Annotated in this window: 64 protein-coding genes and 1 pseudogene (1 of these 65 only partly in view); 50 read left to right on the top strand and 15 right to left on the bottom strand. The window is 67.7% G+C overall.

What is annotated here, in order from left to right:
• Both A5775_RS04980 and A5775_RS04975 read right to left on the bottom strand, forming a co-directional pair.
• Nucleotides 1-395 carry the 5' portion of a DUF3060 domain-containing protein gene (locus A5775_RS04980; protein ID WP_067248462.1) on the bottom strand. 64 nt of this gene lie to the left of the window's left edge, so the window shows 395 of its 459 coding nt (coding positions 1-395); the start codon lies at nucleotides 393-395; its stop codon lies beyond the left edge, outside the window.
• A 29-nt stretch (nucleotides 396-424) separates the two neighbouring features.
• Nucleotides 425-799, bottom strand: coding sequence for a DUF3060 domain-containing protein (locus tag A5775_RS04975; protein WP_067248460.1), 375 nt, complete (start codon nucleotides 797-799; stop codon nucleotides 425-427).
• A gap of 196 nt (nucleotides 800-995) precedes the next feature.
• Here A5775_RS04975 and A5775_RS04970 point away from each other — a divergent pair, with 196 nt between their 5' ends.
• The 9 genes from A5775_RS04970 to A5775_RS04930 all read left to right on the top strand — a co-directional run bounded on the left by A5775_RS04970 (nucleotide 996) and on the right by A5775_RS04930 (nucleotide 10316).
• Nucleotides 996-1640, top strand: coding sequence for a TetR/AcrR family transcriptional regulator (locus tag A5775_RS04970; RefSeq protein ID WP_067248458.1), 645 nt, complete (start codon nucleotides 996-998; stop codon nucleotides 1638-1640).
• A gap of 244 nt (nucleotides 1641-1884) precedes the next feature.
• A complete protein-coding gene (rpsL, locus tag A5775_RS04965) occupies nucleotides 1885-2259 on the top strand; it encodes a 30S ribosomal protein S12 (protein WP_007767794.1) in 375 nt (124 codons plus the stop codon).
• Nucleotides 2259-2729 (top strand): 30S ribosomal protein S7, encoded by a 471-nt coding sequence (rpsG, locus tag A5775_RS04960; protein WP_065046088.1) that lies wholly within the window; start codon nucleotides 2259-2261, stop codon nucleotides 2727-2729. The genes rpsL and rpsG overlap by 1 nt, the downstream gene beginning before the upstream one ends.
• A gap of 81 nt (nucleotides 2730-2810) precedes the next feature.
• Nucleotides 2811-4916 (top strand): elongation factor G, encoded by a 2106-nt coding sequence (gene fusA / locus A5775_RS04955; protein ID WP_067248455.1) that lies wholly within the window; start codon nucleotides 2811-2813, stop codon nucleotides 4914-4916.
• A 111-nt stretch (nucleotides 4917-5027) separates the two neighbouring features.
• Entirely contained in the window at nucleotides 5028-6218 is a 1191-nt protein-coding gene (gene tuf, locus A5775_RS04950; RefSeq protein ID WP_067248450.1) for an elongation factor Tu, read from the top strand.
• A 181-nt stretch (nucleotides 6219-6399) separates the two neighbouring features.
• Nucleotides 6400-7146, top strand: a complete 747-nt coding sequence (locus tag A5775_RS26105) for a PE family protein (protein ID WP_197512358.1) — start codon at nucleotides 6400-6402, stop codon at nucleotides 7144-7146.
• 192 nt (nucleotides 7147-7338) lie between these two features.
• Entirely contained in the window at nucleotides 7339-8184 is an 846-nt protein-coding gene (locus A5775_RS04940) for an SHOCT domain-containing protein (protein WP_067248446.1), read from the top strand.
• Nucleotides 8185-8275: 91 nt separating this feature from the next.
• Nucleotides 8276-9103, top strand: a complete 828-nt coding sequence (locus tag A5775_RS04935; protein ID WP_067248444.1) for a mycofactocin-coupled SDR family oxidoreductase — start codon at nucleotides 8276-8278, stop codon at nucleotides 9101-9103.
• Between the two features lie 25 nt (nucleotides 9104-9128).
• On the top strand, nucleotides 9129-10316 hold the full coding sequence (locus A5775_RS04930) for an NAD(P)/FAD-dependent oxidoreductase (protein ID WP_067248442.1): 1188 nt from the start codon (nucleotides 9129-9131) through the stop codon (nucleotides 10314-10316).
• Between the two features lie 22 nt (nucleotides 10317-10338).
• Here the strand turns inward: A5775_RS04930 and A5775_RS04925 are convergent, their stop codons facing one another.
• Complete coding sequence (locus A5775_RS04925) at nucleotides 10339-11166, bottom strand: inositol monophosphatase family protein (RefSeq protein WP_067248439.1); 828 nt, start codon at nucleotides 11164-11166, stop codon at nucleotides 10339-10341.
• A 536-nt stretch (nucleotides 11167-11702) separates the two neighbouring features.
• Here A5775_RS04925 and A5775_RS04920 point away from each other — a divergent pair.
• Nucleotides 11703-12563, top strand: coding sequence for an aldo/keto reductase (locus A5775_RS04920; RefSeq protein WP_082952880.1), 861 nt, complete (start codon nucleotides 11703-11705; stop codon nucleotides 12561-12563).
• 61 nt (nucleotides 12564-12624) lie between these two features.
• On the opposite strand, the gene A5775_RS04915 is transcribed toward A5775_RS04920, so the two are convergent.
• Together A5775_RS04915 and mftR are read right to left on the bottom strand one after the other, a co-directional pair.
• Entirely contained in the window at nucleotides 12625-13668 is a 1044-nt protein-coding gene (locus A5775_RS04915; RefSeq protein ID WP_067248437.1) for a DUF2332 domain-containing protein, read from the bottom strand.
• Nucleotides 13665-14258 carry a mycofactocin system transcriptional regulator gene (gene mftR, locus A5775_RS04910; protein ID WP_067248967.1) on the bottom strand — a complete coding sequence of 198 codons (594 nt, stop codon included), beginning with the start codon at nucleotides 14256-14258 and terminating at the stop codon, nucleotides 13665-13667. Before mftR ends, A5775_RS04915 begins: the two co-directional genes overlap by 4 nt.
• A 102-nt stretch (nucleotides 14259-14360) precedes the next feature.
• Here mftR and mftA point away from each other — a divergent pair, with 102 nt between their 5' ends.
• From mftA to mftG, 7 genes are all read left to right on the top strand, one after another.
• Entirely contained in the window at nucleotides 14361-14450 is a 90-nt protein-coding gene (gene mftA / locus A5775_RS04905) for a mycofactocin precursor MftA (protein ID WP_007773607.1), read from the top strand.
• Complete coding sequence (gene mftB / locus A5775_RS04900) at nucleotides 14435-14776, top strand: mycofactocin biosynthesis chaperone MftB (RefSeq protein WP_197512356.1); 342 nt, start codon at nucleotides 14435-14437, stop codon at nucleotides 14774-14776. Before mftA ends, mftB begins: the two co-directional genes overlap by 16 nt.
• Nucleotides 14773-15984, top strand: a complete 1212-nt coding sequence (gene mftC, locus A5775_RS04895; RefSeq protein ID WP_067248431.1) for a mycofactocin radical SAM maturase — start codon at nucleotides 14773-14775, stop codon at nucleotides 15982-15984. Before mftB ends, mftC begins: the two co-directional genes overlap by 4 nt.
• Before the next feature lie 2 nt (nucleotides 15985-15986).
• On the top strand, nucleotides 15987-17174 hold the full coding sequence (gene mftD, locus A5775_RS04890; RefSeq protein ID WP_067248428.1) for a pre-mycofactocin synthase MftD: 1188 nt from the start codon (nucleotides 15987-15989) through the stop codon (nucleotides 17172-17174).
• 163 nt (nucleotides 17175-17337) lie between these two features.
• Complete coding sequence (gene mftE / locus A5775_RS04885; RefSeq protein WP_067248425.1) at nucleotides 17338-18069, top strand: mycofactocin biosynthesis peptidyl-dipeptidase MftE; 732 nt, start codon at nucleotides 17338-17340, stop codon at nucleotides 18067-18069.
• Nucleotides 18066-19484 (top strand): mycofactocin biosynthesis glycosyltransferase MftF, encoded by a 1419-nt coding sequence (gene mftF / locus A5775_RS04880; protein ID WP_067248421.1) that lies wholly within the window; start codon nucleotides 18066-18068, stop codon nucleotides 19482-19484. Before mftE ends, mftF begins: the two co-directional genes overlap by 4 nt.
• Before the next feature lie 8 nt (nucleotides 19485-19492).
• Nucleotides 19493-20932, top strand: a complete 1440-nt coding sequence (gene mftG, locus A5775_RS04875; protein ID WP_067248418.1) for a mycofactocin system GMC family oxidoreductase MftG — start codon at nucleotides 19493-19495, stop codon at nucleotides 20930-20932.
• Here mftG and A5775_RS04870 read toward each other — a convergent pair.
• Complete coding sequence (locus A5775_RS04870) at nucleotides 20926-22521, bottom strand: MFS transporter (protein WP_067248415.1); 1596 nt, start codon at nucleotides 22519-22521, stop codon at nucleotides 20926-20928. The two genes, mftG and A5775_RS04870, sit on opposite strands and share 7 nt — an antisense overlap.
• 90 nt (nucleotides 22522-22611) lie before the next feature.
• Here A5775_RS04870 and A5775_RS04865 point away from each other — a divergent pair, with 90 nt between their 5' ends.
• On the top strand, nucleotides 22612-23262 hold the full coding sequence (locus A5775_RS04865) for a TetR/AcrR family transcriptional regulator (protein WP_067248962.1): 651 nt from the start codon (nucleotides 22612-22614) through the stop codon (nucleotides 23260-23262).
• On the opposite strand, the gene A5775_RS04860 is transcribed toward A5775_RS04865, so the two are convergent.
• Entirely contained in the window at nucleotides 23228-24475 is a 1248-nt protein-coding gene (locus A5775_RS04860; protein ID WP_067248965.1) for a cytochrome P450, read from the bottom strand. The genes A5775_RS04865 and A5775_RS04860 overlap by 35 nt on opposite strands.
• A 453-nt stretch (nucleotides 24476-24928) precedes the next feature.
• On the opposite strand from A5775_RS04860, the gene rpsJ reads away from it, so the two are divergent.
• The 24 genes and pseudogenes from rpsJ (at nucleotide 24929) to rplO (ending at nucleotide 40294) form a co-directional block, all read left to right on the top strand.
• The gene (gene rpsJ / locus A5775_RS04855) at nucleotides 24929-25234 is read left to right on the top strand and encodes a 30S ribosomal protein S10 (protein ID WP_003873519.1); all 306 of its coding nucleotides are present in this window, start codon (nucleotides 24929-24931) and stop codon (nucleotides 25232-25234) included.
• A gap of 14 nt (nucleotides 25235-25248) precedes the next feature.
• Entirely contained in the window at nucleotides 25249-25902 is a 654-nt protein-coding gene (gene rplC, locus A5775_RS04850; protein ID WP_067248413.1) for a 50S ribosomal protein L3, read from the top strand.
• Nucleotides 25902-26573, top strand: a complete 672-nt coding sequence (rplD, locus tag A5775_RS04845; RefSeq protein ID WP_067248409.1) for a 50S ribosomal protein L4 — start codon at nucleotides 25902-25904, stop codon at nucleotides 26571-26573. Before rplC ends, rplD begins: the two co-directional genes overlap by 1 nt.
• Nucleotides 26573-26875, top strand: coding sequence for a 50S ribosomal protein L23 (rplW, locus tag A5775_RS04840; RefSeq protein ID WP_003873516.1), 303 nt, complete (start codon nucleotides 26573-26575; stop codon nucleotides 26873-26875). Before rplD ends, rplW begins: the two co-directional genes overlap by 1 nt.
• 28 nt (nucleotides 26876-26903) lie before the next feature.
• Nucleotides 26904-27746 (top strand): 50S ribosomal protein L2, encoded by an 843-nt coding sequence (gene rplB / locus A5775_RS04835; RefSeq protein ID WP_067248406.1) that lies wholly within the window; start codon nucleotides 26904-26906, stop codon nucleotides 27744-27746.
• Between the two features lie 18 nt (nucleotides 27747-27764).
• Nucleotides 27765-28046, top strand: a complete 282-nt coding sequence (gene rpsS / locus A5775_RS04830) for a 30S ribosomal protein S19 (protein WP_008260806.1) — start codon at nucleotides 27765-27767, stop codon at nucleotides 28044-28046.
• Nucleotides 28043-28597 carry a 50S ribosomal protein L22 gene (gene rplV, locus A5775_RS04825; protein WP_067248402.1) on the top strand — a complete coding sequence of 185 codons (555 nt, stop codon included), beginning with the start codon at nucleotides 28043-28045 and terminating at the stop codon, nucleotides 28595-28597. The genes rpsS and rplV overlap by 4 nt, the downstream gene beginning before the upstream one ends.
• A complete protein-coding gene (gene rpsC / locus A5775_RS04820; RefSeq protein ID WP_067248399.1) occupies nucleotides 28597-29430 on the top strand; it encodes a 30S ribosomal protein S3 in 834 nt (277 codons plus the stop codon). The genes rplV and rpsC overlap by 1 nt, the downstream gene beginning before the upstream one ends.
• A gap of 3 nt (nucleotides 29431-29433) precedes the next feature.
• A complete protein-coding gene (gene rplP / locus A5775_RS04815; protein WP_008260803.1) occupies nucleotides 29434-29850 on the top strand; it encodes a 50S ribosomal protein L16 in 417 nt (138 codons plus the stop codon).
• Complete coding sequence (gene rpmC, locus A5775_RS04810; protein WP_008260802.1) at nucleotides 29850-30083, top strand: 50S ribosomal protein L29; 234 nt, start codon at nucleotides 29850-29852, stop codon at nucleotides 30081-30083. Before rplP ends, rpmC begins: the two co-directional genes overlap by 1 nt.
• Nucleotides 30083-30430, top strand: coding sequence for a 30S ribosomal protein S17 (gene rpsQ / locus A5775_RS04805; RefSeq protein WP_067248395.1), 348 nt, complete (start codon nucleotides 30083-30085; stop codon nucleotides 30428-30430). Before rpmC ends, rpsQ begins: the two co-directional genes overlap by 1 nt.
• 120 nt (nucleotides 30431-30550) lie before the next feature.
• Complete coding sequence (locus A5775_RS04800; protein WP_067248392.1) at nucleotides 30551-32911, top strand: arylsulfatase; 2361 nt, start codon at nucleotides 30551-30553, stop codon at nucleotides 32909-32911.
• A 532-nt stretch (nucleotides 32912-33443) separates the two neighbouring features.
• Nucleotides 33444-34334: a formylglycine-generating enzyme family protein gene (locus A5775_RS04795; RefSeq protein ID WP_067248959.1), complete on the top strand. Its 891-nt coding sequence runs from the start codon at nucleotides 33444-33446 to the stop codon at nucleotides 34332-34334.
• Between the two features lie 47 nt (nucleotides 34335-34381).
• A pseudogene (locus tag A5775_RS04790) lies at nucleotides 34382-35833 on the top strand (HNH endonuclease signature motif containing protein).
• 229 nt (nucleotides 35834-36062) lie between these two features.
• Nucleotides 36063-36431 carry a 50S ribosomal protein L14 gene (rplN, locus tag A5775_RS04785; RefSeq protein ID WP_067248389.1) on the top strand — a complete coding sequence of 123 codons (369 nt, stop codon included), beginning with the start codon at nucleotides 36063-36065 and terminating at the stop codon, nucleotides 36429-36431.
• Nucleotides 36432-36749 carry a 50S ribosomal protein L24 gene (gene rplX, locus A5775_RS04780; protein ID WP_008260626.1) on the top strand — a complete coding sequence of 106 codons (318 nt, stop codon included), beginning with the start codon at nucleotides 36432-36434 and terminating at the stop codon, nucleotides 36747-36749.
• Nucleotides 36749-37312 carry a 50S ribosomal protein L5 gene (rplE, locus tag A5775_RS04775; RefSeq protein ID WP_067248385.1) on the top strand — a complete coding sequence of 188 codons (564 nt, stop codon included), beginning with the start codon at nucleotides 36749-36751 and terminating at the stop codon, nucleotides 37310-37312. Before rplX ends, rplE begins: the two co-directional genes overlap by 1 nt.
• Nucleotides 37313-37315: 3 nt before the next feature.
• On the top strand, nucleotides 37316-37501 hold the full coding sequence (locus A5775_RS04770; protein WP_067248383.1) for a type Z 30S ribosomal protein S14: 186 nt from the start codon (nucleotides 37316-37318) through the stop codon (nucleotides 37499-37501).
• Between the two features lie 84 nt (nucleotides 37502-37585).
• Nucleotides 37586-37984 carry a 30S ribosomal protein S8 gene (gene rpsH / locus A5775_RS04765; RefSeq protein ID WP_065056829.1) on the top strand — a complete coding sequence of 133 codons (399 nt, stop codon included), beginning with the start codon at nucleotides 37586-37588 and terminating at the stop codon, nucleotides 37982-37984.
• Between the two features lie 11 nt (nucleotides 37985-37995).
• Nucleotides 37996-38535: a 50S ribosomal protein L6 gene (gene rplF / locus A5775_RS04760; RefSeq protein WP_067248380.1), complete on the top strand. Its 540-nt coding sequence runs from the start codon at nucleotides 37996-37998 to the stop codon at nucleotides 38533-38535.
• A 41-nt stretch (nucleotides 38536-38576) separates the two neighbouring features.
• Nucleotides 38577-38945 carry a 50S ribosomal protein L18 gene (gene rplR / locus A5775_RS04755; protein WP_082952892.1) on the top strand — a complete coding sequence of 123 codons (369 nt, stop codon included), beginning with the start codon at nucleotides 38577-38579 and terminating at the stop codon, nucleotides 38943-38945.
• A 22-nt stretch (nucleotides 38946-38967) separates the two neighbouring features.
• Nucleotides 38968-39645 (top strand): 30S ribosomal protein S5, encoded by a 678-nt coding sequence (rpsE, locus tag A5775_RS04750; protein ID WP_067248374.1) that lies wholly within the window; start codon nucleotides 38968-38970, stop codon nucleotides 39643-39645.
• Nucleotides 39642-39857 carry a 50S ribosomal protein L30 gene (gene rpmD, locus A5775_RS04745; RefSeq protein WP_067248371.1) on the top strand — a complete coding sequence of 72 codons (216 nt, stop codon included), beginning with the start codon at nucleotides 39642-39644 and terminating at the stop codon, nucleotides 39855-39857. Before rpsE ends, rpmD begins: the two co-directional genes overlap by 4 nt.
• Nucleotides 39854-40294 carry a 50S ribosomal protein L15 gene (gene rplO / locus A5775_RS04740; protein WP_067248368.1) on the top strand — a complete coding sequence of 147 codons (441 nt, stop codon included), beginning with the start codon at nucleotides 39854-39856 and terminating at the stop codon, nucleotides 40292-40294. The genes rpmD and rplO overlap by 4 nt, the downstream gene beginning before the upstream one ends.
• Before the next feature lie 11 nt (nucleotides 40295-40305).
• Here rplO and A5775_RS04735 read toward each other — a convergent pair whose 3' ends face one another.
• The gene (locus tag A5775_RS04735; protein ID WP_067248365.1) at nucleotides 40306-41244 is read right to left on the bottom strand and encodes an LLM class flavin-dependent oxidoreductase; all 939 of its coding nucleotides are present in this window, start codon (nucleotides 41242-41244) and stop codon (nucleotides 40306-40308) included.
• A gap of 38 nt (nucleotides 41245-41282) precedes the next feature.
• Between A5775_RS04735 and sppA the strand changes: the two genes are divergently transcribed.
• Nucleotides 41283-43070 carry a signal peptide peptidase SppA gene (gene sppA / locus A5775_RS04730; protein WP_067248361.1) on the top strand — a complete coding sequence of 596 codons (1788 nt, stop codon included), beginning with the start codon at nucleotides 41283-41285 and terminating at the stop codon, nucleotides 43068-43070.
• Nucleotides 43071-43075: 5 nt separating this feature from the next.
• Here sppA and A5775_RS04725 read toward each other — a convergent pair whose 3' ends face one another.
• The 6 genes from A5775_RS04725 to A5775_RS04700 all read right to left on the bottom strand — a co-directional run bounded on the left by A5775_RS04725 (nucleotide 43076) and on the right by A5775_RS04700 (nucleotide 48708).
• Nucleotides 43076-43990, bottom strand: coding sequence for a class I SAM-dependent methyltransferase (locus tag A5775_RS04725; protein ID WP_067248357.1), 915 nt, complete (start codon nucleotides 43988-43990; stop codon nucleotides 43076-43078).
• A 10-nt stretch (nucleotides 43991-44000) separates the two neighbouring features.
• A complete protein-coding gene (locus A5775_RS04720; RefSeq protein ID WP_067248353.1) occupies nucleotides 44001-44909 on the bottom strand; it encodes a class I SAM-dependent methyltransferase in 909 nt (302 codons plus the stop codon).
• On the bottom strand, nucleotides 44902-45846 hold the full coding sequence (locus tag A5775_RS04715) for a class I SAM-dependent methyltransferase (RefSeq protein ID WP_067248350.1): 945 nt from the start codon (nucleotides 45844-45846) through the stop codon (nucleotides 44902-44904). Before A5775_RS04715 ends, A5775_RS04720 begins: the two co-directional genes overlap by 8 nt.
• Before the next feature lie 296 nt (nucleotides 45847-46142).
• Complete coding sequence (locus A5775_RS04710; RefSeq protein ID WP_067248346.1) at nucleotides 46143-47063, bottom strand: MBL fold metallo-hydrolase; 921 nt, start codon at nucleotides 47061-47063, stop codon at nucleotides 46143-46145.
• A complete protein-coding gene (locus tag A5775_RS04705; protein ID WP_197512354.1) occupies nucleotides 47060-47722 on the bottom strand; it encodes an L-fuculose-phosphate aldolase in 663 nt (220 codons plus the stop codon). Before A5775_RS04705 ends, A5775_RS04710 begins: the two co-directional genes overlap by 4 nt.
• Complete coding sequence (locus A5775_RS04700; RefSeq protein WP_067248343.1) at nucleotides 47719-48708, bottom strand: NAD(P)-dependent oxidoreductase; 990 nt, start codon at nucleotides 48706-48708, stop codon at nucleotides 47719-47721. Before A5775_RS04700 ends, A5775_RS04705 begins: the two co-directional genes overlap by 4 nt.
• A 30-nt stretch (nucleotides 48709-48738) precedes the next feature.
• On the opposite strand from A5775_RS04700, the gene A5775_RS04695 reads away from it, so the two are divergent.
• Together A5775_RS04695 and A5775_RS04690 are read left to right on the top strand one after the other, a co-directional pair.
• Nucleotides 48739-50100 carry an FGGY-family carbohydrate kinase gene (locus A5775_RS04695; protein ID WP_067248954.1) on the top strand — a complete coding sequence of 454 codons (1362 nt, stop codon included), beginning with the start codon at nucleotides 48739-48741 and terminating at the stop codon, nucleotides 50098-50100.
• A gap of 9 nt (nucleotides 50101-50109) precedes the next feature.
• Nucleotides 50110-50775 carry a GNAT family N-acetyltransferase gene (locus A5775_RS04690; protein WP_067248340.1) on the top strand — a complete coding sequence of 222 codons (666 nt, stop codon included), beginning with the start codon at nucleotides 50110-50112 and terminating at the stop codon, nucleotides 50773-50775.
• 20 nt (nucleotides 50776-50795) lie between these two features.
• On the opposite strand, the gene A5775_RS04685 is transcribed toward A5775_RS04690, so the two are convergent.
• A complete protein-coding gene (locus A5775_RS04685) occupies nucleotides 50796-51725 on the bottom strand; it encodes a class I SAM-dependent methyltransferase (RefSeq protein WP_067248336.1) in 930 nt (309 codons plus the stop codon).
• A gap of 258 nt (nucleotides 51726-51983) precedes the next feature.
• Between A5775_RS04685 and secY the strand changes: the two genes are divergently transcribed.
• The 5 genes from secY to A5775_RS04660 all read left to right on the top strand — a co-directional run.
• Nucleotides 51984-53309 carry a preprotein translocase subunit SecY gene (gene secY / locus A5775_RS04680; protein ID WP_067248334.1) on the top strand — a complete coding sequence of 442 codons (1326 nt, stop codon included), beginning with the start codon at nucleotides 51984-51986 and terminating at the stop codon, nucleotides 53307-53309.
• Complete coding sequence (locus tag A5775_RS04675; RefSeq protein WP_067248331.1) at nucleotides 53306-53851, top strand: adenylate kinase; 546 nt, start codon at nucleotides 53306-53308, stop codon at nucleotides 53849-53851. The genes secY and A5775_RS04675 overlap by 4 nt, the downstream gene beginning before the upstream one ends.
• Before the next feature lie 2 nt (nucleotides 53852-53853).
• On the top strand, nucleotides 53854-54654 hold the full coding sequence (gene map / locus A5775_RS04670) for a type I methionyl aminopeptidase (protein ID WP_067248328.1): 801 nt from the start codon (nucleotides 53854-53856) through the stop codon (nucleotides 54652-54654).
• A gap of 162 nt (nucleotides 54655-54816) precedes the next feature.
• Nucleotides 54817-55350: a sigma-70 family RNA polymerase sigma factor gene (locus tag A5775_RS04665; protein WP_082952876.1), complete on the top strand. Its 534-nt coding sequence runs from the start codon at nucleotides 54817-54819 to the stop codon at nucleotides 55348-55350.
• Nucleotides 55351-55380: 30 nt separating this feature from the next.
• A partial coding sequence (locus tag A5775_RS04660) for an anti-sigma factor (protein WP_304441506.1) occupies nucleotides 55381-55830 on the top strand: 450 nt, incomplete at its 3' end.

Here is a 55830-nt window from a genome sequence, read left to right as displayed (position 1 = left end):
TAGGTGATGGTGTTGTCCATCCCCAGCACGGTGATGCGTGTCTCGACCTTGTCGAAGGTGATCTTGTTGTTGGTGCCGCCGATGTTCACCGTCGCGCAGGTGCCCGTGACGGTGAGGGTGTTGTCGGAACCGGCCACGTTCAGCGACTTGCCGCTCGCGCAGTCGAGGTTGGTGGTGGTGCCCATCGACCCGTAGTTCACCGTGTTCCCGATCTCGAGGGAGGCGGTGGTGCTCGGCCCGCTCGATCCCGTCGTCGGCGCGGCGCCGGCGCTCGTCGTCGCGCTGCTCTTCGTGGTGGTCGTCGACGACCCAGCCGGCGGGTTGGCCGTCGAACTGCAGCCGGCCAGCACCAGGGCCGCGGCCACCGGTGCCAAAGCGAAGATATGGACGCGCATCGTTTTCTGATTCCCCTCGGTATGGTGCCTCAGCCCGGCACCTGCTGGAGCCGGTTGGTCATGCCCAATTCACGGCCGCGGTCCCAAAGGAACGGCTGACCGCCCTTGTACAACACCGTCTGGTCGTGGCCGTAGACCGTGATGTCATGTGAAACCGAGTCGGCGATAACCACATTCGACGAACCCATCACCGTCACGGCGTAGCAGTTACCTAGCGCGGTGACCGTGAGGAAGGAGCCGTTGACCAGCAGCGTGGCGTCGTTGCAGTCGACCGTCTGCTCCATGTCCTCGCCGATGACATGGGTGTCGCCGTTCTTGGCCTGCGCGAGCCCCGGTGAGGCTGCGGTGGCGACGACGGCGATGACGCAGGTGGCCAGTGACCCGGCGACAGCTGTCCACTTCACTGCGGGCCCCCCTTTTGGACGGGTCGTCTGCTCGAATGAGCCAAGGATGACATTACGTGCATTTGCCCGCCCGATGGCAGAATTTATTTTCCTTCGCGGGGCGCTCATGTCCCTCCGGGGAGACTAATGTCCGAACAACCGTCAACTAGAGTCATTAGTTAACCGCAACACGTTCCCGCGACGAAGGGCGACCGCCATGGCAGTTCAACCGGAACCGCCGTCGGCGGCCGGGCGCCAACGCGCGGGTCGCCCCGGCTCTCGGCTGACCAAACTGAGCCGGGACGGCATCGTCGACGGCGCGCTGACGTTCCTGGATCGCGAGGGCTGGGACGCGCTGACCATCAACGCGCTGGCGACGCAGCTGGGCACCAAAGGGCCGTCGCTGTACAACCACGTGGACAGCCTGGAGGATCTGCGCCGCACGGTGCGGATTCGGGTCATCGACGACATCATCACGATGCTCAACCGGGTGGGCGAGGGTCGCGCTCGTGACGACGCCGTGCTCGTCATGGCGGGCGCGTATCGCAGCTATGCCCACCATCATCCGGGCCGCTACTCGGCCTTCACCCGGATGCCGCTGGGCGGTGACGATCCCGAATACGCGGCCGCGACCCGCGGCGCGGCCGCACCGGTGATCGCCGTGCTGTCCTCCTACGGACTCGATGGCGACGCCGCCTTCCATGCGGCGCTCGAGTTCTGGTCGGCGTTGCACGGCTTCGTGCTGCTGGAGATGACCGGTGTCATGGACGACATCGACACCGACGCGCTGTTCTCCGACATGGTGCTGCGGCTGGCCGCGGGCCTGGAACGGCGCACCGCCCACGACGGCGCCAGGGGTTAGCCGCCGCTTTGACCTGCGAGACCGGCGGCGGGTATTGTGGTTCCTCGTGCCTGGCGGCTTACGGCGCCTAACCGTAAGGAAGTGAATGCCGGGCAAATTCGCGTGTCCACGATGCATCGGACTAAGTCCGGTGCGCAGCGCATGCGACACACCCGGACGCGGGGTGACGCGGACGGACATAACTGCAGTACACAGACTTGAAGACGCCAGAAGTATGCCGAACACGAACAGAGAAAGCCGGTAGATGCCAACCATTCAGCAGCTGGTCCGCAAGGGTCGCCGGGACAAGGTCGCCAAGGTCAAGACCGCGGCTCTCAAGGGCAGCCCGCAGCGTCGTGGCGTATGCACCCGCGTGTACACCACCACTCCGAAGAAGCCGAACTCCGCGCTTCGGAAGGTTGCCCGCGTGAAGCTGACGAGCCAGGTTGAAGTCACCGCCTACATCCCCGGCGAGGGTCACAACCTGCAGGAGCACTCGATGGTCCTGGTGCGTGGCGGCCGGGTGAAGGACCTGCCTGGTGTCCGGTACAAGATCATCCGCGGTTCGCTCGACACCCAGGGCGTCAAGAACCGCAAGCAGGCTCGCAGCCGTTACGGTGCCAAGAAGGAGAAGAGCTGATGCCGCGCAAGGGGCCCGCGCCGAAGCGTCCGTTGGTCAATGACCCGGTCTACGGGTCACAGCTGGTCACCCAGCTGGTGAACAAAGTCCTGCTGCAGGGGAAGAAATCGCTCGCCGAACGCATTGTTTATGGTGCGCTCGAACAAGCTCGGGACAAGACTGGCACCGATCCCGTGATCACGCTCAAGCGTGCTCTCGACAACGTCAAGCCCGCCCTCGAGGTGCGCAGCCGCCGCGTCGGGGGTGCCACGTATCAGGTGCCGGTCGAGGTGCGTCCGGATCGGTCCACCACGCTGGCACTGCGCTGGCTTGTCAGCTTCTCGCGGCAACGCCGGGAGAAGACCATGGTCGAGCGCCTGGCAAACGAGATCATGGATGCCAGCAACGGTCTGGGGGCCGCCGTCAAGCGACGTGAGGACACCCACAAGATGGCCGAGGCCAACCGCGCCTTCGCGCACTACCGCTGGTAGGTCTCTCCGGCGCGCGGGCCGGGGCGCTGGCCTGACCGCGAAAGACAGCAACCAAGCAATCGAAAGAGTGGGAAGACTTCTGTGGCACAGAAGGACGTGCTGACCGACCTCACCAAGGTCCGCAACATCGGCATCATGGCGCACATCGACGCCGGCAAGACGACGACGACCGAGCGCATCCTCTACTACACCGGTATCAGCTACAAGATCGGTGAGGTACACGACGGCGCCGCCACCATGGACTGGATGGAGCAGGAGCAGGAGCGGGGGATCACCATCACCTCCGCGGCCACCACCTGCTTCTGGAAAGACAACCAGATCAACATCATCGACACCCCCGGGCACGTCGACTTCACCGTCGAGGTGGAGCGCAGCCTGCGCGTGCTCGACGGTGCCGTGGCCGTCTTCGACGGCAAGGAAGGTGTCGAGCCGCAGTCCGAGCAGGTCTGGCGGCAGGCCGACAAGTACGACGTCCCGCGCATCTGCTTCGTCAACAAGATGGACAAGATCGGGGCCGACTTCTACTTCTCGGTCCGCACCATGGAGGAGCGCCTCGGCGCCAACGTCATCCCGATTCAGCTGCCGGTCGGCTCCGAGGGTGACTTCGAGGGCATTGTCGACCTGGTCGAGATGAACGCCAAGGTGTGGCGCGGCGAGACCAAGCTGGGCGAGACCTACGACACCATCGACATCCCGGCCGAGCTCGCCGAGAAGACCGAGGAGTACCGCACCAAGCTGCTCGAGGCCGTCGCCGAGACCGACGAGGCGCTGCTGGAGAAGTACCTCGGCGGCGAAGAACTCACTGTCGAGGAGATCAAGGGCGCCATCCGCAAGCTGACCATCAGCTCGGAGGCCTACCCGGTGCTGTGCGGCAGCGCGTTCAAGAACAAGGGCGTGCAGCCCATGCTCGACGCCGTGATCGACTACCTGCCCTCGCCGCTGGACGTGCCGCCGGCCGTCGGGCACGCGCCGGGCAAGGAGGACCAAGAGGTCACCCGCACGCCGTCCACCGACGAGCCGTTCTCCGCGCTGGCCTTCAAGGTCGCGACGCACCCGTTCTTCGGCAAGCTGACCTACGTCCGGGTGTACTCGGGCAAGGTCGACTCCGGCAGCCAGGTCATCAACGCCACCAAGGGCAAGAAGGAACGGCTGGGCAAGCTGTTCCAGATGCACTCCAACAAGGAGAACCCGGTGGAGACCGCCTCGGCCGGTCACATCTATGCGGTGATCGGGCTGAAGGACACCACCACCGGTGACACTTTGAGCGACTCGAACCAGCAGGTCGTGCTGGAGTCGATGACCTTCCCCGCCCCGGTCATCGAGGTGGCCATCGAGCCCAAGACCAAGAGCGACCAGGAGAAGCTGAGCCTGTCGATCCAAAAGCTCGCCGAGGAGGATCCGACCTTCAAGGTGCACCAGGACGCAGAGACCGGCCAGACCGTGATCGGTGGGATGGGCGAGTTGCACCTGGACATCCTGGTGGACCGGATGCGCCGCGAGTTCAAGGTCGAGGCCAACGTCGGCAAGCCGCAGGTCGCCTACAAGGAGACCATCAAGCGGACGGTGGAAAAGGTCGAGTTCACCCACAAGAAGCAGACCGGCGGCTCCGGCCAGTTCGCCAAGGTGCTGATCAGCCTCGAGCCGTTCCACGGCGAGGACGGTGCGACCTACGAGTTCGAGAACAAGGTCACCGGTGGGCGCATCCCGCGCGAGTACATCCCGTCGGTGGACGCCGGCGCGCAGGACGCCATGCAGTACGGCGTGCTGGCCGGCTACCCGCTGGTCAACTTGAAGGTCACCCTGCTCGACGGGGCCTTCCACGAGGTCGACTCGTCGGAAATGGCCTTCAAGATCGCCGGTTCGCAGGTTTTGAAAAAGGCTGCGGCGCAAGCGCAGCCGGTCATCCTGGAACCGATCATGGCCGTCGAGGTCACCACGCCCGAGGACTACATGGGCGACGTGATCGGCGACCTGAACTCCCGCCGTGGCCAGATCCAGGCCATGGAGGAGCGGAGCGGTGCGCGCGTCGTGAAAGCGCATGTGCCGCTGTCGGAGATGTTCGGCTACGTCGGCGACCTGCGGTCCAAGACCCAAGGCCGGGCGAACTACTCCATGGTCTTCGACTCGTACGCCGAAGTGCCGGCGAACGTGTCAAAGGAGATCATCGCGAAGGCGACGGGCCAGTAACGCCCAGCAGCGGAGTAATCTTGCCGGGTCATTGGAAAGCCTGGGGCGCGGCACAACTGAAAACACCAACACTGCTTTAACAAGCACCAACTAGTCCAGGAGGACACAGAAGTGGCGAAGGCGAAGTTCGAGCGGACGAAGCCGCACGTCAACATCGGGACCATTGGTCACGTTGACCACGGCAAGACCACGCTGACCGCGGCTATCACCAAGGTTCTGCATGACAAGTACCCGGACCTGAACGAGTCCCGCGCGTTCGACCAGATCGACAACGCGCCCGAGGAGCGTCAGCGCGGTATCACCATCAACATCTCGCACGTGGAGTACCAGACCGACAAGCGTCACTACGCCCACGTCGACGCCCCGGGGCACGCCGACTACATCAAGAACATGATCACCGGCGCGGCCCAGATGGACGGTGCGATCCTGGTGGTCGCGGCCACCGACGGCCCGATGCCGCAGACCCGTGAGCACGTGCTGCTCGCCCGTCAGGTCGGCGTGCCCTACATCCTGGTCGCCCTCAACAAGGCCGACATGGTCGACGACGAGGAGCTGCTCGAGCTCGTCGAGATGGAGGTCCGCGAGCTGCTGGCCGCCCAGGAGTTCGACGAGGACGCCCCGGTGGTGCGGGTTTCCGCGCTCAAGGCGCTCGAGGGCGACGAGAAGTGGGTCAAGTCCGTTCAGGACCTGATGGAGGCCGTCGACGAGTCGATCCCGGACCCGGTCCGCGAGACCGAGAAGCCGTTCCTGATGCCGGTGGAGGACGTCTTCACCATCACCGGGCGTGGCACCGTGGTCACCGGTCGTGTCGAGCGCGGCGTGATCAACGTGAACGAGGAAGTCGAGATCGTCGGGATCAAGCCGACCAGCACCAAGACCACGGTCACCGGTGTGGAGATGTTCCGCAAGCTGCTCGACCAGGGTCAGGCCGGTGACAACGTCGGTCTGCTGCTGCGCGGTATCAAGCGTGAGGACGTCGAGCGGGGTCAGGTCGTCGTGAAGCCCGGCACCACCACGCCGCACACCGAGTTCGAGGGCAGCGTCTACATCCTGTCCAAGGACGAGGGCGGTCGGCACACGCCGTTCTTCAACAACTACCGTCCGCAGTTCTACTTCCGCACCACGGATGTGACCGGTGTGGTGACGCTGCCGGAGGGCACCGAGATGGTGATGCCCGGTGACAACACCAACATCTCGGTGAAGCTGATCCAGCCCGTCGCCATGGACGACGGTCTGCGGTTCGCGATCCGCGAGGGTGGCCGCACCGTCGGCGCCGGCCGGGTCGTCAAGATCATCAAGTAGTTCGCTACTGAGTCAGTACTGAGTCCGTTCAAGGCCCGGATTGCCACTCGGCAATCCGGGCCTTGTCCGCTGCGCGCATCGCCGGACCGGATCAGGGCGCTGAAATGATGCGGGCGCGGCGCGGCCTGGACTAGGATTTTGCGCATAGTTCGGTGACCGTAGGCGTGGCGGGGAGGTGCCGGTGTCGTTCGTTCAAACGACTCCCGAATTCGTTGCGGCTGCCGCGACGGATCTAGCCCGGATCGGGTCGACGATCACCTCCGCCAACACGGCGGCGTTGGGGCCGACGTCGGGCGTGCTCGCCCCCGGCGCCGACGAGGTGTCGGCGAGTATCGCCGCCCTGTTCGACGCCCACTCCCAGGTCTATCAGGCGCTCAGCGCTCAGGCGGCCGCCTTCCATAGCCAATTCGTGCAGCTGATGAACGGCGGCGCGATGCAGTACGCCGTCACCGAGGCGGCCAACGCCACGCCCCTGCAGACCGCGGCGGCGCCCGCGTCGATGGCCGCGCAGGTACCGACGATGACGGCCGGGGCCATGGGCGCCTCCGCGCCGACCGCGCCCGCGGGGCCCCTGGCGGCGGCGGTGACGGCGGCGGCGGCCGCCGCGGCACCTGCACCGGCCGGTACCCCGGTCGCCGCGGCGCCGGCGGGAGCCACCCTGGCCTCGGCCACCGCACCGGCGGGGCCGGCGCGGGTGGCGCCGCCGGCCTACACACCGGCCGGTTCCCCGGCGACCGTCCAGCCCACGGCGTCGGCACCGCCGACCAGCGCGGCCGCACCCATGCAGGCGGAGGTGGCGCCGCAGGCCTCTCCCGCCACGACGCTGCCGGTATCGCCGCGCACGGCGCCGCACTCGCCGACGGCGTCACAGTCGGCTGCGCCGCCCGTGCGCCGGATACCGATCATGCCGCCCGATCCGCCAGCTTGATGGCGGCGGCCCGCTGCGCCCGGCTCGACGATGCGGCGGCCCGCTGCGCCCGGCTACGCCGCGCTTGCGACCGCGGGGGCCGCGTTTGCGACCGCCGCTAAGCGGCTGAAATCGGTTTGCGCGTATCGCGTTCGCGGGGCCACTCCGAACGCTAATCTGACACGAAATCCCCAGCAAGCCGAGGAGGGGCAAGTGTTAGCGCGCTACCTGAAGGCACAGTTGGTCGTTTTGCTGTGCGGCGGCCTCGTCGGGCCGATTTTCTTGGTCGTGTACTTCGTCATGGGTCTCGACAGCCTGCTGCAGTGGATGTTCTACGTCGGCCTGCTGATCACCGCGGCCGACGTGCTGGTCGCGCTCGCACTGGCCAATTATGGCGCCAAGTCGTCGGCGAAGGCGGCCGCGCTCGAGCAGAGCGGCGTGCTGGCGCTCGCGCAGATCACCGGCATCACCGAAACGGGGACGTGGGTCAACAACCAACAGGTCGTCAAGGTGCACCTGCACATCGCCGGCCCCGGATTCCTGCCGTTCGACAGCGAAGACCGCGTGATCGCCAGCGTTACCCGGCTCGGCAACCTCAACGCCCGCAAGGTGGTGGTCCTGGTCAACCCCACCACCAATGAGTACCGGATCGACTGGGAGCGAAGCGCTTTGGTCAACGGTCTGGTGCCCGCGCAGTTCACGGTGGCCGAGGACAACCGGACCTACGACCTGAGCGGACAGGCGGGCCCCCTGATGGAGATCCTGCAGGTCCTCAAGGCCAACAACGTTCCGCTCGACCGGATGGTCGATATCCGGTCGAACCCGGCGCTGCGCGGCCAGATTCAGGCGGTGGTGCGCCGCGCGGCCGAGCAACAGACGCCGGCCGCCCAACCGGGGGCCGGCGTCCAGTCGGGGGCGGCAGCTCCGGCGGCGGTCGTCACGCCACCCGAACCGTCGATCGCCGCGCGGCTGCAGGAGCTGAGCGATCTGCACGCCAGTGGCGCGCTGACCGAGCAGGAATACAACAGCCGGCGCGCGCAGATCATCTCCGAAATCTGAGGGCTCGTCCGGCCACCGACGGGCGAATTAGAACACGTTTCAGTTTCGCTGCTAGCCTGGCTTGATCTATCGGCGGTCGAAGGGGTTACACGTGGCTGGACAGGCCGGATCACTGCAGGGACGGGTGGCATTCATCACCGGGGCGGCCCGCGGGCAGGGGCGGTCGCACGCGGTGCGGCTGGCCTCCGAGGGCGCCGACATCATCGCGCTGGACATCTGCGGGCCGGCGTCCGCGAGTGTGACCTATCCGCCCGCCACCCGCGATGACCTCGACGAGACCGCACGTTTGGTGGAAGGCCAGGGACGCAAGATCCTGGCCCGCGAGGTCGACGTCCGCGACGACGCCGCGCTGCGCGAGTTGGTGGCCGACGGGATGGAGCAGTTCGGCCGGCTCGACATCGTGGTGGCCAACGCCGGAGTGCTGAGCTGGGGCCGCATTTGGGAGCTCACCGATGAGCAGTGGGACGCGGTCATCGACGTCAACCTGACCGGCACCTGGCGCACGCTGCGCGCCACCGTGCCCGCGATGATCGAGGCGGGCAACGGCGGTTCCATCGTGGTCGTCAGCTCGTCGGCGGGACTCAAGGCCACGCCGGGCAACGGCCACTACTCGGCGAGCAAACACGGGCTCACCGCGTTGACCAACACGCTCGCGATCGAGCTCGGCGAATACGGCATCCGGGTCAACTCGATCCATCCGTACTCGGTCGAGACCCCGATGATCGAGCCGGAAGCGATGATGGAGATATTTGCCAGGCATCCCAGCTTCGTGCACAGCTTCCCCCCAATGCCGGTGCAGCCCAACGGTTTCATGGCGGCCGACGAAGTCGCCCACGTCGTGGCATGGCTCGCCGGCGACGGGTCGGGCACGCTCACCGGCACGCAGATCCCCGTGGATAAGGGTGCCCTTAAGTACTGACCGGCCATCGTGCTAAGAACTCCACGTGAGTAGTGACGAAAGCGCCACCAACGGAATCGTGATCGTCGGAGGCGGATTGGCCGCCGCCCGCACCGCCGAGCAGCTGCGCAAATCGGAGTACTCGGGGCCCATCACGATCGTCAGCGACGAGGTTCACCTGCCGTATGACCGCCCGCCGCTGTCGAAAGAGGTGCTGCGCAAAGAGGTCGACGACACCGCGCTCAAACCGCGCGAGTGGTACGACGAGAACGGCATCACCCTGCGCCTCGGGGCTGCCGCCCGCAGTCTGGACACCGCGGTGCAGACGGTGACGCTCGACGACGGGACGACACTGCGCTACGACGAACTTGTCATCGCCACGGGACTCCGACCGCGACGCATCCCGGCGATTCCCGATCTGGAGGGCATCCGGGTGCTGCGATCGTTCGACGAGTGCCTGGCGCTACGCGAGCACGCGTCGGCGGCGCGGCGCGCGGTCGTCATCGGCGCCGGTTTCATCGGCTGCGAGGTGGCGGCCAGCCTGCGCAGCCTGGGCGTGGAGGTGGTGCTGGTGGAGCCCCAGCCGACCCCACTGGCCGCGGTGCTCGGCGAGCAGATCGGCGAGCTGGTGGCCCGGCTGCACCGCGCCGAAGGCGTCGACGTGCGCCTCGGCGTCGGGGTGGCGGAGGTGCGCGGTGACACGCGCGTCGAGGCGGTGGTGCTGAGCGACGGCACCGAGCTGACGGCCGACCTGGTGGTGGTCGGCATCGGGTCGCGCCCGGCGACCGAATGGCTCGAGGGCAGCGGCGTCACCGTCGACAACGGCGTCATCTGCGATCAGGCGGGACGCACCAGCGCGCCGAACGTGTGGGCGCTCGGCGATGTCGCGTCCTGGCGGGACGCGACGGGACATCAAGGGCGCGTGGAACATTGGAGCAATGTCGCCGACCAGGCCCGCGCCGTGGTGCCCGCGATGCTGGGGCAGGACGTTCCCCCGGTGGTGGTCGTCCCCTACTTCTGGAGCGACCAGTACGACGTCAAGATCCAGTGCCTGGGCGAGCCGGAGGCCGGCGACATCGTCCACGTCGTCGAGGACGACGGCCGCAAGTTCCTGGCCTACTACGAACGCGACGGCGCCCTGGTCGGAGTGGTCGGCGGCGGGATGCCCGGCAAGGTCATGAAGGTCCGCGCCAAGATCGCCGCGGCCGTGCCGATCGCCGAAATGCTGAGCTGACCGCCTATTCGGCTGTCCTGCCTCAGCCGACGGCGGCCGCGTACCGGTCGCCCGAGACCTCGCTGTTCCGGATGACCGTGGCGAGCTGCTCGGCGATGCCGGGCGCGCTGATGACGGTCGACGCGGACTTGTGGGTGTGCGGATTGCCCTGCGCATCGGTGAGCAGCGCCCCCGCTTCGCGGGCGATCAGCGTCCCCGCCGCGGTGTCCCAGGGCTTGTTGGACATCATCACGCACGCGTCCAGGGCGCCCTCGGCGACGAAGGCGAGGTCCAGCGTCGCCGCCCCGATCATGCGGATGCGCTCGACGCGGGGCACCAGCTCAGCGGTCAGCGCCAGCCGCTGCTGATTCAGCCTGCCGGCGTCGTGGCCGACGGCGTAGTCGCCGAGGGACACGATGGCCCCGCTGAGGCTGTCGGCGGCGCTGGCGGTGATCCGCCGGCCGCCCAGGAACGCGCCCTTGCCGTCGATGGCGTGGTAGGTCTTGCCGAGCAGAGGAGCGTGGGTGACGGCGACGACGGTGCGGCCACCGCGGAGCAGGGCCAGCGATACCGCGCACAGCGGAAGCCCGTGGACGAAGTTCGATGTTCCGTCGATGGGGTCGAGCACCCAGAGCCACTCAGACGTTTCGATGTCCGGCTGTTCCTCGGACTCTTCGGCCAGTAATGCGATGTCAGGCGTGGTTTGGGCCAGGTAGTCGGCGATGTCGCGCTGGATCGCGAGATCGATGTCGGTTACCAGGTCGCGGTCGCCCTTGTGCTGCACCGAACTCGGCTGCGATTTCTTGAGCGTGGTGGCACCGATTTGCGTTGCTTGCCAGGCAATTTCGAAAAGCTCTTGCATTGTCTTCATGGGAAGGATTTGCCTCGCTTCCGGTGTTGGCGTGCGTTCGGCGCTTTTTGAGCATAAGGGGTAAGCGATTTCGCGTCACATGCACCCCGGTGGGTCGCATGTCGATCGAAAACGCTTAGACCTCAATATTTCCGGCGCAGGACCACCGTCTTCCTGGGGTTTTAGCCACGAATTGGACATGCCGCACAAGCCAATTCGATGGTGATGCACATCACCCGACGTGAATGTTTTGAAGCCCGCGATGGCGGGCACCGCGAGGCGCCTGTAGTAGGTGTCACAAAATTGCCAGCAGGGCGATGCCAAACCTATTGTGCTGGAAAAGCGTAACTCGGATCCCCGATGATTTTTGCTGCGACGACCGTGCTCGTCGATTCCGGTGCATCGGTTGCCGAGCTCCGTTACTGTCGCCAAGCGAACGATGTTGGGCCATTGCGCAATGCAATGGGTTGGCTTAAACGGCTCGGCTTAACGGCTGCCACTGAATCGTTCTAACCCAGATAACCCAGCACCCAACTTGGCAGGCAGGTGATTGACAAGTGACAGTGATTGATGAGATATACAGCGCTCCCAGCGCGATTCCGACCGTCGCCCTCAACGACGAGGCGAAGATGCCCGTACTTGGCTTGGGGGTAGCCAAGTTGTCCGATGTGGAAACGGAAAGCTCGGTACTCGCGGCCCTGGAGGCTGGCTGCCGCCTCATCGACACCGCTGCCTCCTACGGAAACGAAGAAGCCGTCGGGCGTGCGATAGCCGCGTCGGGCATCCCGCGTGAGGAGTTGTTCGTCGCCACGAAGCTGGGTACCTCGAGGCAGGGCTTCCACAGCGCCCAGGAGTCATGCAAGGAGAGCCTGGACCGACTTGGGCTGGACTACCTCGACCTCTACCTGATCCACTGGCCGGCGCCGAAGCTGGGCAAGTACGTGGAGAGCTTCGAGGGCATGAAGATCGCCCGCGACGAGGGGCACGTCCGCTCGATCGGCGTCTGCAACTTCACCGAGGAACTGCTGGCGAACGTCATCGAGGAGACCGCCGAGGTGCCCGCGGTGAACCAGGTCGAGCTGCACCCGCGCCTCAACCAGGCCGAGCTGCGCCAGGCGCACGCCCAACACGACGTCACCACGCAGTCCTACAGCCCGCTGGGCGTCGGCAAGATGCTCGAGGACCCGACCGTGACGACGATCGCCGCCGAGTACGGCCGCACGCCGGCGCAGGTGCTGGTCCGCTGGAACCTGCAGTTGGACAACGTGGTCGTCTCGCGGTCGTCCAAGCCCGCGCGCGTCGCCCAGAACCTGGACGTGTTCGACTTCACCCTGGAGCCCGAGCACATGGAGGCCATCGACGGATTGCATGACGGCACGCGAGTGCTGCACGACCCGATGACCTTCATGGGAACCTAGTACGCGCTACGTCTACGCAACCGAATTGCCGGACATGGTCCGGCAATTCGGCTGCGTGGAGTCAATGCCAATGCACCGGCGGGCCGTGCGGGTGGCATTCGCCCAGAACGCGCGAATCACCGTCGGGCCAGCTGCGAGCGCGCACCTCGAACCTGATCGATGCGTCGGGACCAGAGCGTGCGGGCTCCATCGTCAGGTGGGCGAACGGTGAGCGCGTATCCGCGCGTGCGGCCAGTGCGTCCACATGGGCGCGCACCGCGTCGCGTTCGTCGGCGGACAGGTATTGCCAGGTGATCGAATGCCACAGGACGGTCAGCGTGCCGTCGGCCAGCTGCAGGCCGGCCACCGCGGTGGCCGCCGTCTGGCGCTCGAGTGCGGCCGGGACCCGGCGCGCGACCTCGATGGCCCCGCGCAGTCGTGCCAGGCGCGCGTCCTGGTCGGGCCAGACGTAGCTGAGCACGGTTATCTCCCCGTCCGTGCCGGCGACGTCGATGGGCGCGATGTCGTACCCCCGCCGCTCGACGATCCGCACCCCGCGCCCGGGCGGCAGCGCGCCGCGCCACGCGTCATCGATGGTCACCGGCGAGTCGGCCGGTCCCCACTGGCTCCCGGCGAAGCGGTAGCGGTACTGATCCGCTCGCAGGTTCAGTCCAGCGCTGGATCCGATCTCGAAAAGCCGTATGGGCAAAGCGGATTGATCGAGGTGCAGCAATCCGCCGATCAGTGCGGCCGATCGCCCGACCTCATTGGTCTGCGGTGGTTGCCCCAATGCCGCGCGCAGCGCATCAATGTGGCCGGCCGCGGTGTCGCGGATTTCCGGCCAGGCCGATCCCGCGTCCCAGGTCCCGCCGGTGCTGGGGTACCAGCGGCGCAATCGCGCCGCCCGGCCGTCGAGCACCAGCCGGTGCAGCCCGCCGAGCAGCCGAAGCGGGACCGCGTCGCGCGACGGAGCGTCCCGGTGCCCGGACAGGATGGTGGCGAACACGCCGCCGGCGTCGACGTCGCCGGCCACCAGCTCGAACAGCTCGCCATACATCGCGGAGCCCGACGAGGCACAGAACCTGCCCTGGGCTCGCAGTGTGTGCACCAGGTGCTCGACGCTCAATTGTCCAGCCCGTTCAGCCCGGCGCCGACGACGTCGAAGGCATTGCCCAGGGCGACCGGCAACGGGACGGACTCATCGCTGAGCCAGTGTTCGTAGGCCGACAGCGCGACCCCCAGCATCGTCCAGGCGGCGGTCTGGGGGAGCAAATCGGTTGTCTTGCAATCGCAACGGCGCGCCACGAACCCGGCGATCACCTCGCGCCAGCCGGCGTACATCGTCATCGAATACGCTTGCAGCTCAGCGGTTTGCAGGATCACCCGCATGCGCCTGCGGTGCCGGGCGGTCTCCGATTCGTCAAACGTGTTGAACGCCAACAACGCAGCACGCAGTGCATCGCCCACGCCCACCCTGGCATCCACGTTGTCGAGCAGGTCCCGTAGATGGGCGAGGTGGGTGTCGAAATCGCCCCAGGGGATGGCGTTCTTGGATGCGTAATAGCGAAACAGCGTGCGGCGGGAGATGCCGGCGGCCTGGGCGACGTCATCGACGCTCACGTCGGCGAAGCCGCGGGCGGTGAACAGGTCGATGGCGACATCGGTGATCTGGCCCGGCGTGGTCGAACGGCGCCTGCCCACCCGCGGCTGCGGCATCTTCGGACCCCGCCCTTCCATTTCGGCACTCGATGCCATATTCTGGCGGCGAGTGTGACTCAGACCCCATCGTTGTCAAGACCCGACGAAAGGCAAGGCCCCGTGGACCACGAGACCGAAACTGACACCCAACTCGTCACCGAGACCCTGGTCGAAGAGGTGTCCATCGACGGCATGTGCGGGGTCTACTGACCGTGCCCGCGCCCGCGCAGGCTCGCGCGGCTCGCCCCGCCGGCGACACCGTGTTCGATCCTGATCGCGGCTGGCGACTGCACCCGCAGGTGGCGGTGCGGCCGGAACCGTTCGGCGCGCTGCTGTATCACTTCGGCACGCGCAAGCTGTCGTTCCTGAAGAACCGCACCATCCTCACGGTGGTGCAATCGCTGGCCGACCACCCCGATGTCCGCGCCGCCTGCCGCGCGGCCGGCGTCGGCGACGCCGGGCAGGGCCCCTACCTGCACGCGTTGGGTGTGCTCGTCGACTCCAACATGCTGGTGCCCCGGGATGACCATCAATGACCGCACCGCCCCAAGCCGCCGTACCGCGGCTGATCGAGCAGTTCGAGCACGGGCTCGACGCGCCCATCTGCCTCACCTGGGAGCTCACCTACGCCTGCAACCTGGCTTGCGTGCACTGCCTCTCGTCGTCGGGCAAGCGGGACCCGCGGGAGCTGTCCACCCGTCAGTGCATGGACATCATCGATGAGCTGGAACGCATGCAGGTGTTCTACGTCAACATCGGTGGTGGGGAACCCACTGTGCGGCCGGACTTTTGGGAACTCGTGGACTACGCGACCGCCCACCACGTCGGCGTGAAGTTCTCCACCAACGGCGTCCGGATCACGCCCGAGGTTGCCGAGCGGTTGGCGGCCAGCGACTACGTCGACGTGCAGATCTCGCTGGACGGGGCCACCGCCGAGATCAACGACGCCGTGCGCGGGCCCGGGTCGTTCGACATGGCGGTACGTGCGCTGGAGAATCTGGCCGACGCCGGCTTCAAAGACGCCAAGATCTCCGTGGTCGTCACCCGGCACAACGTCGACCAGCTCGACGAATTCGCCGCGCTGGCAAGCCATTACGGTGCCACGCTGCGGATCACCCGGCTACGCCCCTCCGGGCGTGGCGCCGACGTCTGGGAAGAGCTGCACCCCACCGCAGACCAACAGGTCCAGTTGTATGACTGGCTGGTCGCCAAGGGTGAGCGGGTGCTCACCGGCGACTCCTTCTTTCACCTGGCCCCGCTCGGCCAGTCCGGCGCGCTGGCCGGCCTGAACATGTGCGGGGCGGGCCGCGTCGTGTGCCTGATCGACCCGGTGGGCGACGTGTACGCCTGCCCGTTCGCCATCCACGACCGCTTCCTGGCCGGAAACGTGGTCTCGGACGGTGGTTTTGACAATGTCTGGAAAAACGCCCCGCTGTTCCGCGAGCTGCGCGAGCCGCAGTCGGCGGGCGCCTGCGGCAGCTGCGGGCACTACGACAGCTGCCGGGGCGGGTGCATGGCCGCCAAATTCTTCACCGGGCTGCCGTTGGACGGGCCGGACCCCGAATGCGTCCAGGGCCACAGCGCGTCGGCGCTGGAACACGACCGCGAGACGCCGCGCCCCCGGGCCGACCACTCCCGCGGGAAGCGGATCCGTCAACCGGTGCCGCTGACGCTGTCGCTGCGCCCGCCGACGGTCACGCCGGCGACGCCACCGGCGCGCATGTGTGATGAAAGCCCGGTGTGACAATGGCCGACAAATGGTTTGAAACCGTCGCCATCGCGCAGCAACGCGCCAAGCGGCGGTTGCCGAAGTCAGCCTATTCATCGTTGATTTCGGCCAGCGAAAAGGGGATCACCGTCTCCGACAACGTCGAAGCATTCGGCGAACTCGGCTTCGCTCCCCATGTCGTCGGCGCGCCGGCTAAGCGCGACATGGCGACCAGCGTTATGGGGCAGGACATTTCGATGCCGGTCCTGATCTCACCGACCGGCGTGCAAGCGGTGCACCCCGACGGTGAGGTGGCCGTCGCGCGGGCCGCCGCCGCCCGCGGCATCGCCATGGGCCTGTCCTCGTTCGCCAGCAAGCCGATCGAAGAGGTCATCGCGGCGAACCCCAAGTTGTTCTTCCAGGTGTACTGGCTGGGTAACCGCGACGCGATCGCCGCACGGGTCGAGCGCGCCCGGGCGGCCGGGGCGATGGGCCTGATCGTCACCACCGACTGGAGCTTCTCGCACGGCCGGGATTGGGGCAGCCCCTCGATCCCGGAAAAGATGGACTTCAAGACCATCCTCAAGATGAGCCCGGAGGTCATCACCAAGCCGCGGTGGTTTTTGCAGTGGGCGAAGACCATGCGGCCGCCCGAGCTGCGGGTGCCCAACCAGGGCCGCCGCGGCGAGCCCGGGCCCCCCTTCTTCGCGGCCTACGGCGAGTGGATGGGCACGCCGCCGCCGACCTGGGAAGACATCGCCTGGCTTCGCGAACTGTGGGGCGGCCCGTTCATGCTCAAGGGCGTGATCCGTGTCGACGATGCCAAAAGGGCTGTGGACGCGGGGGTTTCGGCGATCTCGGTGTCGAACCACGGCGGCAACAACCTGGACGGCACCCCGGCCTCGATCCGCGCCCTGCCCGCGATAGCCGCGGCCGTCGGCGATCAGGTCGAGGTGTTGCTCGACGGCGGCGTCCGGCGCGGCAGCGACGTCGTCAAGGCCGTGGCGCTGGGGGCGCGTGCGGTGATGGTCGGCCGGGCGTACCTGTGGGGCCTGGCCGCGGCGGGCCAACCGGGCGTGGAGAACGTCCTCGACATCTTGCGCGGCGGCATCGACTCGGCGCTGATGGGTCTGGGGCATTCCTCGATTCACGACCTGCGACCCGGCGACATCCTGGTGCCACCCGGTTTCACGCGGGCGCTGGGCGTGCCGTCGACCGGCGGATAACGTAAGCCGGGCTATCCAGGGCGGCTTTGTCGGATTTATTTGACGGGCTCGGAAATGGTGGTACGGGCGGGGTACCCGTGACGAACGAGCCGACGATTCGAATGCCCGATGAACGGCGCGGAAAAAAACTTTTATTCAAGCTTCAAGAATTGGTGCACGCCAGGTGAATTCGTCCTACCATCACCGAGTGCCCGTACCCGGCGAATTAGGAGCAGCGACGTCGAGCCAGCTGTCCGGGATGTCGCCGTCGGTCATGGTTCCACTGGGGTCGACCGAGCAACACGGGCCGCACCTGCCGCTGGATACCGACACCCGGATCGCCGCGGCGGTCGCCGGCGGGGTTCGGGCCCGCCTCGGCGACGGGTGGCTGGTGGCGCCGGCCATCGCCTACGGCGCGAGCGGCGAGCACCAGAGTTTCGCGGGGACGATCTCGCTCGGTACCGAGGCGCTGACGCTGCTGCTGGTCGAGTACGGCAGGTCGGCGGCCGCGTGGGCCCGGCGCCTCGTCTTCGTCAACGGCCACGGCGGCAACGTCCCCGCGCTGAATGCGGCGGTGGCCAGACTGCGCGCCGAGGGCCGCGACGCCGGATGGTGCCCCTGTGTTGCCGCCGGCGCTGACGCCCACGCCGGTCATACCGAAACATCGGTGTTGCTGCATATCTCGCCGGCCGACGTTCGTACCGACCGATGGCTCGCCGGCAACACCGCCCCCTTGCCGGAGTTGCTCGGGTCGATGCGCCGCGGCGGAGTCGCGGCGGTCAGCCCCCTCGGTGTGCTGGGCGACCCGACCACCGCCACCGCCGCCGAGGGCGAGCGCATCTTCACCGAGATGGTCGACGGGTGCGTCCGCCGCATCGCCCGGTGGGGGCCCGGCCCCGACGGGATGCTGGCATGACCGCGCCGGCGCCCCGGCTGCCCGACGGGTTCGCCGTCCAGGTCGATCGCCGCGTGCGGGTCCTCGGCGACGGCTCGGCCCTGCTCGGCGGTTCGCCGACCCGGCTGCTCAAGCTGGCCCCGGCCGCACAGGACATGCTCTGCGACGGCCGGCTGAAGGTGCGCGACGACGTCAGCGCCCAGCTCGCCCGCACCCTGCTGGACGCCACGGTGGCCCATCCCCGGCCGGCGGGCGGCCCGTCGCACCACGACGTCACCGTGGTGATTCCGGTGCGGAACAACCTTTCTGGCGTGCGGCGCCTGGTGAGCGCGCTGCGCGGCCTGCGCGTCGTCGTGGTCGACGACGGCTCGTTCCACCCGGTCGAGCCGCAGGACTTCGTGGGCGCGCACTGCGACATCGAGGTGTTGCGCCACCATCGCAGCAAGGGCCCGGGGGCCGCCCGCAACAGCGGGCTGGCGGCCTGCCGGACGGACTTCGTCGCGTTCCTGGATTCCGACGTCGCGCCGCGCCGGGGCTGGCTGGAAGCCCTGCTCGGTCACTTCTGCGATCCCACCGTTGGCCTGGTCGCGCCGCGCATCGTCGGCCTGTCGCACAGCGAGAACGTGGTGGCGCGCTACGAGGCGGTGCACTCCTCGCTCGACCTCGGTGAACGCGAAGCGCCGGTGTTGCCCCACAGCACGGTGTCCTACGTCCCCAGCGCGGCGATCATCTGCCGGTGCTCGGCCATCCGGGAGGTCGGCGGGTTCGACGAGACCTTGCAGTCCGGCGAGGACGTCGACCTGTGCTGGCGGCTGATCGAGTCGGGTGCCCGGCTGCGTTACGAGCCGATCGCGCTGGTCGCCCACGACCACCGCACCGAACTACGGGATTGGCTTGCGCGCAAAGCGTTTTACGGCGGCTCGGCGGCTCCGCTGTCGGTGCGCCACCCGGACAAGACCGCGCCGGTGGTGATCTCCGGCTGGGCGCTGATGACGTGGATTCTGATGGCATTCGGGTCCACGCTGTCGCGGCTGGCGTCCATCCTGCTGGCTGTCCTGACGGGCCGGCGCATCGCGCGGGCGATGCGCAGCGCCGAGACGTCGATGACCGATGTCGCGGCGATCGCGGGCCGCGGCCTGTGGTCGGCGGCGCTGCAGCTGGCGTCGGCCCTGTGCCGGCACTATTGGCCGCTGGCGTTGGTGGCCGCGACCATGTCGCGCCATTTCCGGCGGGTGGTGGTGGTCGCTGCCGTCATGGACGGCGTGGTCGACTGGCTTCGCCGCCGCGACGCCATCGGTGACGATGTCGAACCGATCGGACTGCCGACCTATCTGGTGCTCAAGCGCGTCGACGACCTGGCGTACGGCCTCGGGTTGTGGTGGGGTGTGCTGCGGGAGCGCAATGTGCGCGCCCTGAAACCCCAGATCCGGAGTTAGCCACCGCCTTGACCGCAGCCGTCTCGCACAGCGACGTGCTGATCGTCGGCGCCGGCAGTGCCGGATCTGTTGTCGCGGAACGTCTTTCCGCCGATCCCGGCCGCACGGTGACCGTTCTCGAGGCCGGCCCGTCGCTCGATGATCCGGGCCTGCTCGCGCAGACCGCCAACGGGCTGCAGCTGCCGATCGGCGCCGGCAGTCCGCTGGTCCGGCGTTATCAGACCCGCCTCACCGAAGAACCCGCCCGCCGGCATCCCCTCGTGCGCGGCGCAACCGTCGGCGGGTCGGGAGCGATCAACGGCGGCTATTTCTGCCGCGGGTTGCCCCGCGATTTCGATCGCATCGCCCTACCGGGCTGGGGATGGGCCGACGTGCTGGACAGCTTCCGCGCCATCGAGACCGACCTGGACTTCGACGGTCCCGCCCACGGCGACGCCGGGCCCATTCTCGTACGCCGCACCCGCGAAATGACCGGAACCACACAGCGTTTCATCGCCGCCGCGGAGCGCGCCGGGTTCGACTGGATCGCCGACCTCAACGACGCAGCGGCGAAGCCGGTTTCGGGGATAGGCGCCGTACCGCTCAATATCGTCGACGGTGTGCGCAGGGGGCCCGGCGCTGCGCATCTGATCCCGGCGCTGAGCCGGCCGAACCTGCGCCTGCACGCGCAGACCCGCGTGGCGCGATTGCGGTTCGCCGGGACCGCCGCGGTGGGGGTGGACGCGGTCGGACCGCACGGCCACACCACCTTCACCGCCGACCGAATCGTGCTGTGCGGGGGAGCCATTGAGACGGCACATCTCCTCATGCTTTCGGGCATCGGCGAAGCGGGCATGTTGGGCGCCGCCGGCGTCCCGGTGGTCGCCGCACTGCCGGTGGGGGCATCGTTCAGCGATCACGCCGAGTGGGTCCTGCCCACCGACTGGGTGGTGGCCCCGGGGCGGCCGGTGCTCGAGGTGGTGCTCAGCACGGCCGACGGCCTCGAGATCAGGCCGTACACCGGCGGATTCGTGGCGATGACCGGCGACGGTACCGCCGGGCACGCCGACTGGCCGCACATCGGGGTGGCGCTCATGCAACCACGCGCGCGCGGGCGCCTCACGCTGGTCTCGGCCGATCCCGACGTGGCGCCGCGCATCGAGCACCGCTACGACACCGAGCCCGACGACGTCGCGGCCCTGCGCCGGGGCAGCGAATTGGCCCGCGAATTAGGCGGTGGCACAATCGATTCCGCGTCGGCCGTCTGGTCCACGTCGCAACATCTGTGTGGTACCGCGCCGATGGGCGCCGACGGCGACCCGGGGGCCGTCATCGACCCCCGGTGCCGGGTCTACGGCGTCGACAACCTGTGGGTGATCGACGGCTCGATCCTGCCCGCGATCACCAGCCGCGGGCCGCACGCCACGATCGTGATGATCGGGCACCGGGCCGCGCAATTCGTTCAGTGACGGCGGCCGGCCAGCAGCCGCCGTACCGGGCGTAGTTGGCGACCGTCGCGACCGGGCGCCCACACGCCGATCGCCACGGCGGCGCCGGCAACGATCGCGGCCATCGTGATGGTGGAGGCGTGCAGGGATGCCAGGAATGCGCTCTTGCTCATGTCGGCAAGCCGCTGACCCTCGGGCCCGAGCCGGCCGGCGACCTCGACCGCCTTCGCCAGCGAGTCGGTGGCTTGATCGCGGATCGGCGCGGGAAAGTCCGCCAGCCGCGGTGCGAGCTCGTGCGAATAGCGGCCGGCCAGGATGGAGCCGGACACCGCGATGCCCAGCGCGCCGCCCATTTCGCGCGACGTGTCGTTCACCGCTGAGGCGACGCCCTGCTTTTCGTCGGGAACCGCGCTCATGATTGCTGAAGTCGTTGGCGCCGTGCATATTCCGATCCCGGTGGCGAGTATCAGCGTTGGCCAGGCGAATTCCAGATACGTCGAATGCAGGTCCAGTCCGGACATGCACCCGAATCCCACCGCCATCAGCAGCGTGCCGACGAACAACACCAGACGCAGGCCCAGCCTGGGCACATACCAGAACGACAGGGCCGAGAAGATGCCCAGCGGCACCATGAACGGTCCGAAGGCGATCGCCGTCGCCAGCGGGGAGTAGCCCATGATCTGCTGCACGTATTGCATGCCGACGTAGAAGAATCCGAAGGTGGCGCCGAATAGGATGACGATCGCGGCGACCCCGGTGGCGAAATTCGGGTCGGCGAACAACCGGACATCCAGCAGCGGCTCCCGGCCGCGCGATGCCAGGCGCAACTGGACGGCACCGAACACCGCGGCGATCACCGCGCCCGCGACGAGCCCGCCCCACACCAGCGGGTCGCTCCACCCGCGCCCGGGCGCTTCCAGGATCGCCGCCACGGCGATGGCGACCGCCGCGCCGATCAGGACCGCACCCGGCAAGTCCACGCGGGGGGCGGCCGCGTCGCGAGACGGTGCGACGGTGCACGCCAGTGCGAAAATCACCAGCCCGGCGATACCCAGTGACCAGAAGATCGCGTGCCAGTCCCAAAAACGAAGCAGCAGGCCGGAACCGAGCATGCCTATCACCCCACCCGAGCCGGCCGTACCGGCCCAGATCCCAACGGCCTTGGTGCGTTCCTCTTTTCGGTAGGCCACCGTCAGCAATGACAGCGTGGCGGGCATGACGAACGCGGCGCCGATCCCGGCCACCGCCCGGCCCGCGATGATCTGGGACGGATCGTGCAACAGCGCCGGTGCCGTCGAACCGATCGAGAACACCAGCAGTCCGGTCAGCAGCGCGCCGCGCCGGCCGTAGCGGTCGCCGAGGGCTCCGGCGGGTAACAGTAGGCACGCCAGGGCTACCGTGTAGCCGTCGACGATCCAGTTCAGCTGCGAGGCGGTGGCCGACGTGGCCACCGCAAGATCGCCCAGCGCGGTGTTCAGGGCCGTCATCGACGCCACGACCAGGGCGACACCGGTGCAGGCGACGGCCAGCGTCCACTTTCGTGCCCGCGAGCTGTCGCCGATGCCGGTCCCGTCAGTACGCTGGTCAGGCCGGACCAGGGTTTCAACCATAGGGTGCGCTCCTCGGGGCGTGCGAAGTTTCGAGACCAATAGTCTTGTAGGTAGACCGATAGTCTCGTTTTCAAACAGGAGGTGGCCGCCATGACCGCCGGGACGACCGATCCGCGCCCCGCCAGGTCGCGGGCCAGGCTGCTGGACGCCGCGGTCACGCTGCTGCGCGCCGGGGGTCCCAGTGCGGTGACGGTCGACGCGGTCACCCGCACGGCCAACGTGGCCAGGGCAACCCTCTACCGCCACTTCCCGAGCGGAAACGACTTGCTGGCAGCGGCTTTCAACAGCCTGATACCGGTGTCGCCGACCCCGCCGGCCGAGGGTTCGGTGCGCGACCGCCTGGTCGCGGTGGTGCTGGCCCAGGCCGAAGCCGTCGCCCAGGCGCCCACCGTGATGACGGCCATGTCCTGGCTGGCGCTGGGGCGCGACCTGGAAGGCCTGCCCGAACCCCGGCACAGCGTCAGTGCCGACAGCGCGGCGATCACCACCCTGCGCGAGCGCATCGCCCAGCAGTACGCGGAGCCGTTCGACGTCATCTTCGACAGCCAGGAGGCCGCCGAGCTTGGCGAGGTGGACCGATCGCGGGCGATCGCCATGCTGATCGGCCCCCTGGTGCTGGGCCGCCTGTCCACCCTGCCCGACTTCGACTACCGCGAATGCGCCCTGGCGGCGGTCGACGGCTTCTTACACGTTCAAACCAGCCGCGCTAGCGCAGCGAATACCGAATCGGCAGGTGCTTGAGACCGCCCACGAATGTGGTGGCGATCAGTTCGGGTTCCCCCGAGATCTCGACGGACTCCAGCCGGGGCAGCAGCTCGGTGAAAAAGCTGTTCACTTCCATGCGGGCCAGCGCGGCCCCCAGGCAGAAGTGCACACCGTAGCCAAAGGCCAAGTGCTTGTTGGGGTCTCGGCCGACATCGAACCGGAACGGGTCTTCGAACACCTCCTCGTCGCGGTTCGCCGACACGTAGGACAGGTAGACCGATTCACCCTCGGCGATCGGCACCCCGCGAATGACGGTGTCCGCGACCGCGGTGCGCATGAACTCTTTGACCGGCGTCACCCAGCGGATCATCTCCTCGGTCGCCAGCGGCATCAGTGCGGGCTCGGCGGTCAACCGGGCACGCTGGTCGGGGTTTTCGATCAGCGCCTGCAGGCCGCCGGCGATCGTGGCGCTCGTGGTGTCATGGCCGGCGGTCGCGATGATCACGTAGTAGGAGGCCGTGTCGATGTCCGACAGCGGCTCGCCGTCCACTCGCGCGTTCGCGATCGCCGACGCCAAATCGTCGGTGGGGTCGGCCCGCCGCGCCGCGGTGAGACCGCTGAAGTAGCCGAAGAAGTCGAGCAGGATCTGCATCTGCTCCTCGGGCGTGGTGCCGCGCTTGAACTCTTCGTCGTCGCCGCCGAACAGTTCCTGGGTGAGTTTGAGCATGCGCGGGAAGTCCGACTCAGGCAGGCCCAGCAGCGACAAGATCACGTAGAGCGGGTAGTTCACGGCGACCTCCTGCACGAAGTCGCATTCGCCGCCGGCCGCCATCATCTTGTCGACGTAGATCTTGGCCAGCTCGTCGACCCTGATCTTCAGCGCGCGCATCGCCTTGGGGCGAAACCAGTCGGCGCCGATCGCGCGCACCACCCGGTGCTGCGGGTCGTCCAGGTGAATCAGGGTGCGAACGCCGGCGGCGGCCTGCATCTCGTCGCCTTCCGCGGTCGTCAACACCGGTCGCGGCCAGTTGGTGAAGAGCATGTTCTCACGCTCGATGTCCATGATGTCGGCGTGCTTGGTGATCGCCCAGAACGGCCGGTACGGCGGACAATCGACCAACGACACCGGCGCGTGCGCGCGCAGGTGCGTCAGCGCCGCATGCAGCCGCGGCTCGTCGGCGTACGCGGTGGGGTCGGCGAACACCTTGACGGCCTGTGCTGTTACCGGATCAACGGTCGGTGTGCTCATGGCACTAGTCTTGGTGTCGGCACCGGCCATCACAAGCCCCCTGACCTGCGCGTTAGCCGCGCCTTGTGACCGGGCCCCGGGCGGGTGGGGGGCATCGGGCCCGGGATCGGGCCCGAATTTTGTTCGGGCCATGATCTAAGGCATACTGTTCAGGTTGCCTTGAGCCGGGTTCGCGCCTGGTCGGGCATACGACCAGCGTCCAAACGGGCGCGTCCGGTCCCATCCTTTGAGAGCGCAATTTCGATCCCGAAATTGGCGCGCTGAGGCTGCGTGAGGGTGACACACCCGACCGCGGGGGCCGGTGGACCACGACAGGTAAACAGCGGCGCACTATCCGGCGCAACGCTCGATCGGCCAACAAATGGCCGGCCCGATCGGCGCGCCGGTGGCACTGAGGACACGGATATCAGGCCCGGATTGAGGGCCTCAACAGGAGTGAGGGTAGGAGAAAGCGTGGCGGGACAGAAGATCCGCATCAGGCTTAAGGCCTACGACCATGAGGCCATTGACGCGTCGGCGCGAAAGATCGTCGAGACCGTCGTCCGCACTGGTGCCAGTGTCGTAGGGCCGGTGCCGCTGCCGACCGAGAAGAATGTGTATTGCGTCATCCGCTCTCCGCACAAGTACAAGGACTCGCGGGAGCACTTCGAGATGCGCACGCACAAGCGGCTGATCGACATCCTCGACCCGACGCCGAAGACCGTCGACGCGCTGATGCGCATCGACCTTCCGGCCAGTGTCGACGTCAACATCCAGTAGGGAGTTACAGAGCAATGGCGCGTAAGGGCATTCTCGGTACCAAGCTGGGCATGACGCAGGTATTCGACGAGAACAACAAGATTGTGCCGGTGACGGTCGTCAAGGCCGGGCCGAACGTGGTGACCCGCATCCGCACGCCGGAGCAGGACGGTTACAGCGCCGTTCAGCTGGCCTACGGAGAGATCAGTCCGCGCAAGGTCAACAAGCCGGTGACCGGTCAGTACGCGGCCGCGGGCGTCAACCCGCGCCGGTTTCTGGCCGAGTTGCGGCTGGACAACCCGGACGCGGCCGCCGAATACCAGGTCGGCCAGGAGCTGACCGCGGAGATCTTCACCGACGGCAGCTACGTCGACGTGACCGGAACCTCCAAGGGCAAGGGCTTCGCCGGCACCATGAAGCGCCACGGCTTCCGTGGTCAGGGCGCCAGTCACGGCGCCCAGGCCGTGCACCGTCGCCCGGGTTCCATCGGTGGTTGCGCCACCCCCGCGCGGGTGTTCAAGGGCACCCGGATGGCGGGCCGGATGGGTAACGACCGCGTGACCGTCCAGAACCTGGTGGTGCACAAGGTCGATACCGAGAACGGCGTGCTGCTGATCAAGGGTGCAGTCCCCGGCCGCACCGGTGGACTCGTGGTGGTCCGCAGCGCGGTCAAACGAGGTGAGAAGTGATGGCAGCACAAGGTTCCAAGACGCTCAAGATCGACGTCAAGACGCCGGCCGGCAAGGTCGACGGATCGATCGAGTTGCCGGCCGAATTGTTCGACGCCCCGGCCAATATCGCGCTGATGCACCAGGTGGTCACCGCGCAGCGGGCGGCGGCGCGGCAGGGCACGCACTCGACCAAGACACGCGGCGACGTCCGCGGCGGTGGCCGCAAGCCCTACCGGCAGAAGGGAACCGGCCGTGCCCGGCAGGGTTCCACGCGGGCGCCGCAGTTCACCGGTGGTGGCGTCGTGCACGGCCCCAAGCCGCGTGACTACAGCCAGCGCACGCCCAAGAAGATGATCGCCGCGGCGTTGCGCGGCGCACTGTCCGACCGGGCGCGCAACGGGCGCATCCACGCGATCACCGAGCTGGTGTCGGGTCAGACCCCGTCCACCAAGAACGCCAAGGCGTTCCTGGGTACGCTGACCGACCGCAAGCAGGTGCTGGTCGTCATCGGGCGCAGCGACGAAGCCGGCGCCAAGAGCGTGCGCAACCTGCCCGGTGTGCACATCCTGACACCCGGCCAGCTCAACACGTATGACGTGCTGCGCGCCGACGACGTGGTGTTCAGCGTGGAGGCCCTCAACGCCTATATCAGCGCCAACACCGGTGCTCCCGAGGAGGTTTCGGCCTGATGGCGACCGTCACTGATCCCCGCGACATCATTTTGGCCCCGGTCATCTCGGAGAAGTCCTATTCGCTCCTCGATGACAACGTGTACACGTTTGTGGTGCACCCCGATTCGAACAAGACGCAGATCAAGATCGCTATCGAGAAGATCTTCTCCGTCAAGGTCGCATCGGTGAACACCGCGAACAGGCAGGGTAAGCGGAAGCGCACCAGAACAGGATTCGGCAAGCGCAAGAGCACCAAGCGGGCGATTGTCACGCTGGCGCCCGGTAGCAAGCCGATCGATCTGTTCGGGGCACCGGCCTAGCCGCCGCGAGAGGAAGACCTGATTAGACATGGCAATTCGTAAGTACAAGCCGACGAGCCCCGGCCGTCGCGGCGCAAGCGTGTCCGATTTCTCCGAGGTCACTCGTTCCACCCCGGAGAAGTCGTTGGTGCGTCCGCTGCACGGTCACGGCGGGCGTAACGCCCACGGCCGCATCACCACCCGCCACAAGGGTGGCGGCCACAAGCGCGCCTACCGGGTGATCGACTTCCGTCGCAACGACAAAGACGGCGTCAACGCCAAGGTCGCGCACATCGAATACGACCCGAACCGGACCGCCAACATCGCGTTGCTGCACTTCCTGGACGGCGAGAAGCGCTACATCATTGCGCCGCAGGGGCTTTCGCAGGGCGACGTGGTGGAGACGGGTCCGAACGCGGACATCAAGCCGGGCAACAACCTGCCGTTGCGCAACATCCCGGCCGGTACCGTGATCCACGCCGTGGAACTGCGGCCGGGCGGTGGCGCGAAGCTGGCGCGGTCGGCCGGGTCGAGCATTCAGTTGCTCGGCAAGGAGGGCACCTACGCGTCGGTGCGGATGCCCAGCGGTGAGATCCGCCGCATCGACGTGCGCTGCCGCGCCACGGTCGGCGAGGTGGGCAACGCCGAGCAGGCGAACATCAACTGGGGCAAGGCCGGCCGCATGCGGTGGAAGGGCAAGCGCCCTTCGGTCCGTGGTGTGGTGATGAACCCGGTGGACCACCCGCACGGTGGTGGTGAGGGTAAGACCTCGGGTGGTCGCCACCCGGTGAGCCCGTGGGGCAAGCCCGAGGGCCGCACCCGCCATCCCAACAAGGCCAGTAACAAGCTCATCGTCCGACGCCGGCGCACCGGCAAGAAGCACGGTCGCTAGGAAGTCGAGGAGTAACAGATGCCACGCAGCCTGAAGAAGGGCCCGTTCGTCGACGGCCACCTGCTCAAGAAGGTGGACACGCAGAACGAGAAGAACACCAAACAGGTGATCAAGACATGGTCGCGCCGTTCGACGATCATTCCTGACTTCATCGGCCACACCTTCGCCGTGCACGACGGGCGCAAGCACGTCCCGGTGTTCGTCACCGAGTCGATGGTCGGTCACAAGCTTGGTGAATTCGCGCCCACCCGCACCTTCAAGGGACACATCAAGGACGACCGGAAGGCCAAACGGCGATGACCACGACTGAATTTCCCTCGGCGGTGGCCAAAGCACGCTTCGTGCGGGTGTCGCCGAGAAAGGCGCGCCGGGTGATCGACCTGGTGCGCGGCCGCTCGGTGGCCGACGCGCTGGACATCTTGCGCTGGGCGCCGCAGGCCGCCAGCGAGCCGGTGGCCAAGGTGATCGCCAGCGCAGTGGCCAACGCGCAGAACAACAACGGACTGGACCCGGCGACCCTGGTAGTTGCCACCGTCCACGCCGACGAGGGCCCGACCGCCAAGCGGATCCGTCCGCGCGCCCAGGGCCGCGCGTTCCGGATCCGCAAGCGCACCAGCCACATCACGGTCGTGGTGGAGAGCCGGCCGCCGAAGGACCAGCGGGCGGCGAAGTCGACCCGCACCCGTCGCGCCGAGGCCAGCAAGGCCGCCGCGAAGAAGGCGCCGGCCACCAAGGCGCCCGCCAAGAAGGCCGCGGCCGGTTCGGGCACGAAAGCGTCCGCGAAAAAGGCCGCACCGAAAGCCGAAGCCAAGACGTCTGAGACTTCTGACGCGAAGGGAGGCTCAGACTAGTGGGCCAGAAGATCAATCCGCACGGCTTCCGGCTGGGCATCACGACCGACTGGAAGTCGCGCTGGTATGCCGACAAGCAGTACTCGGACTACGTCAAGGAAGACGTCGCGATCCGGCGACTGCTGTCGACGGGCCTGGAGCGTGCCGGGATCGCCGACGTGGAGATCGAGCGCACCCGCGACCGCGTCCGGGTGGACATCCACACCGCGCGTCCCGGCATCGTCATCGGTCGGCGTGGCACCGAGGCCGACCGGATCCGTGCCGACCTGGAGAAGCTGACGGGCAAGCAGGTGCAGCTCAACATCCTCGAGGTCAGAAACCCTGAGTCGCAAGCGCAATTGGTGGCCCAGGGCGTCGCCGAGCAGCTCAGTAACCGGGTGGCGTTCCGCCGGGCGATGCGCAAGGCGATTCAGTCGGCGATGCGTCAGCCCAACGTCAAGGGCATCCGGGTGCAGTGCTCCGGCCGTCTCGGCGGCGCCGAGATGAGCCGCTCGGAGTTCTACCGTGAGGGCCGGGTGCCGCTGCACACGCTGCGCGCCGACATCGACTACGGCTTGTACGAGGCCAAGACCACCTTCGGCCGGATCGGCGTGAAGGTGTGGATCTACAAGGGCGACATCGTCGGCGGCAAGCGCGAATTGGCCGCCGCCGCGCCCGCGGGCGCCGAGCGTTCGCGGCGCGAGCGTCCGTCGGGTACCCGCCCCCGCCGCAGTGGCGCGTCGGGCACCACGGCCACCAGCACCGAGGCCGGCCGGGCCGCCAGCGCCGAAGAGGGCGCTGCAAGCGTCGCACCGGCCGCACCCGCTGCAGAACCACAAAGCACGGAGAGCTGAATCATGTTGATTCCCCGCAGAGTTAAACACCGCAAGCAGCACCACCCCCGCCAGCGCGGCATCGCCAGCGGCGGCACGGCGGTGAACTTCGGTGACTACGGCATCCAGGCTCTGGAGCACGCCTACGTCACCAACCGGCAGATCGAGTCCGCTCGTATCGCGATCAACCGGCACATCAAGCGTGGCGGCAAGGTGTGGATCAACGTGTTCCCCGACCGCCCGCTGACCAAGAAGCCCGCGGAAACCCGGATGGGTTCGGGTAAGGGTTCGCCGGAGTGGTGGGTGGTCAACGTCAAGCCGGGCCGGGTGCTGTTCGAGCTGAGTTACCCCAACGAGCAGATCGCCCGGGCGGCGCTGACCCGCGCAATCCACAAGTTGCCGATCAAGGCGCGCATCGTGACTCGAGAGGATCAGTTCTGATGGCAGTGGGAATTTCGCCGGGCGAACTGCGCGAGCTCACCGACGAGGAGCTGACCGAGCGGTTGCGCGAATCCAAGGAAGAGCTGTTCAATCTGCGTTTTCAGATGGCGACCGGCCAGCTCACCAACAACCGCCGGCTCCGCACCGTGCGGCAGGAGATCGCGCGCGTCTACACCGTGCTGCGCGAACGAGAACTGGGCCTGGCTTCCGGCCCGGATGGTAAGGAATCGTGATGGCAGAAGCCAAGAAGGCCGCCCCCAAGAAGGCCGCCGCAGCCCAGGCCGCGTCGAAAGACAAGGGCCCCAAGAACACTCCGGCGAACACCAAGGTGCGCGGCCGGCGCAAGACGCGCATCGGTTACGTGGTGAGTGACAAGATGCAGAAGACCATCGTGGTCGAGCTGGAAGACCGCGTGCGTCACCCGTTGTACGGCAAGATCATCCGGACCACCACGAAGGTCAAGGCGCACGACGAGAACAGCGCCGCCGGGATCGGCGACCGCGTCTCGCTGATGGAGACGCGCCCGACGTCGGCGACCAAGCGTTGGCGGCTCGTCGAAATTCTGGAAAAGGCGAAGTAATTCCTCGCAGCGACATCAAAACGCCCGAGACCTGATCGTCTCGGGCGTTTTGCTTTGCTCCGAATGTAACGTCACTGCGAATCTAGGTCGGAAAATTCGCAGCCACGTTACGCTCGGCGCATGTCCACTGACTCGCGAGACTTTCACGGCAAGATCGAGCTCGATATCCGGGATTCCGAACCGGATTGGGGTCCCTACGCCGCGCCGACCGCGCCGCAGAACGCACCGAACATCCTGTATTTGGTTTGGGATGACACCGGCATCGCGACCTGGGACTGTTTCGGGGGCTTGGTCGAGATGCCCGCCATGTCACGCATCGCCGAGCGCGGTATCCGGCTCTCGCAGTTTCACACCACCGCGCTGTGTTCGCCGACCCGGGCGTCGCTGCTTACCGGGCGCAATGCCACAACCGTGGGCATGGCCACCATCGAAGAGTTCACCGAGGGCTTCCCCAACGCCAACGGTCGCATCCCGTTCGACACCGCGCTGCTGTCCGAGGCGCTCGCCGAACAGGGATACAACACCTACTGCGTTGGCAAGTGGCACCTGACGCCCCTGGAAGAATCGAACCTGGCGTCGACGAAGCGGCATTGGCCGATCTCGCGTGGTTTCGAACGGTTCTACGGGTTCCTGGGCGGGGAGACCGACCAGTGGTATCCCGACCTGGTGTATGACAACCACCCGGTGAGCCCGCCGGCGACCCCGGAGGACGGCTACCACCTCTCGAAGGACCTCGCCGACAAGACGATCGAATTCATCCGCGACGCCAAAGTGATTGCGCCCGAGAAGCCTTGGTTCTCCTACGTGTGCCCCGGCGCCGGACACGCGCCCCATCACGTGTTCAAAGAATGGGCCGACCGCTACGCCGGACACTTCGACATGGGCTACGAGCGCTACCGCGAGATCGTGCTGGAAAAGCAGAAGTCGATGGGTATCGTGCCGGCTGACATTGAGCTGTCCCCGGTCAACCCGTACCTCGACGTGAAGGGGCCGGGCGGCGAAGACTGGCCGTTGCAGGACACGGTACGGCCCTGGGACTCGCTGGGCGACGACGAGAAGAAGCTGTTCTCCCGGATGGCCGAGGTGTTCGCCGGGTTTCTGAGCTACACCGACGACCAGATCGGCCGGATCCTGGACTATCTCGAGGAATCGGGTCAGCTGGACAACACCATCATCGTGGTGATCTCCGACAACGGCGCCAGCGGCGAGGGCGGCCCGAACGGATCGGTCAACGAGGGCAAGTTCTTCAACGGCTACATCGACACGGTCGAAGAAAGCATGAAGCTGTTCGAGCATCTCGGCGGCCCGCAGACCTACAACCACTACCCGATCGGGTGGGCGATGGCGTTCAACACGCCCTACAAGCTCTACAAGCGATACGCTTCCCACGAGGGCGGTATCGCCGACACCGCAATCATCTCCTGGCCCAACGGGATTGCCGCACACGGCGAGATCCGGGACAATTACGTCAACGTCTGCGACATTACCCCGACGGTCTACGACCTACTGGGCATGACCCCGCCGGAAACCGTCCGGGGCATCACCCAGAAGCCGCTGGACGGCGTCAGTTTCAAAGCGGCCCTTGCCGATCCGGGTGCCGCTACCGGAAAAGACACCCAGTTCTACACCATGCTGGGCACCCGCGGGATCTGGCATGAGGGCTGGTTCGCCAACACCGTGCATGCGGCCACACCGGCCGGTTGGTCGCATTTCGACGCCGACCGCTGGGAGCTGTTCCACATCGAGGCAGACCGCAGCCAGTGCCGCGACCTGGCCGCCGAAAACCCGGAGAAACTCGAGGAACTCAAGGCGTTGTGGTTCTCGGAGTCCGCCAAATACAACGGGTTGCCGCTCTCGGATTTCAACATCCTGGAGACCTTGGGGCGGTCACGGCCGTATCTGGTCGGTGAGCGGTCCAGCTACATCTACTATCCCGATTGCGCGGATGTGAGCATCGGCGCCGCCGCTGAAATCCGCGGCCGGTCGTTCTCCGTGTTGGCCGAGGTGACCGTCGATACCACCGGCGCCGAGGGTGTCCTGTTCAAGCAGGGCGGTGCGCACGGCGGGCACGTACTGTTCATCCAGGACGGACGGTTGCATTACGGCTACAACTTCCTCGGCGAGCGCCAGCAGGAGATCTCCTCGTCGCGGGCGGTCCCGTTGGGCAGGCATCTGTTCGGCGCCAGCTATTCGCGGACCGGAACGGTCGAAAACAGTCACACGCCGCTGGGCGAATTGACGCTGTTCATCGATGACGAGGTTGTCGGCACGCGGCCCGGGGTCATCACCCACCCCGGCACCTTCGGGCTGGCGGGCGCCGGCATCACGGTCGGGCGCAACGGCGGATCGGGCGTGTCCAGTCGCTTCAAGGCGCCGTTCGCGTTCACCGGCGGCACCATCGCCCAGGTCACCGTCGACCTGTCCGGCCGCCCCTACTGGGACGTGGAAACCGAGATCGCCCTTGCGTTTTCGCGTGACTGACGCGACCGTGTGACTGACGCGACTGCGCGACGGGCGCCGCCACCGGATCGGCAAAATCGCGGGCCCGCAGCCCGCTTCGTTATCCGCTGAAAAGTGCGGTACGCGCTGCGGTCATCACGCTGCGTGATGGCCCAATGACCTCCCGGCCCGCGGCGCCGGCCGGTGCACGCGGACGGCAAGCCGCGATCGCTTTCGGGATCGTCGGCGCCTTCCCGACACCGTCGCCAATCGGCTGATGGTCACTGTGCTCGTCTATCCCAAAGATACGTTGTACGACAAGAACTTTGGCGTGCTGACCACTGATACCGCGGGTGACCCCGCGAATTGGCCGTTCGATTCGTACGAGGCCGGGGTCATCTCGGCCGGCGTCGTCACCGGGTCCGGGCCCCACCGGGAGAAAACGGCCGCCCGCGGTACGGTGCGATGCTGTTCGCGGTCGTCGCGCTCACCCTGTTCCCGTCGGCTGGTGGCGACAACGCGATCAAAAAACGCCTACCAAGGCTTGAACCGGGATTCGTCATACCCTGGACGCGTGCTGAGCGAACTGGTCGACCTCCCGGGTGGGTCATTCCGCATGGGCTCGACCAGCTTTTACCCGGAAGAGGCGCCGATCCACACCGTCACTGTGGGTCCCGTCGCGGTGGAGCGGCACCCGGTGACCAACGCGCAGTTCGCCGAATTCGTCGCCGCCACCGGCTATGTGACGGTGGCCGAGCAACCGATCGACCCGGCGCTGTACCCCGGGGCCGATCCCGACGATTTGTGCCCGGGCGCAATGGTTTTCCGGTCGACGCCGGGGCCCGTGGACCTGCGTGACTGGCGACACTGGTGGCAGTGGGTGCCGGGCGCGAGCTGGCGTCATCCGTTCGGGCCCGACAGCAACGTCGCGGACCGCGGCGATCATCCGGTGGTGCAGGTCGCCTATCCCGACGCCGCGGCCTACGCGCGCTGGGCGGGGCGGCGGCTGCCGAGCGAGGCCGAGTGGGAGTACGCGGCCCGCGCCGGCAGCGCGACGACGTACTCATGGGGCGATGAGGCCACCAGCGGCGGCCGGCTGATGGCCAACACCTGGCAGGGCAGCTTCCCCTACCGCAATGACGGGGCGCTCGGCTGGGTCGGGACCTCGCCGGTCGGCACGTTTGCGCCCAACGCGTTCGGCCTCGTCGACATGATCGGCAACGTCTGGGAGTGGACCGCCACCGAGTTCTCCCCGCATCATCGGCTCGACTCGCCGCCCAAAGCCTGCTGCACCCCGTCGGGCCCGGCCGACCCAGCCGTCAGCCAGACGTTGAAGGGTGGCAGCCATCTGTGCGCGCCGGAGTACTGCCACCGGTACCGGCCGGCGGCCCGGTCCCCGCAATCGCAGGACTCGGCGACGACCCACATCGGATTTCGCTGCGTGGCGGATACGCGTTCGGCCTAGGCAGCGCGACTGGCGCAGTGTCGGACCCTGGTGGCATAGTCGAACGTATGTTCGATGAAGCGGCGGTGTGCGGTGATCGCTGAGTTCGATGAGCTCATCGAGCGGCAGTATCCGTCGTCGACGCCGGTGTCGGTGGGATTGTTGGAGCACATTGGTGCGGTCGCGCGGGTGGAGAATCGGGCGGCCGCGGCGCAGTTGGCGGCTATTGGGCAGTTGTTTTCGTATCGGTTGTCGCGGTGTTCGGAAACCGAGGAGTGGGCGGTGGATACCGAGGCGGCGGTGGCTGCGGAGGTGGGTGCGCAGTTGCGGATCGGTGTGGGGTTGGCCGCCAGTCGGGTGCGTTATGCCCGGGCGATGCGTGAGCGGCTGCCGAAGGTGGGGGCGGTGTTTGCGGCCGGGGATATCGATTATCGGATGTTTCAGACGATCGTGTTCCGCACGGATTTGATCGTGGACGCTGAGGTGATGGGCGCGGTGGATGCGGTGTTGGCGGCAAATGTGGGGCGGTGGCCGTCGATGAGTCAGGGCCGGCTTGGCGCGCAGGTCGACAAGGTGGTGGCCAAAGCTGATGCCGATGCGGTGCGCCGCCGCCAGGAACGCGCGGCCGGGCGGGAAGTCTGGTTCGCCGATATGGGGGATGGGCTGGCGCATCTGGAGGGCACAGTGGCCAGCCCACACGCGCACGCCCTGGATCGGCGCCTGGATGCGTTGGCGGCCACGGTGTGTGAACACGACCCGCGCAGCCGTGAGCAGCGCCGCGCCGATGCGCTGGGGGCTTTGGCCGCCGACGCCGACCGGCTGGGGTGTCGCTGCGGGCGCACCGACTGCGCGGCCGGGACACGGCCCGCGAGCCCGGTGGTGGTCCATGTGATCGCCGAGCAGGCCAGCCTGGCCGGCACCGGTGCGGCGCCCGGCTGCGAGATTGGTGCGCAGGGGTTGATCCCCCCGGAGTTGGTGGCCGAGTTGGCGGCCTCAGCCACCGTGGTGCCGCTGGTCCATCCCGGCGATGCGCCACCTGAGCCCGGGTATGTGCCCTCGAGGGCGCTGGCCGATTTCGTGCGGTGTCGGGATCTGACCTGTCGCTGGCCCGGCTGTGACCGCCCGGCCACCGCCTGCGACCTCGACCACACCATCCCGTTCGCCGCCGGTGGGCCGACCCATGCCTCCAACCTCAAGGCGCTGTGCCGCACCCATCATTTGGTGAAAACGTTTTGGGGCTGGCGCGTGTGACCACCCCGGGCAGCGCCCTGCTGTTCCCCAGCTTGTGCCAGGCCACCGGTGCGATCCCGGCCACCGAAACCGACCCACCCCCCAACTACTGCGCCGAACGCACCGCGATGATGCCCAAACGTCGCCGCACCCGCGATCAAGACCGCGCCACCCGCATCGCCACCGAGCGCAAGCACAACCGCGACGCCCGGCTGGCCCGGCAGGCCCCATCGGTGAGCTACTCCTGGCCCGCCACGGATGGGCCCGACGACGATCCACCGCCGTTCTAGGTGCAGAATTTCGCCATCTCGATGGCGTCCACCCAGAATTTGGCTCTGAGCTGGTCGTCCCCTAGACTCTAGGGGTTGCCTTGGGCAGACCTCGGCCGGTGCGAATCGGCCCCGCGTGCCCTTCGGTGACAAAGACCGCGCACGTCAGGTTTTTGGTGGGTTATGCCCGCCGAATGCTCACCCAGGTGGGTTCTCCTGCCGTGCACACGCAACCAGGTCAGGAGATCGAGTGATTCAGCAGGAATCGCGGCTGAAGGTCGCCGACAACACCGGCGCCAAGGAGATCTTGTGCATCCGTGTGCTCGGCGGTTCGGGGCGACGCTACGCCGGCATCGGCGATGTCATCGTCGCCACCGTCAAGGACGCCATTCCGGGCGGCAATGTCAAGCGTGGGGATGTCGTCAAGGCCGTCGTGGTTCGCACGGTCAAGGAGCGCAGGCGTCCCGACGGCAGCTACATCAAATTCGACGAGAACGCCGCGGTGATCATCAAGCCCGACAACGACCCGCGCGGGACGCGCATCTTCGGGCCCGTCGGCCGCGAACTGCGCGAGAAGCGGTTCATGAAGATCATCTCGCTGGCTCCGGAGGTTTTGTAAATGAAGGTCAAAAAGGACGACACCGTCCTGGTGATCGCGGGTAAGGACAAGGGCGCCAAGGGCAAGGTGCTGAAGGTCTACCCCGAGCGCAACCGGGTGCTGGTCGAGGGCGTCAACGCGATCAAGAAGCACACCGCTATTTCGACCAACCAGCGCGGAGCCCAGTCGGGCGGAATCGTCACCCAGGAAGCCCCGATCGACGCCTCCAACGTGATGGTGGTCGACTCGGACGGCAAGCCGACCCGTGTCGGCTACCGGGTCGACGAGGAGACCGGCAAGCGCGTCCGCATCTCCAAGCGCAACGGCAAGGACATCTGATGACCACTGCAGAAAAAGTTCAGCCACGCCTGAAAGAGCGCTACCGCAGCGAGATTCGCGATTCGTTGCAGCAGCAGTTCGGCTTCGCCAACGTCATGCAGATCCCGACGGTGACCAAGGTCGTCGTCAACATGGGCGTCGGCGACGCGGCGCGGGACGCGAAGTTGATCAACGGCGCCGTCAGCGACCTGGCGCTGATCACCGGGCAACGGCCCGAGATCCGTCGCGCACGCAAATCCATCGCGCAGTTCAAACTGCGTGAGGGCATGCCGATCGGTGCCCGGGTCACACTGCGCGGGGACCGGATGTGGGAGTTCCTCGACCGTCTCACCTCGATCGCGCTGCCCCGTATCCGCGACTTCCGCGGCCTTTCTCCCAAGCAGTTCGACGGCGTCGGCAACTACACCTTCGGGCTGGCCGAACAGTCGGTGTTCCACGAGATCGACGTGGACAAGATCGACCGGGTCCGCGGCATGGACATCAACGTCGTCACCTCGGCGACGACTGACGACGAAGGACGAGCGCTGCTGCGGGCCCTCGGCTTTCCCTTCAAGGAGAACTGAGTAATGGCAAAGAAGGCACTGGTCAACAAGGCCGCACGCAAGCCGAAGTTCGCGGTGCGCGGCTACACGCGTTGCAACAGGTGCGGCCGCCCCCGCGCGGTCTACCGCAAATTCGGCCTGTGCAGGATCTGCCTGCGCGAGATGGCGCACGCGGGCGAACTGCCCGGCGTGCAAAAGAGCAGCTGGTAAGAGCCAGATCCCCCAGACCAACCCAGAAAAGGTGCGCGACAGGCCCGGACCGGGAACCATCGCGAGGAAGGTACCAACGCTGTCATGACGATGACGGACCCGATCGCAGACTTCTTGACGCGTCTGCGCAACGCCAATTCGGCGTATCACGACGAGGTGACGTTGCCGCACTCCAAGATCAAGGCAAACATCGCCCAGATCCTCAAGAGCGAGGGCTACATCACCGACTACCGGACCGAGGATGCTCGGGTCGGCAAGTCGCTGATCGTTCAGCTCAAGTACGGGCCGAGCCGGGAGCGAAGCATCGCCGGCCTGCGCCGCGTGTCCAAGCCCGGTTTGCGGGTGTACGCGAAATCCACCAATCTGCCGCGCGTTCTCGGCGGCCTGGGTGTGGCGATCATCTCCACCTCCTCGGGCCTGCTGACCGACCGCCAGGCAGCCCGGCAGGGCGTGGGCGGCGAAGTCCTCGCGTACGTGTGGTGAGGGGGTAAGAGATGTCGCGTATTGGTAAGCAGCCGGTTCCGGTTCCCGCCGGAGTCGACGTAACAATTGATGGTCAGAAGGTCTTGGTGAAGGGCCCCAAGGGCACCCTGGATCTGACCGTGGCCGAGCCGATCACCGTGGCGCGCAACGATGATGGCGCGATCGTGGTGGCCCGCCCCAACGACGAGCGGCGCAACCGCTCGCTGCACGGGCTGTCGCGCACCCTGGTGTCCAACCTGGTCACCGGCGTGACGCAGGGTTACACCACCAAGATGGAGATCTTCGGCGTCGGTTACCGCGTACAGCTCAAGGGATCCAACCTCGAGTTCGCGCTGGGCTATAGCCACCCCGTGGTGATCGAGGCACCGGACGGCATCACGTTCGCCGTTCAGTCGCCGACGAAGTTCACCATCACCGGGATCGACAAGCAGAAGGTCGGCCAGATCTCGGCGAACATTCGCCGTCTGCGTCGCCCCGACCCGTACAAGGGCAAGGGCGTGCGCTACGAGGGCGAGCAGATCCGCCGCAAGGTCGGAAAGACAGGTAAGTAATCATGGCGCAATCACAGGCTGATACCACAGCGCGAAAGCCGGTGGGGCAGAGCGTATCCGCGAGTCGGCGCGTCTCCCGGCTGCGTAGGCACGCCCGGCTGCGCAAGAAGATCGAGGGTACCCCGCAGCGTCCGCGGCTGGTGGTCAACCGGTCCGCGCGACACATTCACGTGCAACTGGTCAACGACGAGAACGGGACCACGGTGGCCGCCGCGTCGTCGATCGAGGACGACGTGCGCAGTCTGCAGGGAGACAAGAAGGCCCGTAGCGTGCGGGTGGGCCAGCTGATCGCCGAGCGTGCCAAGGCCGCCGGCATCGACAGCGTGGTCTTCGACCGTGGCGGATACACCTACGGCGGACGGATCGCGGCGCTGGCCGATGCCGCACGCGAGAACGGATTGAAGTTCTGATGACTACTGGGAGGACCGCATAATGGCGGAGCAGCCAGCCGGCGGACAAGGCGCCGGCGACAGCCGTGACTCGCGCGGCGACCGCGACAACCGCGGTCGGCGCGACGGCGGTCGTGGCCGCGACCGCGACGGCGACAAGAGCAACTACCTGGAGCGGGTCGTCGCCATCAACCGTGTCTCCAAGGTGGTCAAGGGTGGTCGGCGATTCAGCTTCACCGCGCTGGTGATCGTCGGTGACGGCAACGGCATGGTCGGGGTCGGCTACGGCAAGGCCAAGGAAGTTCCCGCGGCCATCGCCAAGGGCGTCGAGGAGGCCCGCAAGAGTTTCTTCCGGGTGCCGCTCATTCGCGGGACCATCACCCACCCGGTACAGGGCGAGGCGGCCGCCGGGGTGGTGCTGCTGCGCCCGGCCAGCCCGGGTACCGGTGTGATCGCCGGTGGCGCGGTCCGCGCGGTGCTGGAATGCGCTGGCGTGCACGACATCCTGGCCAAGTCGCTGGGCAGCGACAACGCCATCAACGTGGTGCACGCGACCGTCACCGCGCTCAAGCTGCTGCAGCGCCCCGAGGAGGTGGCCGCTCGCCGCGGGCTGCCCATCGAGGACGTTGCGCCGGCCGGAATGCTCAAGGCGCGCCGGGAGAGCGACGCGCTGGCCAGTGCCGCGGCACGTGAGGCGCAGATTTCGAGGACCCAACCATGAGTCAACTGAAGATCACCCAGGTGCGCAGCACCATCGGGACCCGCTGGAAGCAGCGTGAGTCCCTGCGCACCCTGGGCTTGCGGCGGATCCGCCACTCGGTGATCCGCGAGGACAACGCGCAGACCCGCGGTCTGATCGCGGTGGTCAGCCACCTCGTCGAGGTGGAGCCGGCCGAGGCGACGACCGCCGGGACCGGAGGTGGCAAGAAATGACGATCAAGCTGCACGATCTCAAACCCGCGCGCGGGTCGAAGACGGCCCGCACTCGGGTCGGCCGCGGTGAAGGCTCCAAGGGCAAGACCGCCGGCCGCGGCACCAAGGGCACCAAGGCACGCAAGAACGTGCCGGCCACCTTCGAGGGTGGCCAGATGCCGATCCACATGCGGCTGCCCAAGCTCAAGGGATTCAAGAACCGGTTCCGCACCGAGTACGAGATCGTCAACGTCGGCGACCTCAACCGGCTTTTCCCGCAGGGTGGTTCGATCGGCGTGGACGAGTTGGTGGCCAAGGGCGCCGTTCGCAAGAACTCTCTGGTCAAGGTCCTCGGCGACGGCAAGTTGACGGTCAAGATCGAGGTGTCCGCGCACAAGTTCAGCGGCAGCGCACGCGAGAAGATCACCGCCGCCGGCGGCTCGGCCACCGAGCTGTAGGCCCCGGGCCGCTAACTCAGCCGCGGAATCACTTCCGCGGCAAGGCGTTCCATCTGCTCGCGGTTCTCGGCGACGCCGGTGCCGACGGGATTCAGTAACAGCATCTGCGCCCCGGCGTCGATGACCTCGCGCAGCCCGCGAGCCACGTCGTCGGGGGTGCCGGACACCGGCACGTCCTGCACGCCGGGCATCCGCCCGTAGATGCGGTCCAGCCCGGCGAGCACGCGTTCGGTGGCCCTGGCGGCGTCGTCGTCAACGGCCAGGTAGACCCGCTTGGCGATGGTGAAGCCGGCGGGGTCCTTGTGTTGCTCGTCGAGCTCGCGGCGCACGACGGCGACGGCCCCGGCGAATGCCTCGGTGGTCGAGGAGCCGGCGCCCAGGAACGAATCGCCGTGCCGCACGGCGCGGGCCAGCGCCTTGGGGGCCTGGCCGCCGAACCAGATCGGCGGGTGCGGTCGCTGCACCGGCTTGGGCGCCACGGGAAGGTCGTCGACGTCGCGGAACCGGCCATGAAAAGTCACCCGGGGCTCGTCGGACCAGGCGGCCTTCATCAGCTCCAGGCCCTCGGTGAAGTACGAGACGAAGGTGTCCTTGTCCACGCCGAAGGCAGCGAATTTCCGCCGACCGCCCCCGGGGGCGACACCAATGTCGAGGCGGCCGTGGCTGAGTCGGTCGACGGCGGTGATCGCCGAGCCCAACTGAAGTGGCTCGTGCAGCGAGGTCACCAGCACGCCGACGCCCAGGCGCAGCCGCTCGGTGCAGGCGGCGCAATAGGCCAGCAACTCCAGCGGTGCCAGCAGCGGTGCGGGACCGATGACCTGTTCGAGCACCCAGCCACCCTCGAACCCAAGCTCCTCGGCGCGGGCCAGAAAGGACCGCAGCCCCGCCGCGTCGAAACCATCGCCAGAACCGTCGTAGTCGAACTGCGGGATGGCGATGGAAAACCTCACCGGACCACCGTACGGCGGACTCTCGGTAGTCTGCAGACATGTTCGCTTTCCTGCCCCCGATACCCGGTGTCGACGAGGTCCGTGCCCTGGCCGGCCGGGTCGATACCGCCCGCCATCACGGCGTGCCCAACGGCTGTGTGCTCGAGTTGGATCTGCGCTCCATGCCGCCGGAGACGTCGGGCTTCGACCCGCTGGCGATGATCACCGGGGGGAACCGACCGGTGTCGCTGCGCGACACGGTGTCGGCCATCTACCGGGCGGCCGAGGATCCGCGGGTCGCCGGGCTGATCGCCCGCGTGCAGCTGACGGCGTCACCGGCGGCCGCGGTGGAGGAGCTGCGCGAGGCCATCGTGGCGTTCACCGCCGCCAAGCCCTCACTGGCGTGGGCCGAGACCTACCCCGGCACGTTGTCGTACTACCTGGCCTCGGCCTTCGGCGAGGTCTGGATGCAGCCCGCGGGCAGCGTCGGGCTGATCGGCTTCGCCAGCAACGCCACGTTTTTGCGCGACGCGTTCGACAAGGCCGGCATCGAAGCCGAAGTCGTCGCGCGCGGCGAATACAAGTCGGCGGCAAACCGTTTCACCGAGCACGGTTTCACCGAGGCCCACCGGGAGGCGGTTACCCGGATGTTGGAGAGCATCCGGGAACAGGTGTGGCAGGCGGTCGCGCAATCACGCAAGTTCGATGCGAAAGTGCTCGACGCGCTGGCCGACCGTGCGCCGCTGTTGCGCGAGGAGGCCGTGTCCTCGGGCCTGGTCGACCAGATCGGATTCCGTGACGAGGCCTACGCCCGGATCGCGGAACTCGTTGGGCCGCGAGGCCATTCGGACGAGAATCCCGAGGACGGCGAGCCGCCCCGGCTGTATGTGTCGCGCTATGCGGGTGCGACCCGGTCGAGGCTGGCCCCGCCGATGCCCTCGGTGCCCGGTCGCCGTCCCAAGCCGAAGGTGGCCGTCATCAACATCGATGGGACGATCGTCGACGGGCGGGGCGGGCCCCAGTTCCTGCCGTTCGGCGCCTCCACGGTCGGTAGTGACACCATCGCGCCGGCGCTGCGGGAAGCCGCCGCCGACGATTCGGTGTCCGCGATCGTGCTACGGGTCAACAGCCCCGGCGGCTCCGTCACCGCGTCGGAAACCCTTTGGCGCGAGGTGAAAAGGGCACGCAAACGCGGCAAACCGGTGGTGGCGTCGATGGGTGCGGTCGCCGCCTCCGGCGGCTACTACATCGCGGTGGCGGCCGACGCGATCGTCGCCAGCCCGGCAACGATCACCGGGTCGATCGGTGTGCTCACCGGCAAGCTGGTGATCCGTGATCTGCTGGCGCGGCTGGGCGTCGGGTCGGACACGGTGCGCACCAACGCCAATGCCGACGCCTGGGCGATCGATGCACCATTCACCCCGGAGCAGCGCGCCCACCGGGAGGCCGAGGCCGACCTGGTGTACGCGGACTTCGTGGAGCGGGTCGCCGACGGCCGCAATCTGACCACCGATGCCGTCGACCGGGTCGCGCGGGGCCGGGTCTGGACGGGTGCCGACGCGCTGGAGCGGGGCCTGGTCGACGAGCTGGGCGGGTTCCGCACCGCGTTGCGCCGCGCGAAAATCCTTGCCGGACTGGACGAGGACACCGAGGTGCGCATCGTCACCTACCCGAGTGGTTCGCTGCTGGACATGCTTCGGCCGCAGGCTTCCTCGCAACCGGCTGCCGCGTCGCTGCCCGACGCGCTGGGCGCGCTGCTGGGCCGCACTATCGGCGCCGTCGTGGACAACGTCGAACGATCCTTCAGCGGCGCCAGCGCGCTGTGGGTGGGGCCGTGGCGGCTCTAGCCGCGCTAGCCGGATAGCCTGCCGCTGATGAAGACGATTTCGCCGAGCGGGTCGTCGTTCTCCGGGGCGGGCACGTCGAAGCCGCCCCGCTGGAAGAGCTCGGTTCGGGTAATGCCCTGGGCGTGCCAGCCGATGCTCGACAGATAGTCCACGACATGGTTGCGTTCGCCGGTGTACACCAGCGAGGCCATGTCGATGTCCACGCCGTGGTCCCGGAACGACCCGGACATCTCCCGCACCCTCTCGGCGTCGAAATCCACGATGCCGGGCACGAATTCGGTGGCGATGGTGCTGCCGGGCGCGCTGAGCGCGGTGATGTTGTCGAACAGCCGGTCCTGGGCGTCCGGTGGCAGGTAGATCAGCAGGCCCTCGGCCAGCCACGCCGTCGGCGCCGCCGTGTCGAATCCGGCGTCCTTCAGCGCGGTGGGCCAGTCCGCCCGCAGGTCGATGCCGACGGTGCGCCGGTCGGCGGTCGGTTTTGCGCCGATGCCGGCCAGCGTGGTCGTCTTGAACTCGATCACCTGCGGCTGGTCGATCTCGTAGACCACCGTGCCGCCCGGCCACGACAACCGGTAGGCGCGCGCATCCAGGCCGGACGCCAGGATGACGACCTGACGCACCCCGGAGCCGGTGGCGTCGATGAAGTAATCATCGAAGTACTTGGTGCGCACCGTCATTCCGTCGATCATCGCCTGGAAGCGCACCGACGAGGCGTTCTCGATCGCGTCGATATCGAGCTCGCCGTCCATCATCTTGGTGAAGAAATCCACCCCGACCGCGCGCACCAGTGGCTCGGCGAACGGATCGTTGATCAGACCGCGCGGATCCTTGGTCGCCATCGCGCGCCCGGCCGCGACCATCGTCGCGGTGGCGCCGACGCTGGACGCCAGATCCCAATTGTCGTCGTGAGTGCGTGGCATGGACAGAACCTTACTCGCGGGTCGCGGCGACGTAGCTCAGGTCACCGAAGGTGGCCGCCATCTCGTCCTCGGGGAACTCAAACCCGTTGCGGGCGTACAACTCCCGGGCGGGATGGGCGCTCACCCGCCAGCCGTGGCCGCTCAGATAGTCGACGACAACCTTGCGTTCGCCCCGGTAGAACAGGTCGGCCGCATTGAGGTTGAAGCCGAAGCGCTGCCACCGCTGCGAGATGCGCGCCAAGCGCTCGTCGGAGAACGCGTTAGGGTCGGGCACGTGTTCGGTCGCCACCCGGCTGCCCGGGGCGGACAGCGCCGTGATGTTGTCGAACAGCCGGTCCTGAGCTTCGGGCGGCAGGTAGGGCAGCAGCCCTTCGGCGCTCCACGCGGCGGGCTGGGTGACGTCAAAACCCCCCTCGCGCAAGGCCGCCGGCCAGTCATCGCGCAGGTCGATGCTGATCGTGCGGTGCTGCGCGGTGGGGGCCGCGCCGAGCCCGGCCAGCGTGTTCGTCTTGAAGGCGATGACGTCGGGCTGGTCGATCTCGTAGACCACGGTTCCCGCCGGCCACCGCAGGCGGTAGGCCCTGGTGTCCAGGCCGGAGGCGAGGATCACCGCCTGGCGCACACCGTCGTGCGTGGCGCCGGTGAAGAAGTCGTCGAAAAACCTGGTGCGCACCGTGATCTGTTCGGCCCGCGCCCTGCGGTTGAACAGCGGATCGTCCTCGAAGTCGATCTCCCCGTCGATGATCCGGATGAACGGATCCAGCCCCACGGCGCGGACCAACGGGTCGGCCAGCGGATCGTCGAGCAGCGCATCGGGCCCCTTCGACGCCACCGCGCGGGAGGCGGCGACCATCGTGGCCGTCGCTCCCACGCTGTGTGCCGGCCCCCAGCTGTCGCCGTCGGCGCGTCCCTCACTCATAGGTGCCACTCGTGTAGAGCATCTCGCCCATGCGCATGTCGTCGTCGCTGAGCGGGTCAAGCCCGTTGGCGGCGAACAGATCCCGGATGCTGGCGCTGTTCAGCCGCCAACCGTGATCGGCCAGGTAGGGGGCGGCCTCGTTGCGTTCGCCGAAGTAGACCAGCCCCGCCATGTCGAGATCGAACCCGTGCGCACGCCAACGCTCGGAGATCGTCTGCATGCGCTCCTTCAGCTTCTCGTCGTCGCCGGGCTCGGGGTTGGGCGCGCTCTCGGTGGCCAGCCGGCTGCCCGGCGCGCTGAGCTCGGTGATGGTGTCCAGCAGGCGATCCTGGGCGTCCGGGGGCAGGTAGCCGAGCAGGCCCTCGGCGCTCCACGCCGCCGGCCGCGCCGGGTCGAACCCGGCGGCCCGCAGCGCGGCGGGCCAGTCGTCGCGCAGATCGACGGCCACGACCCGCCGCTCGGCGGTCGGCGCCGCGCCCAGCTCGGCCAGCGAGCGGGTTTTGAATTCGATGACCCGCGGCTGGTCCACCTCGTAGACCACCGTCCCGGCCGGCCACGCCAGCCGGTAGGCACGCGCGTCCAGCCCGGAGGCCAGGATCACCGCCTGCTGGATGCCCGCGTTCGTGGCGTCGGTGAAGAACTCGTCGAAGAATTTGGTGCGCACCGCCATGTTGTCGGCCATCCGTGACATCGCCCCGGCGGACCCGGCGGCGCCGTCGTGGACGTCGTTCAGCTCGGCCGGGTCCAGCTCGCCGCTGGCCAGCCGGGTGAGCAGGTCGACGCCGACCAACTTGACCAACGGCTCGGCGAACGGATCGTTGATCAGCGGGCGCTCGGCGCGCGTGGCCATCGCGCGGGCCGCCGCGACCATGGTCGCGGTCACGCCCACGCTGGAGGCGAGGTCCCAGGTGTCGCCCTCGTACCTGGTGGAAGTCATGGTTGTGCCCCTATCGGAGGTAGTCAATCTAATATTTAGCCGATATAACAAGCTGCTCCCACTGTACGCTGCCCGCGATTCTCGGCAACCTTTACTGATGGCGTACGCGGGCAAGCGGGTGGCCATCACGGGTGCCTTGTCGGGATCGGGCGCGGCCCTGGCCGCCGCCCACCGAGTGGACCTACGTCACCCATACGTTTGGGTTACCGCGTTGGCGCGACGCCTTTTTGGCGATCGCCGGTCAGGGCAACAGCGGCGCGGTCAAGGTCGCGTTCGATCAGCGGCGAAGTGGCGCGTCACAGCGCTGGAATGTCCAACCAGTGATCGACTTCGAATTGGTCGTCGGCGGCGCGGATCGTCGCGCCCCCGCGGCCGGGATAGTGCGCGGGTATCACCGTCGCTTTCGCCTGTGCGGCCTCGGTGAAGATGCGCCGGCGGGTAACCGCGCCCGCGGCGGCGTCTACGTCGAAGGCGCACGCGTCGCCGGGCCGGCGCAGTTGCAGCGGGCTGTGCGTGAGATCGCCGACGAACACCGCCGGTTGACCCGCATCCAGCCACAGCACCGAGGAGCCCGGTGTGTGCCCGGGGGCGGGTCGCAGCCGCAGCGACTGGCTGATCGGGTAGTCGTCCGACCACCGGATCAGTTGTCCCGCACCAGCAATGGGTAACACGCTGTCCGCGAACACCAGCTGGTCGCCGCGCTGCTGGGCGTGTTCGGCCTCGGTGTGCGGCGTCGCGCGCCCCGCGGGCCCGTCGGGTTCGAAGTGGCAGTAGTCGGCGTCGGGCAGCAGATACCGGGCGTTGGGGAATGTCGGCACCCATGCGTCGTTTTCGAGCATGGTGTTCCAGCCAACGTGGTCCGAATGCAGGTGGGTGTTGACCACCACGTCGACGGCGTTGCGGTCGATACCCGCCGATCCGAGCGCGCTCAAGAATGCCGTGTTCAGGTGATCCAGCGGCGGCATGTGCGGGCGCAGCCGGTCGTTGCCGACGCCGGTGTCCACGATGACGGTCAGGCCGTCGGTCTGGATGACCCAGCTCTGCACCGCAATGTGCCACTGATCGGTGTCGGGATCGAAAAAGTCGGGCACCAGCAAGTCGGCATTGTCGTGCCAGCCCGACTGCGGGGTGCGGGGGAAAGACGTTGTGCCCAACGAGAACCGGAGTTCTAGGACCCGCGACACGCTCGCGCGGCCGAACCGGACCCGCTGCGTCATGCGTTGCCGCGCAGGTAGCTGTAGACCGCGGCGAAGTTCCGGTTGACGTCCTCGGGGATCGGCACGGGGCCACCGAGAGCCCGTGCACCCCAAACGATTTGAGCGGTTCGCTCGACCAGCGCGGTGATATGCAAGACCTTGTCGGGCCGCGGTCCCACCGCCACCAGGCCGTGGTTGGCGATCAGCGCGGCGCCGCGGCCCTCGAGTGCGGTGACCGCGTTGGTGCCGACGTCGGGGGTCCCGGACGCGGCGTAGGCGGTGCACCGGACGTCCCCGCCGCAGTACACCGCGAACTCGTCGATGCAGGCTGGGATCGGCTCGTGGGCGATGGCGAACATGGTGGCCCACACCGGATGACTGTGAATGACGCTGCCGACGTCGTCGAAGGCGGAAAAGCAGGCCAGGTGCAGCTGCATCTCCGAGGAGGGCGACCGGCCGTCGGCCGCCTGCAGCACCGAACCCGTCGGGTCGACCAGCACCAGGTCGTCGAGCTGCATGTCGCGGTAGTCGACCGATGACGGGGTGATGACGATGTTGCCGTCGGCTCGGCGAGCCGAGATGTTGCCGGCGGTGCCCTCGACAAGGCCCCGGCGCAGCATGTCCTTCGCCGCGTCCAGCACCGCGGTCTCCGCGTTCTCGACCGATTTCACGGACGTCATGGCCCTAACACCTCCGGGTTGACGATATGGGCGGGCGCGTCGCCACTCAACAACGCCTCGAGGTCGTCGGCCACCATCTGCGCCTGCCGAGCCTCGGTGTTCCAGGTGGCGCCGCCGATGTGCGGTGTCAGCACGACGTTTCCCATCCCCACCAGCGGGTGGTCGGCCGGCAGCCATTCGCCGGCGAAGTGGTCCAGCCCCGCGGCGGCCACCTTGCCCGCGACCAGGGCATCGACCAGCGCATCGGTGTCGTGCAGCTGGGCGCGGGCGGTATTGAGGAAGACCACGCCGTCGCGCATCGCCGCGAACTGGCCGGCGCCGATCATGCCGGCGGTGTCGTCGGTGACCGGCGCGTGCAGGGACACGATGTCGGCCTCGCCCAGCAGCTCGTCGAGGCTGTGCCGCGCGTCAGGGTTGTAGGGGTCGTGCGCGATGACCCGCAAGCCCAGCCCGGACAGCCGCCACTGGGTGGCGCGGCCAACGGCGCCCAGCCCCACCAGCCCGGCGGTGAGTCCCGCGATTTCGCCGCCGCGGAACCGTTGATAGGGGATGCTGCCGTCGCGAAAGATGTTGCCGCTGCGCACATCCGCGTCCGCCGCCAGCACGTGGCGGGTGGCGGCGAGCAGCAGCGCCACCGTCATCTCGGCGACGGCGTCGGCGTTGCGGGCGGGGGTGTTCAGCACCGGGATGCCGGCCGCGGTGGCCCCGGCGATGTCGACGTTGTTGGGGTCACCGCGGGTCGATGCGATCGCCCGCAACCCCTGGTCGAACACCGGGCCACGCACCGAATCGCTTTCCACCACCACGATTTCGGCGCCTTCGCGCGCGATCCGTTCGGCCAGCTGTTCGGCGCTGTAGATGCGCAGCGGGGTCTGCTCGAGCTCACTTATCCATGGGTCATAGATCACGTCGGTCAGCTGCCGCAGCTTGGCGAAGCCCGGCCCTCGCAGCGGGGCGGTCACCAAGGCGCGCGGTTTAGACGTCACGAATGCCCATGCTGGCGTACGGTGACGCCCGTGTCACGCAAAGACGTCACAATCGGCATCGACGTCGGCAGCACCGCGGTCAAGGCGATAGCCGCCGACGCCGACGGCAACGTGACGGCGCGGGTGCGCATCCCCCACGAGCTGCGGGTGCCCGCGGCCGACCGGCTCGAGCACGACGCCGACGAGGCGTGGCGGCGCGGGCCGTCGGCGGCCCTGAACGAACTGGTGCACCAGCCCGACGTCGCGGCGGTGGCCGTCTCGGCGATGGTGCCGTCGATGACCGCCGTCGACGACACGGGCACGCCGATCACACCGGGGCTGTTGTACGGCGACGGCCGGGGCCGTACCCCCGGCAGTGACATGCAACCGCTGCCCGCGCTGGGCGAGGCCGCCGAGTTCCTGCGCTGGACGGCCGCGCGGGCGCCCGACGCCGCCGGCTACTGGCCCGCGCCAGCGGTGGCCAACCACGCGCTGGCGGGGCACGCGGTGATCGACATCGCCACCGCCGCCACGGCGTTTCCGTTGTTCGACGGGACCGGCTGGGACCGGTCCGCGTGTGCCGAGCGCGGCGCGAACGTCGACCAGATGCCGCGGGTGGAAAGCATGGGAGCGGTCGTCGGCCAGGTGCGCGGCGGCGGCGCCGCGCTGGCCACCGGCGCCATCGACGCGCTGTGCGAACAGATCGTGGCCGGTGCCGACCGAGACGGCGACGTGCTGGTGATGTGTGGCACCACGCTGATCGTGTGGACCACAATTTCGGAGGCCCGGCAGATGCCGGGCCTGTGGACCATTCCCCACACCACGCCCGGCAAGAGTCAGATCGGCGGGGCAAGCAACGCCGGCGGGCTGTTCCTCGGCTGGGTGGATCGCGTTGTGGCACAGGCGGATCCGACGGCAGTCGAACCCGGCCGCGTCCCGGTGTGGTCACCCTACCTGCGCGGCGAGCGCAGCCCACTGCACGACCCCGACCGCCGCGGTGCGCTCGAGGCTCTGGATCTGACCCACGACGCCGCCGCCCTGCGGCGGGCCGCCTACGAGGCGTCGGGCTTCGTGGTGCGCCGGCTCATCGAACTGTCCGCCGCACCGGTGTCGCGCATCACGGTCACCGGCGGCGGCACCCGGGTCGGGCCGTGGCTGCAGGCCATCGCCGACGCCACCGGCCGCCCGGTCGAGGTGTCCGGGGTGGCGGAAGGGGCCGCGCTGGGGGCGGCCTTCCTGGCGCGGATGGCGGCCGGTCTGGAGACGACGATCGCCGATGCCGCCCGGTGGGCGCGCACCGAGCACATCGTCGATCCCGATCCCGCCTGGGCGGCCGCGGTCGACGATCGCTACCAACGGTTCCTGGAGATGGCGGACCGCAGATGTAGCGCGGTGGCACCACCGCCGTTCTAGGCTGGTGCGATGACCGACCACGACCGCAAAGCCACCCGCCGCGAAATCGCCGACGCCCTGTCGAAAGCCGTGGAGCGGCGGCACGAAATCGCCGACGCCATCGTGGAATCAGAGAACAGGACGGCCGCGGTGGAGGCGATCGTCCGGTTGCTCGACACGTCCCACTTGGCCGCCGAAGCGGTGATGGGCATGTCGTTCGATCAGCTCACCATCGACGCGCGCCGCACGATCCTGGCCGAACTCGAGGACCTGAACAAGCAGCTCAGCTTCACGCTGGGCGAGCGTCCGGCGAGCTCGGGGGAGACCCTGGAGCTGCGGCCCTTCTCCGCCGCGACCGACCGCGACATCTTCGCCGTGCGCACCGAGGAGATCGGCGCGGCCGGCGACGGCTCCGGCGGGCCGGCCGGCAACGTCGACGACGAGATCAGCGCGGCGCTGGGGCGCGTCGACGACGAGGAGGCCGCGTGGTTCGTGGCCGTCGACTCCGGCGAGAAGGTCGGCATGGTCTTCGGCGAGCTGGTCCACGGCGAGGTGAACGTGCGGATCTGGATCCATCCCGATCACCGCAAGCGGGGCTACGGCACCGCTGCCCTGCGCAAGTCGCGTTCGGAGATGGCGTGGTGTTTCCCCGCGGTCCCGATGGTCGTGCGCGCACCCGCGGCCAAACCCCGCTGAGCGTTACCGCGGGAAAGCGCCTAGCCCAGCGTCGCGGTGACCGCGACGATGTTGGGGAACTGCGCCGTGTCATCGGCGTCGGGGCCCTCGGGGCATTCCAGGCCGTAGTCGCCGAACAGCTCCCGCCGCGGCCGGGTGGTCACCTGCCATCCCCGACCGGTGAGGTAGTCGACGACGTTGCTGCGCTCGCCGTCGAAGAACAGTCCCGACAGGTCGATGTCACAGCCGGCCTTGGCCCACCTGTCGTTGAATTCCTGCGCGCGTTGCAACATCGTCGTGCCGTTGTCGGCGTGATATTCGGTGGCCAGCTCGCTGCCGGGGGCGCTGAGCGCGGTGATGTTGTCGAAGAGCCGGTCTTGTGCGTCGGGCGGAAGGTACATCAGCAGGCCCTCGGCGCTCCACGACGTCGGTTGGGTGACGTCGAAGCCGCCGCCGCGCAACGCGGCCGGCCAGTCCTCGCGCAGGTCGATGCTGACGGTCCGCCGGTCCGCGGTCGGGGCAGCGGCCAGGCTGGCCAGGGTGGCGGTCTTGAACTCGACGACCTTGGGCTGATCGACCTCGTAGACCACGCTCCCAGACGGCCAGCTCAGCCGGTAGGCACGGGCGTCGAGGCCGGCGGCCAGGATCACCGACTGGCGAATCCCGCCGCGGGCGGCGTTGAGGAAGAAATCGTCGAAGAAGCGGGTGCGCACCGCGATCGAATCGGTCTCCAGCGCCAGGTCCTTGCCGCCGCCTCCCGACGCCTCTTCGGTCTCGGACGCGGTGATCTCACCGTCGACCAGCCGGCGGAAGAAATCCAGGCCGACCGCGCGCACCAACGGCGCGGCAAACGGGTCGTTGATGATCGGATTGGTCCCCCCGCTGGCCAGCGCGCGGGCCGCGGCGACCATCGTGGCCGTGGCTCCGACGCTCGAGGCCAAGTCCCAGCTGTCTTGGTCAGTGCGCGTCATACTGCTCCCCAAGTTACTTAGCAAATGCAACGAGCCAGACGAACTCTACGCCCTCCGGCTGACGGCTTCCTGTGCTTTTTCCGGTGCCCGCGGCCGGCTGCGCCGACACCCGGTTAACGGCCACCGGAAAGGCCCTGACCGGACCTGACCGGACCAGCTGTTAGTCTCGTACACGGTTTGACGCGCGACGCCGTACGTCCTGGCCTGCGGGAGTTGGGCGCGTGATGCAGGAAACCCCCGGCTGCGCAGGAGGAAGAGTTGCTTTCCGCTTTCATCTCATCGTTGCGGACAGTCGACCTCAGGCGGAAGATCCTCTTCACGCTCGGCATCATCGTCTTGTACCGGGTCGGCGCCGCGTTGCCGTCCCCCGGCGTCAACTTCCCGAACGTGCAACAGTGCATCAAGGAGGCCAGCGGCGGCGCGGCCGGCCAGATCTATTCGCTGATCAACCTGTTCTCGGGCGGCGCGCTGCTCAAACTCACCGTCTTTGCGGTGGGGGTGATGCCCTACATCACCGCCAGCATCATCGTGCAGTTGCTCACCGTGGTCATCCCGCGCTTCGAGGAACTGCGTAAGGAAGGCCAGTCCGGCCAGGCCAAGATGACGCAGTACACCCGCTATCTGGCCATCGCGCTGGCCGTCCTGCAGGCCACCAGCATCGTGGCGCTGGCGGCCAACGGGGGGCTGCTGCAGGGCTGCTCGCTGGAGATCATCGCCGACCAGAGCATCCTGACGCTGGTCGTCATCGTGTTGGTGATGACCGGCGGCGCGGCGCTGGTGATGTGGATGGGTGAGCTGATCACCGAACGAGGCATCGGTAACGGCATGTCGCTGCTGATCTTCGTCGGCATCGCGGCCCGCATCCCGGCCGAGGGCAAATCCATTCTGGACAGCCGGGGCGGGATGATCTTCACTGCCGTCCTCGTCGCCGCGCTGATCATCATCATCGGCGTGGTGTTCGTCGAGCAGGGTCAGCGCCGCATCCCGGTCCAGTACGCCAAGCGCATGGTGGGCCGGCGCATGTATGGCGGCACCTCGACGTATCTGCCGCTGAAGGTCAACCAGGCCGGTGTTATCCCGGTGATCTTCGCGTCCTCGCTCATCTATATCCCGCACCTGATCACTCAGCTGATCCGCAGCGGCAGCGGCGGCGTCGGCAACAGCTGGTGGGACAAGTTCGTCGGCAGCTACCTGTCCGACCCCAGCGATCCGGTCTACATCGGCATCTATTTCGGGCTGATCATCTTCTTCACGTACTTCTACGTGTCGATCACGTTCAACCCCGACGAGCGCGCCGACGAGATGAAGAAGTTCGGCGGGTTCATCCCTGGCATCCGGCCGGGCAAGCCGACCGCCGATTACCTGCGGTTCGTGCTGAGCAGGATCACCCTGCCGGGCTCGGTCTACCTCGGCGCAATTTCGGTGCTGCCCAACGTCTTCTTGCAGATCGGCAATGGCGGGGCGGTTCAGAATCTGCCGTTCGGCGGTACGGCGGTGTTGATCATGATTGGCGTCGGCCTGGATACGGTCAAGCAGATCGAGAGTCAGCTGATGCAGCGCAACTATGAAGGGTTCTTGAAGTGAGAGTCGTTTTGCTGGGCCCGCCGGGGGCGGGCAAGGGAACGCAGGCCCAGAAGCTCTCCGAAAAGCTCGGGATCCCGCACATCTCCACTGGTGAGCTGTTCCGCAGCAACATCGAGAATGGAACCAAACTCGGCCTCGAGGCCAAGCGCTACCTGGACGCCGGCGACCTGGTGCCCTCGGAGTTGACCAACCAGCTCGTCGACGACCGCCTGAGCGATCCCGACGCGGCCAACGGGTTCATCCTGGATGGCTTCCCGCGGTCGACGGAGCAGGCTAAAGCGCTGCACGACATGCTGGGACGCCGGGGCACCGACATCGACGCGGTGCTGGAGTTCCGGGTCTCCGAGGACGAGCTGCTACAACGGCTCAAGTCGCGCGGGCGCGCCGACGACACCGACGAAATCATCCTGAACCGGATGAAGGTGTACCGCGACGAGACCGCGCCGCTGCTGGAGTACTACCGCGACGAGCTCAAGACGGTCGACGCCATCGGCACCATGGACGAAGTGTTCGCCCGCGCGCTGCAGGCGCTGGGCAAGTAAAAATGACCCCCCTGGCGCGGCTGCGGAGTCGCAAGGTGGTGCCGCAGCGCAGCGACGGTGAACTCGACGCCATGGCCGCGGCGGGCGCGGTCGTGGCGGCCGCGCTGCAGACCGTGCGCGCCGCCGCGGTTTCCGGGGTGTCGACGCTGAGCCTGGACGACATCGCCGAATCGGTGATCCGCGACGCCGGCGCGGTGCCGTCGTTCCTGGGCTATCACGGTTATCCCGCGTCGATCTGCGCGTCGGTCAACGAGCGGGTGGTACACGGAATCCCTTCGGCCGCAGAGGTTTTAACCCCTGGTGACCTGGTATCGATCGACTGCGGTGCGGTTCTGGACGGCTGGCACGGCGACGCCGCGATCACCTTCGGCGTGGGGGCCCTGGATGCGGCCGATGACGCGCTGTCCCAGGCCACGAAGGAATCGCTGGAGGCTGGGATCGCGGCGATGGTGCCCGGTAACCGGTTGACCGACGTCTCGCATGCCATCGAGATGGGTACGCACGCGGCCGAGGCGCGCCACTCGCGGGCCTTCGGGATCGTCGAGGGTTACGGCGGCCACGGCATCGGCCGGCAGATGCACATGGACCCGTTCCTGCCCAACGAGGGCTCTCCTGGGCGCGGCCCGCTGCTGGCTCCCGGGTCGGTGCTGGCGATCGAACCGATGTTGACGCTGGGAACCGGCAAGACCGTGGTGCTCGACGACCAGTGGACGGTCACCACCACCGACGGGTCGCGTGCGGCACACTGGGAGCACACCGTCGCGGTCACCGATGCCGGGCCGCGCATCCTGACCCTGGCCTGAGGCATTGAACTCGCCGCGATGGCAAGCGCGGCGAAGCCGGGCGCAGCGGGTCGCGGGCATTGAACTCGCCGCGATGGCAAGCGCGGCGAAGCCGGGCGCAGCGGGTCGCGGGCATTGAACCCAGCGCCTGCTCGACTCGTTTAGTCGGCAGGAGGTGATCGAGTGGCTCGTGTCGCTAGCAGCGCGGCTGCCGAGGCCGCTCTGATGAAGGCGCTCTACGACGAGCACGCCGCGGTGCTGTGGCGCTACGCGTTGCGCCTGACGGGGGACACCCGCCAGTCCGAGGACGTGGTCCAGGAGACACTGCTGCGGGCGTGGCAACATCCCGAAGTCGTCGGGGACACCGAACGCTCGGCGCGGGCGTGGTTGTTCACCGTGGCCCGCAACATGATCATCGACGACCGGCGCAGCGCCCGGTTCCGCAACGTTGTGGGTTCGACAGACGTGGCGGGGGCGCCCGAACAATCCACGCCGGACGAGGTCAACGCAGCGCTGGACCGGTTGCTGATAGCGGACGCGATGGTCCAGTTGTCGGCCGATCACCGAGCTGTGATCGAACGGTCCTACTACCGCGGTTGGACCACCACGCAGATCGCTGCAGATCTCGGCATCGCGGAGGGAACGGTGAAGTCGCGACTACACTATGCCGTGCGGGCGTTGCGACTCACTCTGCAGGAACTTGGGGTTACCCGATGAGGGTCTCCGAATGCTTGAGGGGTGACGGACATGGATGAAATGAGGACGCCGGTGCAGGATATCGGCCCTCCCGAAGACCGCTACGCGATGTGGGATGCCGCATACGTGTTGGGATCGCTGTCGGCCGCGCAACGCCGCGAATTCGAGACGCACATGGCGCACTGCCCGGCCTGCCGGGGGGCGGTCGCCGCCCTCAGTGGCGTGCCGGCCCTGCTTTCGCAGCTGGACCGCGACGAGGTGGCCGCGATCGACGAGTCCGGCCCGGCGCCGGAGATGTCGGACGAGTTGTTGCCGTCGTTGCTGGCGACGGTGCGGTGGCGGCGGCGCCGCACCCGGGTGGTGACCTGGGTGGCGTCGGCCGCCGCGGCCGTGGTGCTGGCCATCGGGGTGTTCGTCGGCCTCGAGGGGTGGGGGGGGGGGCCGGCCCCCCCGGGGCCCCGCGCGCAGGAACAGGATAATGCGAGCCCCCCCCGCCCCGGC

The organism is Mycobacterium sp. 852002-10029_SCH5224772 (genome assembly GCF_001667315.1).
In the GTDB taxonomy this organism is placed as follows: Bacteria; Actinomycetota; Actinomycetes; order Mycobacteriales; family Mycobacteriaceae; genus Mycobacterium.
This window is presented reverse-complemented; position numbering and strand designations above follow the sequence as displayed.

Coding starts and splice junctions, on each gene's coding strand:
- A5775_RS04970 (WP_067248458.1), top strand. CDS start 996: ATGGCAGTTCAACCGGAACCGCCGTCGGCGGCCGGGCGCCAACGCGCG.
- rpsL (WP_007767794.1), top strand. CDS start 1,885: ATGCCAACCATTCAGCAGCTGGTCCGCAAGGGTCGCCGGGACAAGGTC.
- rpsG (WP_065046088.1), top strand. CDS start 2,259: ATGCCGCGCAAGGGGCCCGCGCCGAAGCGTCCGTTGGTCAATGACCCG.
- A5775_RS04925 (WP_067248439.1), bottom strand. CDS start 11,166: ATGAAGACAATGCAAGAGCTTTTCGAAATTGCCTGGCAAGCAACGCAA.
- mftR (WP_067248967.1), bottom strand. CDS start 14,258: ATGCCGCAGCCGCGGGTGGGCAGGCGCCGTTCGACCACGCCGGGCCAG.
- mftC (WP_067248431.1), top strand. CDS start 14,773: ATGACCGCACCGCCCCAAGCCGCCGTACCGCGGCTGATCGAGCAGTTC.
- mftD (WP_067248428.1), top strand. CDS start 15,987: ATGGCCGACAAATGGTTTGAAACCGTCGCCATCGCGCAGCAACGCGCC.
- mftF (WP_067248421.1), top strand. CDS start 18,066: ATGACCGCGCCGGCGCCCCGGCTGCCCGACGGGTTCGCCGTCCAGGTC.
- A5775_RS04870 (WP_067248415.1), bottom strand. CDS start 22,521: ATGGTTGAAACCCTGGTCCGGCCTGACCAGCGTACTGACGGGACCGGC.
- A5775_RS04865 (WP_067248962.1), top strand. CDS start 22,612: ATGACCGCCGGGACGACCGATCCGCGCCCCGCCAGGTCGCGGGCCAGG.
- A5775_RS04860 (WP_067248965.1), bottom strand. CDS start 24,475: ATGAGCACACCGACCGTTGATCCGGTAACAGCACAGGCCGTCAAGGTG.
- rplC (WP_067248413.1), top strand. CDS start 25,249: ATGGCGCGTAAGGGCATTCTCGGTACCAAGCTGGGCATGACGCAGGTA.
- rplD (WP_067248409.1), top strand. CDS start 25,902: ATGGCAGCACAAGGTTCCAAGACGCTCAAGATCGACGTCAAGACGCCG.
- rplW (WP_003873516.1), top strand. CDS start 26,573: ATGGCGACCGTCACTGATCCCCGCGACATCATTTTGGCCCCGGTCATC.
- rplB (WP_067248406.1), top strand. CDS start 26,904: ATGGCAATTCGTAAGTACAAGCCGACGAGCCCCGGCCGTCGCGGCGCA.
- rpsS (WP_008260806.1), top strand. CDS start 27,765: ATGCCACGCAGCCTGAAGAAGGGCCCGTTCGTCGACGGCCACCTGCTC.
- rplV (WP_067248402.1), top strand. CDS start 28,043: ATGACCACGACTGAATTTCCCTCGGCGGTGGCCAAAGCACGCTTCGTG.
- rplP (WP_008260803.1), top strand. CDS start 29,434: ATGTTGATTCCCCGCAGAGTTAAACACCGCAAGCAGCACCACCCCCGC.
- rpmC (WP_008260802.1), top strand. CDS start 29,850: ATGGCAGTGGGAATTTCGCCGGGCGAACTGCGCGAGCTCACCGACGAG.
- rpsQ (WP_067248395.1), top strand. CDS start 30,083: ATGGCAGAAGCCAAGAAGGCCGCCCCCAAGAAGGCCGCCGCAGCCCAG.
- A5775_RS04800 (WP_067248392.1), top strand. CDS start 30,551: ATGTCCACTGACTCGCGAGACTTTCACGGCAAGATCGAGCTCGATATC.
- rplX (WP_008260626.1), top strand. CDS start 36,432: ATGAAGGTCAAAAAGGACGACACCGTCCTGGTGATCGCGGGTAAGGAC.
- rplE (WP_067248385.1), top strand. CDS start 36,749: ATGACCACTGCAGAAAAAGTTCAGCCACGCCTGAAAGAGCGCTACCGC.
- A5775_RS04770 (WP_067248383.1), top strand. CDS start 37,316: ATGGCAAAGAAGGCACTGGTCAACAAGGCCGCACGCAAGCCGAAGTTC.
- rpsH (WP_065056829.1), top strand. CDS start 37,586: ATGACGATGACGGACCCGATCGCAGACTTCTTGACGCGTCTGCGCAAC.
- rplF (WP_067248380.1), top strand. CDS start 37,996: ATGTCGCGTATTGGTAAGCAGCCGGTTCCGGTTCCCGCCGGAGTCGAC.
- rpsE (WP_067248374.1), top strand. CDS start 38,968: ATGGCGGAGCAGCCAGCCGGCGGACAAGGCGCCGGCGACAGCCGTGAC.
- rpmD (WP_067248371.1), top strand. CDS start 39,642: ATGAGTCAACTGAAGATCACCCAGGTGCGCAGCACCATCGGGACCCGC.
- rplO (WP_067248368.1), top strand. CDS start 39,854: ATGACGATCAAGCTGCACGATCTCAAACCCGCGCGCGGGTCGAAGACG.
- sppA (WP_067248361.1), top strand. CDS start 41,283: ATGTTCGCTTTCCTGCCCCCGATACCCGGTGTCGACGAGGTCCGTGCC.
- A5775_RS04725 (WP_067248357.1), bottom strand. CDS start 43,990: ATGCCACGCACTCACGACGACAATTGGGATCTGGCGTCCAGCGTCGGC.
- A5775_RS04720 (WP_067248353.1), bottom strand. CDS start 44,909: ATGAGTGAGGGACGCGCCGACGGCGACAGCTGGGGGCCGGCACACAGC.
- A5775_RS04715 (WP_067248350.1), bottom strand. CDS start 45,846: ATGACTTCCACCAGGTACGAGGGCGACACCTGGGACCTCGCCTCCAGC.
- A5775_RS04710 (WP_067248346.1), bottom strand. CDS start 47,063: ATGACGCAGCGGGTCCGGTTCGGCCGCGCGAGCGTGTCGCGGGTCCTA.
- A5775_RS04705 (WP_197512354.1), bottom strand. CDS start 47,722: ATGACGTCCGTGAAATCGGTCGAGAACGCGGAGACCGCGGTGCTGGAC.
- A5775_RS04690 (WP_067248340.1), top strand. CDS start 50,110: ATGACCGACCACGACCGCAAAGCCACCCGCCGCGAAATCGCCGACGCC.
- A5775_RS04685 (WP_067248336.1), bottom strand. CDS start 51,725: ATGACGCGCACTGACCAAGACAGCTGGGACTTGGCCTCGAGCGTCGGA.
- map (WP_067248328.1), top strand. CDS start 53,854: ATGACCCCCCTGGCGCGGCTGCGGAGTCGCAAGGTGGTGCCGCAGCGC.